The sequence below is a fragment of the Stakelama saccharophila genome (genome assembly GCF_032229225.1).
In the GTDB taxonomy this organism is placed as follows: Bacteria; Pseudomonadota; Alphaproteobacteria; order Sphingomonadales; family Sphingomonadaceae; genus Sphingomonas; species Sphingomonas saccharophila.
This window is the reverse complement of record NZ_CP135076.1, coordinates 1,687,171-1,744,841: the sequence shown is the minus strand read 5'-3', so window position 1 is coordinate 1,744,841 and position 57,671 is coordinate 1,687,171. Positions and strand designations below refer to the sequence as shown.

47 protein-coding genes and 1 tRNA gene (2 of these 48 only partly in view) are annotated in these 57,671 nt (G+C 64.4%); 27 read left to right on the top strand and 21 right to left on the bottom strand.

Annotated features, from left to right (window positions below; all coding sequences use genetic code 11):
• A protein-coding gene (gene rodA / locus RPR59_RS08055; protein ID WP_313912873.1) for a rod shape-determining protein RodA crosses the window boundary here: on the top strand, positions 1 to 724 show its 3' portion. Its footprint begins 389 nt before the window's first position; 724 of the gene's 1,113 nt are visible here — the last part of the coding sequence; its start codon lies beyond the left edge, outside the window; it ends in the stop codon at positions 722 to 724.
• A gap of 96 nt (positions 725 to 820) precedes the next feature.
• Positions 821 to 896: transfer RNA gene (locus tag RPR59_RS08050), tRNA-Lys, on the top strand.
• 202 nt (positions 897 to 1,098) lie between these two features.
• On the opposite strand, the gene RPR59_RS08045 is transcribed toward RPR59_RS08050, so the two are convergent.
• Genes RPR59_RS08045 through RPR59_RS08035 form a run of 3 tightly spaced genes read right to left on the bottom strand, consistent with a single transcriptional unit; the run spans position 1,099 to position 6,894 of the window.
• On the bottom strand, positions 1,099 to 4,374 hold the full coding sequence (locus RPR59_RS08045) for an error-prone DNA polymerase (protein ID WP_313912871.1): 3,276 nt from the start codon (positions 4,372 to 4,374) through the stop codon (positions 1,099 to 1,101).
• Positions 4,371 to 6,236, bottom strand: coding sequence for a Y-family DNA polymerase (locus tag RPR59_RS08040; RefSeq protein WP_313912869.1), 1,866 nt, complete (start codon positions 6,234 to 6,236; stop codon positions 4,371 to 4,373). Before RPR59_RS08040 ends, RPR59_RS08045 begins: the two co-directional genes overlap by 4 nt.
• Complete coding sequence (locus RPR59_RS08035) at positions 6,151 to 6,894, bottom strand: ImuA family protein (RefSeq protein ID WP_313912867.1); 744 nt, start codon at positions 6,892 to 6,894, stop codon at positions 6,151 to 6,153. Before RPR59_RS08035 ends, RPR59_RS08040 begins: the two co-directional genes overlap by 86 nt.
• Before the next feature lie 243 nt (positions 6,895 to 7,137).
• On the opposite strand from RPR59_RS08035, the gene RPR59_RS08030 reads away from it, so the two are divergent.
• On the top strand, positions 7,138 to 8,412 hold the full coding sequence (locus RPR59_RS08030) for a Gfo/Idh/MocA family protein (RefSeq protein WP_313912865.1): 1,275 nt from the start codon (positions 7,138 to 7,140) through the stop codon (positions 8,410 to 8,412).
• Positions 8,413 to 8,442: 30 nt separating this feature from the next.
• On the opposite strand, the gene RPR59_RS08025 is transcribed toward RPR59_RS08030, so the two are convergent.
• Positions 8,443 to 9,654 (bottom strand): glycoside hydrolase family 172 protein, encoded by a 1,212-nt coding sequence (locus RPR59_RS08025; RefSeq protein ID WP_313912863.1) that lies wholly within the window; start codon positions 9,652 to 9,654, stop codon positions 8,443 to 8,445.
• A gap of 464 nt (positions 9,655 to 10,118) precedes the next feature.
• Between RPR59_RS08025 and RPR59_RS08020 the strand changes: the two genes are divergently transcribed.
• From RPR59_RS08020 to RPR59_RS08005, 4 genes are all read left to right on the top strand, one after another.
• A complete protein-coding gene (locus tag RPR59_RS08020) occupies positions 10,119 to 11,258 on the top strand; it encodes an ROK family transcriptional regulator (protein ID WP_313912861.1) in 1,140 nt (379 codons plus the stop codon).
• 69 nt (positions 11,259 to 11,327) lie between these two features.
• The gene (locus RPR59_RS08015) at positions 11,328 to 12,752 is read left to right on the top strand and encodes a sugar porter family MFS transporter (protein WP_313918408.1); all 1,425 of its coding nucleotides are present in this window, start codon (positions 11,328 to 11,330) and stop codon (positions 12,750 to 12,752) included.
• On the top strand, positions 12,749 to 14,236 hold the full coding sequence (locus RPR59_RS08010; protein ID WP_313912859.1) for a sulfatase family protein: 1,488 nt from the start codon (positions 12,749 to 12,751) through the stop codon (positions 14,234 to 14,236). Before RPR59_RS08015 ends, RPR59_RS08010 begins: the two co-directional genes overlap by 4 nt.
• Positions 14,229 to 14,987 (top strand): SDR family NAD(P)-dependent oxidoreductase, encoded by a 759-nt coding sequence (locus tag RPR59_RS08005; RefSeq protein WP_313912856.1) that lies wholly within the window; start codon positions 14,229 to 14,231, stop codon positions 14,985 to 14,987. The genes RPR59_RS08010 and RPR59_RS08005 overlap by 8 nt, the downstream gene beginning before the upstream one ends.
• Positions 14,988 to 15,049: 62 nt before the next feature.
• On the opposite strand, the gene RPR59_RS08000 is transcribed toward RPR59_RS08005, so the two are convergent.
• The 5 genes from RPR59_RS08000 to RPR59_RS07980 all read right to left on the bottom strand — a co-directional run bounded on the left by RPR59_RS08000 (position 15,050) and on the right by RPR59_RS07980 (position 22,134).
• Positions 15,050 to 16,300, bottom strand: coding sequence for a glycoside hydrolase family 172 protein (locus RPR59_RS08000; RefSeq protein ID WP_313912855.1), 1,251 nt, complete (start codon positions 16,298 to 16,300; stop codon positions 15,050 to 15,052).
• A gap of 23 nt (positions 16,301 to 16,323) precedes the next feature.
• Complete coding sequence (locus RPR59_RS07995; protein ID WP_313912853.1) at positions 16,324 to 19,140, bottom strand: TonB-dependent receptor; 2,817 nt, start codon at positions 19,138 to 19,140, stop codon at positions 16,324 to 16,326.
• Between the two features lie 285 nt (positions 19,141 to 19,425).
• A complete protein-coding gene (locus tag RPR59_RS07990) occupies positions 19,426 to 20,124 on the bottom strand; it encodes a FadR/GntR family transcriptional regulator (protein ID WP_313912852.1) in 699 nt (232 codons plus the stop codon).
• 145 nt (positions 20,125 to 20,269) lie between these two features.
• Complete coding sequence (locus tag RPR59_RS07985; RefSeq protein WP_313912850.1) at positions 20,270 to 21,748, bottom strand: sugar porter family MFS transporter; 1,479 nt, start codon at positions 21,746 to 21,748, stop codon at positions 20,270 to 20,272.
• Positions 21,749 to 21,990: 242 nt separating this feature from the next.
• On the bottom strand, positions 21,991 to 22,134 hold the full coding sequence (locus RPR59_RS07980; RefSeq protein ID WP_313912848.1) for a hypothetical protein: 144 nt from the start codon (positions 22,132 to 22,134) through the stop codon (positions 21,991 to 21,993).
• Between RPR59_RS07980 and RPR59_RS07975 the strand changes: the two genes are divergently transcribed.
• Genes RPR59_RS07975 through RPR59_RS14880 form a run of 3 tightly spaced genes read left to right on the top strand, consistent with a single transcriptional unit; the run spans position 22,081 to position 25,129 of the window.
• Positions 22,081 to 23,550: a UxaA family hydrolase gene (locus tag RPR59_RS07975; protein ID WP_432280310.1), complete on the top strand. Its 1,470-nt coding sequence runs from the start codon at positions 22,081 to 22,083 to the stop codon at positions 23,548 to 23,550. The genes RPR59_RS07980 and RPR59_RS07975 overlap by 54 nt on opposite strands.
• Complete coding sequence (locus RPR59_RS07970; protein ID WP_313912844.1) at positions 23,547 to 24,572, top strand: aldo/keto reductase; 1,026 nt, start codon at positions 23,547 to 23,549, stop codon at positions 24,570 to 24,572. Before RPR59_RS07975 ends, RPR59_RS07970 begins: the two co-directional genes overlap by 4 nt.
• A complete protein-coding gene (locus RPR59_RS14880) occupies positions 24,566 to 25,129 on the top strand; it encodes an RbsD/FucU domain-containing protein (protein ID WP_432280251.1) in 564 nt (187 codons plus the stop codon). Before RPR59_RS07970 ends, RPR59_RS14880 begins: the two co-directional genes overlap by 7 nt.
• On the opposite strand, the gene RPR59_RS07960 is transcribed toward RPR59_RS14880, so the two are convergent.
• From RPR59_RS07960 to RPR59_RS07935, 6 genes are all read right to left on the bottom strand, one after another.
• Entirely contained in the window at positions 25,052 to 26,434 is a 1,383-nt protein-coding gene (locus RPR59_RS07960) for an alkaline phosphatase PhoX (RefSeq protein WP_313912840.1), read from the bottom strand. The two genes, RPR59_RS14880 and RPR59_RS07960, sit on opposite strands and share 78 nt — an antisense overlap.
• A 22-nt stretch (positions 26,435 to 26,456) precedes the next feature.
• Positions 26,457 to 27,944 carry an alkaline phosphatase D family protein gene (locus RPR59_RS07955; protein WP_313912838.1) on the bottom strand — a complete coding sequence of 496 codons (1,488 nt, stop codon included), beginning with the start codon at positions 27,942 to 27,944 and terminating at the stop codon, positions 26,457 to 26,459.
• Entirely contained in the window at positions 27,937 to 29,343 is a 1,407-nt protein-coding gene (locus RPR59_RS07950) for an alkaline phosphatase D family protein (protein WP_313912836.1), read from the bottom strand. The genes RPR59_RS07955 and RPR59_RS07950 overlap by 8 nt, the downstream gene beginning before the upstream one ends.
• A 19-nt stretch (positions 29,344 to 29,362) precedes the next feature.
• Positions 29,363 to 32,197, bottom strand: coding sequence for a TonB-dependent receptor (locus tag RPR59_RS07945; protein WP_313912834.1), 2,835 nt, complete (start codon positions 32,195 to 32,197; stop codon positions 29,363 to 29,365).
• 46 nt (positions 32,198 to 32,243) lie between these two features.
• Entirely contained in the window at positions 32,244 to 32,963 is a 720-nt protein-coding gene (locus RPR59_RS07940) for a FecR family protein (RefSeq protein WP_313912832.1), read from the bottom strand.
• 370 nt (positions 32,964 to 33,333) lie between these two features.
• The gene (locus tag RPR59_RS07935) at positions 33,334 to 33,903 is read right to left on the bottom strand and encodes an RNA polymerase sigma factor (RefSeq protein ID WP_313912831.1); all 570 of its coding nucleotides are present in this window, start codon (positions 33,901 to 33,903) and stop codon (positions 33,334 to 33,336) included.
• A 122-nt stretch (positions 33,904 to 34,025) separates the two neighbouring features.
• On the opposite strand from RPR59_RS07935, the gene RPR59_RS07930 reads away from it, so the two are divergent.
• Entirely contained in the window at positions 34,026 to 35,066 is a 1,041-nt protein-coding gene (locus RPR59_RS07930; protein WP_313912829.1) for a phospholipase D-like domain-containing protein, read from the top strand.
• A 3-nt stretch (positions 35,067 to 35,069) separates the two neighbouring features.
• Here the strand turns inward: RPR59_RS07930 and acpA are convergent, their stop codons facing one another.
• Positions 35,070 to 36,743: an acid phosphatase gene (gene acpA, locus RPR59_RS07925; protein WP_313912827.1), complete on the bottom strand. Its 1,674-nt coding sequence runs from the start codon at positions 36,741 to 36,743 to the stop codon at positions 35,070 to 35,072.
• A gap of 292 nt (positions 36,744 to 37,035) precedes the next feature.
• On the opposite strand from acpA, the gene RPR59_RS07920 reads away from it, so the two are divergent.
• Together RPR59_RS07920 and RPR59_RS07915 are read left to right on the top strand one after the other, a co-directional pair.
• Positions 37,036 to 37,740 carry a ZIP family metal transporter gene (locus RPR59_RS07920; RefSeq protein WP_313912824.1) on the top strand — a complete coding sequence of 235 codons (705 nt, stop codon included), beginning with the start codon at positions 37,036 to 37,038 and terminating at the stop codon, positions 37,738 to 37,740.
• A 597-nt stretch (positions 37,741 to 38,337) separates the two neighbouring features.
• A complete protein-coding gene (locus tag RPR59_RS07915; protein WP_313912822.1) occupies positions 38,338 to 38,727 on the top strand; it encodes a hypothetical protein in 390 nt (129 codons plus the stop codon).
• Between the two features lie 32 nt (positions 38,728 to 38,759).
• Here RPR59_RS07915 and pncB read toward each other — a convergent pair whose 3' ends face one another.
• The 3 genes from pncB to RPR59_RS07900 all read right to left on the bottom strand — a co-directional run bounded on the left by pncB (position 38,760) and on the right by RPR59_RS07900 (position 41,099).
• Positions 38,760 to 40,040 carry a nicotinate phosphoribosyltransferase gene (gene pncB, locus RPR59_RS07910; protein WP_313912820.1) on the bottom strand — a complete coding sequence of 427 codons (1,281 nt, stop codon included), beginning with the start codon at positions 40,038 to 40,040 and terminating at the stop codon, positions 38,760 to 38,762.
• Positions 40,041 to 40,163: 123 nt separating this feature from the next.
• Positions 40,164 to 40,607, bottom strand: a complete 444-nt coding sequence (locus RPR59_RS07905) for a hypothetical protein (protein WP_313912818.1) — start codon at positions 40,605 to 40,607, stop codon at positions 40,164 to 40,166.
• An 87-nt stretch (positions 40,608 to 40,694) separates the two neighbouring features.
• Positions 40,695 to 41,099, bottom strand: coding sequence for a response regulator (locus RPR59_RS07900; RefSeq protein ID WP_313912816.1), 405 nt, complete (start codon positions 41,097 to 41,099; stop codon positions 40,695 to 40,697).
• A gap of 386 nt (positions 41,100 to 41,485) precedes the next feature.
• Here RPR59_RS07900 and RPR59_RS07895 point away from each other — a divergent pair, with 386 nt between their 5' ends.
• The 8 genes from RPR59_RS07895 to RPR59_RS07860 all read left to right on the top strand — a co-directional run bounded on the left by RPR59_RS07895 (position 41,486) and on the right by RPR59_RS07860 (position 51,126).
• The gene (locus tag RPR59_RS07895) at positions 41,486 to 43,513 is read left to right on the top strand and encodes a right-handed parallel beta-helix repeat-containing protein (RefSeq protein ID WP_313912814.1); all 2,028 of its coding nucleotides are present in this window, start codon (positions 41,486 to 41,488) and stop codon (positions 43,511 to 43,513) included.
• On the top strand, positions 43,510 to 45,159 hold the full coding sequence (locus RPR59_RS07890; protein WP_313912812.1) for a rhamnogalacturonidase: 1,650 nt from the start codon (positions 43,510 to 43,512) through the stop codon (positions 45,157 to 45,159). Before RPR59_RS07895 ends, RPR59_RS07890 begins: the two co-directional genes overlap by 4 nt.
• Positions 45,160 to 45,168: 9 nt before the next feature.
• Positions 45,169 to 46,143 carry a 2-hydroxyacid dehydrogenase gene (locus RPR59_RS07885; protein ID WP_313912810.1) on the top strand — a complete coding sequence of 325 codons (975 nt, stop codon included), beginning with the start codon at positions 45,169 to 45,171 and terminating at the stop codon, positions 46,141 to 46,143.
• Positions 46,133 to 46,951, top strand: a complete 819-nt coding sequence (locus RPR59_RS07880; protein ID WP_313912808.1) for an adenylyl-sulfate kinase — start codon at positions 46,133 to 46,135, stop codon at positions 46,949 to 46,951. The genes RPR59_RS07885 and RPR59_RS07880 overlap by 11 nt, the downstream gene beginning before the upstream one ends.
• 105 nt (positions 46,952 to 47,056) lie before the next feature.
• Positions 47,057 to 48,247, top strand: coding sequence for an aldose 1-epimerase family protein (locus RPR59_RS07875; protein WP_313912806.1), 1,191 nt, complete (start codon positions 47,057 to 47,059; stop codon positions 48,245 to 48,247).
• Entirely contained in the window at positions 48,244 to 48,996 is a 753-nt protein-coding gene (locus tag RPR59_RS07870; RefSeq protein WP_313912804.1) for an SDR family NAD(P)-dependent oxidoreductase, read from the top strand. Before RPR59_RS07875 ends, RPR59_RS07870 begins: the two co-directional genes overlap by 4 nt.
• Before the next feature lie 20 nt (positions 48,997 to 49,016).
• On the top strand, positions 49,017 to 50,204 hold the full coding sequence (locus RPR59_RS07865) for a CaiB/BaiF CoA transferase family protein (protein WP_313912802.1): 1,188 nt from the start codon (positions 49,017 to 49,019) through the stop codon (positions 50,202 to 50,204).
• A 151-nt stretch (positions 50,205 to 50,355) separates the two neighbouring features.
• Positions 50,356 to 51,126: an enoyl-CoA hydratase/isomerase family protein gene (locus tag RPR59_RS07860; protein WP_313912801.1), complete on the top strand. Its 771-nt coding sequence runs from the start codon at positions 50,356 to 50,358 to the stop codon at positions 51,124 to 51,126.
• On the opposite strand, the gene RPR59_RS07855 is transcribed toward RPR59_RS07860, so the two are convergent.
• Entirely contained in the window at positions 51,123 to 52,415 is a 1,293-nt protein-coding gene (locus tag RPR59_RS07855) for an MFS transporter (RefSeq protein WP_313912799.1), read from the bottom strand. The two genes, RPR59_RS07860 and RPR59_RS07855, sit on opposite strands and share 4 nt — an antisense overlap.
• A 69-nt stretch (positions 52,416 to 52,484) precedes the next feature.
• Positions 52,485 to 53,630 (bottom strand): mandelate racemase/muconate lactonizing enzyme family protein, encoded by a 1,146-nt coding sequence (locus tag RPR59_RS07850; RefSeq protein WP_313912796.1) that lies wholly within the window; start codon positions 53,628 to 53,630, stop codon positions 52,485 to 52,487.
• 74 nt (positions 53,631 to 53,704) lie between these two features.
• Here RPR59_RS07850 and RPR59_RS07845 point away from each other — a divergent pair, with 74 nt between their 5' ends.
• From RPR59_RS07845 to lldD, 6 genes are all read left to right on the top strand, one after another.
• Positions 53,705 to 54,403, top strand: coding sequence for a GntR family transcriptional regulator (locus RPR59_RS07845; RefSeq protein ID WP_313912794.1), 699 nt, complete (start codon positions 53,705 to 53,707; stop codon positions 54,401 to 54,403).
• Positions 54,404 to 54,406: 3 nt separating this feature from the next.
• A complete protein-coding gene (locus RPR59_RS07840) occupies positions 54,407 to 55,240 on the top strand; it encodes an amidohydrolase family protein (RefSeq protein ID WP_313912792.1) in 834 nt (277 codons plus the stop codon).
• Between the two features lie 63 nt (positions 55,241 to 55,303).
• Entirely contained in the window at positions 55,304 to 56,311 is a 1,008-nt protein-coding gene (locus RPR59_RS07835; protein WP_313912791.1) for an aldo/keto reductase, read from the top strand.
• Positions 56,312 to 56,331: 20 nt separating this feature from the next.
• Positions 56,332 to 57,063: an SDR family oxidoreductase gene (locus tag RPR59_RS07830; RefSeq protein ID WP_313912789.1), complete on the top strand. Its 732-nt coding sequence runs from the start codon at positions 56,332 to 56,334 to the stop codon at positions 57,061 to 57,063.
• Positions 57,060 to 57,425, top strand: a complete 366-nt coding sequence (locus tag RPR59_RS07825; protein ID WP_313912787.1) for an L-rhamnose mutarotase — start codon at positions 57,060 to 57,062, stop codon at positions 57,423 to 57,425. The genes RPR59_RS07830 and RPR59_RS07825 overlap by 4 nt, the downstream gene beginning before the upstream one ends.
• On the top strand, positions 57,422 to 57,671 hold the 5' portion of the coding sequence (gene lldD / locus RPR59_RS07820) for an FMN-dependent L-lactate dehydrogenase LldD (RefSeq protein ID WP_313912784.1). 881 nt of this gene lie beyond the right edge of the window; only the first 250 of its 1,131 coding nucleotides appear in the window; the start codon lies at positions 57,422 to 57,424; the stop codon falls past the right edge of the window. Before RPR59_RS07825 ends, lldD begins: the two co-directional genes overlap by 4 nt.

Here is a 57,671-nt window from a genome sequence, read left to right as displayed (position 1 = left end):
GCCGGCTTCGGAAATCCGCAGATTCGGTGCGATCTGGCCGGCGGCATTGCTGATCGGCGTGCCGGCCGGACTGGTGATGCTGCAACCCGATCTGGGTACCGCCTTGATGATCACGGCCGGCGGGGTGACGGTGATGTTCCTCGCCGGCGTGCCACTGCGCCTGTTTATCGGCGGTGCGCTTGCCCTTGCGGTCGTCATCCCGCTGGCCGTCAATTTCGCGCTGCACGATTATCAGCGGCAGCGCGTACTGATCTTCCTCAACCCCGAAGCCGACCCGCTCGGCTCCGGCTACCATATCAACCAGTCGCAGATCGCGATCGGATCGGGCGGGATCTGGGGCAAGGGATTCCTGAACGGGACGCAGAGCCATCTCGACTACCTGCCCGAAGGCCATACCGACTTCGTCTTCGCCACCATGGCGGAGGAATGGGGACTGGTCGGCGGTGTCCTGCTGATCCTGGCCTTTTTTCTGGTGATCCGCTGGGGAGTCAATGTCGGCATCCGGTCGCAGGACCGCTTCGCCCGGTTGACCGCGGCGGGCCTCGCGACGACGATCTTCTTCTACGTGGCGATCAATCTCGCGATGGTCATGGGCCTCGCGCCTGTGGTGGGAATTCCCCTGCCGCTGGTCAGCTACGGCGGATCCGCCCAGCTTACGGTGATGTTGTGCATCGGAATGCTGATGTCGATCGACCGCGAAAACCGCATCCGGGCCAGGCGCTGAAAAAAGTTCACGAAGGGGTTTGCAATGCGGCATGACCGATGCTAACCGCGCGCTTCCGATGCTGACGGGCGGCTGAAAACCCCCGACTACCGGAATGGACGCATAGCTCAGTTGGTAGAGCAGCTGACTCTTAATCAGCGGGTCCTAGGTTCGAGCCCTAGTGCGTCCACCACCTTCTCCCCTTGAAAACAGCCAGTTACCACACGTAGTGATGGGTTTTGCACCTGGCGCGCAGGATCGTGTGAGAGCAGTGTAAGAATGCGCAGTGATGTCGCCGGCGATACGGCGCCGCAAACATAGCCCCAGCCCAAGCGATCTGCGCAAGTCGTCGGGAGTGGCAGCGACGGGTTCAGCCACGGTCGGGCGACGTTCCCTCAGTGGAAATCGTGGCTGCGAACGAGAATCATATCTTCGCCGCGGTCGCGCCAATGATAATCGCTTCGGCCCCTGGGGCGCCATTCGGGTTCGCGGTTATCGGGTGAGCCGGGGCAGGTCGCGCCGTCGCCGCGTGAGATGCGCGGCAGATCGATATCGCCGACCTGGCGGAGCAGCGGCGTCAGATCGGTCAGGCGGTCGATGATGACGTGAATGATCCCGCTTTCCTTCTGCACGCGTCCCGCAATTCCGAGCATCGCGGAGGACATGACGGTGCGGCGATTGGCTTCGAACCGGTCGGGCCACAGGATCGCGTTGGCGATGCCGCTTTCGTCCTCGATGGTGACGAACAGCACGCCCCTGGCGCTTCCCGGCCGCTGGCGCACCAGGACGAGGCCGGCGACTTCGACGCGGCCGCCATCCCTGATCGTGTCGAGCGCGGCGCACGGAATCGCCCCGCGATGCTCCAGTTCGGCGCGCAGGAAGGACAGCGGATGCGCGCGCAGCGAGAGTTGCGTGGCGCGGTAATCCTCGACCACCTCGCGCCCGGCGGTGAGCGGGGCGAGAACCGGATCGGGCTCGCGCGTATCGAGCAGCGCCAGCAGCGGCGGAGGGCGCTCGCCCAGCCCGCGTATCGCCCATAAGGCCCGGCGCCGGTCGAGGCCGAGCCCGGCGAATGCGTCGGCCTGCGCCAGCTTTTCCAGCGTGGCGGCCTTGACGCCCGAGCGGCGCCAGACATCCTCGATGCTGGTAAAGGGCTGCTCGCCCCGCGCGATCAGGATACGCGCGGCGTCGGCCGCGGCAAGCCCGGTGACGATGCGCAGGCCGAGGCGGAGCGGGTGACGGCCCTTCTCGCCGTCCGCTGCCTCAAGCGTCGTATCCCATTCGCTTGTCGAAATGCACACCGGGCATATCTCCACCCCGTGTTCGCGCGCGTCGCGCACGATCTGCGCAGGGGCATAGAACCCCATTGGCTGGGCATTGAGCAGCGCGGCGCAAAACACGTCCGGGTGGTGGCATTTCATCCAGCTCGACGCATAGGCGATCTTGGCGAAGCCGGCGGCGTGGCTTTCGGGAAAGCCATAGCTGCCGAACCCCTCGATCTGCTTGACCAGCCGTTCGGCGAATTCCTCGCTGATCCCGTTCTTCCGCATCCCGGCGATCAGCTTGTCGCGAAACTCGCCGACGCCGCCGGTCTGTTTGAACGTCGCCATGGCGCGGCGCAGTTGATCGGCCTGGCTTGGCGAAAAGCCCGCACCGATGATCGCCACCTGCATCGCCTGTTCCTGGAACAGCGGCACGCCCAATGTCTTTTCGAGGACGCTGCGCAGCTTGGGGTTGGGATAATCGAAATCGTCGTGCCCGGCGCGTTTGAGTTCGCGGCGCTTGAGATAGGGATGGACCATGTCGCCCTGGATCGGCCCCGGCCGGACGATCGCGACCTGGATGGCGACGTCGTAGAAATTGCGCGGCCGCATCCGGGGCAGCATCGACATCTGCGCGCGGCTTTCGATCTGGAACACGCCCAGCGTGTCGGCGCGGCACATCATGTCGTATGTCGCCGTGTCTTCGCGCTGGAGCACGGGGTGGTCGAGCGTCAACCGGATCCGCTTGTGCTCGGCGAGCAGGTCGAAGGCGCGACGCATGCATCCCAGCATGCCGAGGCCGAGGATATCGACCTTCATGAAACCCATTTCCTCGATATCGTCCTTTTCCCATTCGATGACATGGCGATCGGCCATCGCCGCCGGTTCGATCGGCATCAGTTCGAACAGCGGGTCGCGGGTCAGGACGAAGCCGCCGGGATGCTGCGACAAATGGCGCGGCGTACCGACCAGCCGCTGTGCCAGTTCCAGCGTCAGCGCCAGCCGCGGCTCTGCCTTGTCGAGGTTGAGCGCGGCGACATGTTCATCGGGAATAGCGTCGTTCGACCAACCCCAGACCTGTTTGGCAAGCGCTGCGGTCACGTCCTCGCTCAATCCCATGACCTTTCCGACCTCACGGATTGCGCCGCGAGTGCGGAAACGGCTGACGACGGCGGTCAGCGCGGCATGATCGCGACCATAGCTGTCATAGATCCACTGGATCACTTCCTCGCGCCGGTCATGTTCGAAATCGACGTCGATATCGGGCGGCTCGCGGCGGTCTTCGGACAGGAAGCGCTCGAACAGCAGCTTGTGTCGGACCGGATCGATCGACGTGATGCCGAGTACGAAGCAGATCACCGAATTGGCCGCCGACCCGCGCCCCTGGCACAATATATCCTGACTGCGGGCATATTCGACGATCGAATGGGCGGTAAGAAAATAGGCGGCATAGCCCCAGTGGCGCACCAGCCCCAATTCGCGCGTCAACAGCCGGCGATAGGCCTGGGCAGGCCGCCCGTCGAAGCGCGCGTTGAGCGCACGCCACGCCATCTTCTCCAGCGCCTTTTGCGGGCTGTGGTGCGTCATCACGCGTTCGTCGGGATATTGGTGGCGCAGCTCGCGCAGGGAGAAGGTGCAGCGTTCGACGATGCGCTGGGTGGCGGCGAGCGCGTCCGGGTGATCGCGGAAGCGGCGGGCCATTTCCTCAGGCGGTTTCAGATGCCGGTCGGCGCTGCGTTCGCGGCGGTGGCCGAGATCGTCGATCGTGCATTTTTCCCGGATCGCGGTGACGACATCGTGGAGAACGCGCTGTTCGGGCGTGTGATAGAGCACGTCGCCGGTCGCGATTGGGGTCAGGCCATAATGCCGCGCAGCCCGCTCGATATGGTGCAGCCGCATCGCGTCGCCGGGGCGGCGCTGATGGATGAGACAGACATGCCCGCGATCGCTGCCGAACAGATCGGCCATCCAGCCGAGCGCCACCGGATCGGCACCGTCGCGGCCGGGAACCAGCGCCGCGACCAGCCCCGCGGCATGTCCGGCGACATCCTCCCAATGGAGGAAACACTGGCCTTTTTCGCCCTTTTGCGCATTGGCGCGGCACTTGCCGATGCTGAGAAGCGTGGTGAGGCGTGACCAGGCGGGGCGATCCTCGGGCCAGACCAGCAGCGACGCGCCATCGACCAGGTCGATCCGGCACCCCGCGATCAGCCGCGGCGCATGACCCCATTGCTCGGCGATCTGCTCGCTCGCGACCAGCGCGCGCACCACACCCGCCACCGAATTGCGGTCGGTGATGCCCAGCGCGGGCATCCCCATCCGCGCGGCGCTTTCGACCAGTTCCTCGGGGCTGGAGGCGCCGCGCAAAAAGCTGAAATGCGTGATCACCTGCAATTCGGCATAGCTCATCCGAACGCTCCGTGCATGTACCAGCTCAGGTCACCGCTGTCCGCGCGTTCGCCGTCACCGCGCCGGAACAGCCAGAAGCGCGCGCCCTGTTCGTCCTCGACGCGGAAATAGTCGCGGATCGCCCCGCGTTCCGATGCGTGCTTCCACCATTCGCCGACAATCCGTTCCGGCCCGTCGGCGCGCATGACGATGTGGAGTCGCCCGCGCCAGCGAAACCGCCTGGGCGGCTGATCGGGAAGCGCGGCGACGACATGATCGAGGCGTTCGGGGCGGCGCAGCAGCCGCACCGGGCGCGGCCAGCGTGGATGCCAGGGATGGTCGGGCGCACGCCGGTCAAGCCGACGGACATCGTCGCGTTTCATCGCTGCCGTCTTGCGAAGCGGCGGGTCAAGCGGAGAGATGGCGCGTACGCAGCGTTCGGGAACGTCGCTCCCGATCGGGGCGTCGCGCCACACGCGAACGCCGCGATTGGTCAGCGTGTCGATCAGGCTCGCCAGGTCGGCCGCGCGCTCGCCAAGTCGTTCGTCGAAGGGTTCGGCCGCCAAAGGCTCTGCGCGGCGGACATGAAGATGCAGCGCATCAATGCCATAACCGGGCGCGATTTCCTCGATGCGGCGCACGATCAGGCGCAGGATATGCGCGCCATCGCGATTGGGTCGTGCGAAGCCGACGCGTATCACCTGCGCTTCATGATCGACGCGGTCGGCAACCAGCAGCAGCGCGCGTGCGCCCTGCCCAGCCCCGGCAAGCGCGGCGACAAGCCGGACGACCAGCGCGGCGAGCCAATGCGCGATCGCCTCTGGCGTCGCGATCGGCTCGGTGAAACGCTGCGTGACCGCGATCGGTTCGACCACCGGGACCGGGTCGAGCGGTTCGGGAGCATGGCCCATCGCCTGATCGAGCCGTAGCGCAGCGCCCGCGCCGAACCGCCGAACGAACGGCGCGCGGTCGAGCGCGGCGACATCGCCCACCGTTTTTACGCCCAACCTGCGCAACAGCGCGACATTTTTCTCGGCCAGCCGCAGCGCCGTCACCGGCAGCGGGGCAAGCGCGGCGGCATGTCCGCCCGGCGGGCACAGCGCCACCGGCTGCGCCACGTGCCGCGCCAGCGCCCAGGCGGCTCCGGCGGTATCGGCGACCGCGATCCGCGCCATTATGCCGAACCGCTTCAGCAGGCGGGTCAGCCGCTCAGCAAAACGCGCCTCGCCGCCATGCAGATGCGCGGTGCCGGTGAGATCGATGAACAGCCCGTCGGGATCGGACCGCGCCACGATCGGCGACCACCGCCGCGCCAGCATGGTCGCCAGCCGCATCAGCGCGTCGGCGTCGCCATCGGGATCGGCGTCGCGGACGACGATACCCGGCACCGACGCCCGTGCCTGCGTCAACGCCATGCCCGGCGCGATGCCGAGCGCGGCGGCGGCCGGAGCGACGGCGGCGATCTCGATTCGGCTGCCGGTTTTATGGACGGTGACGAGCGGCGGCGATCCGGGAACCGCCGGGCGCGTCTTCATGGGCCGATGCGGCCGTGGGGGCGTGCCGCCATCGTTGCCGGACAGGCGGCGGAACGGCGGGTCGGCCGCCTCGCTCGCGCGGCCCGGTATCCGCCGTGGCGGTCGCTGATGCTGTGGCAGTGCGGCGATCTGCATTTCCACGTCGCGCCGCGCCCAGCGTGCGCCGGGCCGCCAGCCGCTATTATGCGGCGCATCACACTGGAGCGCGCGCTCCGCCGCCGCGGCCGCCATCAGTGGCGTCGGATCGGCGGCGGCGCCCGGCTCAGCCGACGGCGCGAGCATCGGCTCGGCCCGCACGATCCGGTCGATCGACCAGTTCGGCAGCCAGAGCGCAGCGACCCGTTTCATCGCATGCCTCCACATCGATTGCGAACGGAGCGCCGCCGCGCTGGCGCACCAGCTCCAGGCGCCAGCGCGCGCGGCCTATCCCCGCTACCGGCAGCGGCTCGGACGGAAGACAGCCGACCCGCCAGCGCGTTGCCGCGGCCGAAGGCTGGGCGAATGGATCGTCCCCGGCGCGCGACGGGCGGCGCAGCATCAGCGCCAGCGTGCGCCCGCCTTCGGCGGCAAGCTGAAGCCTGCGGGTCGCCGTCATGCCGGCCCTTTTCGGCTCCCCCACCACCGCGCCCAGACCACGATGGCGCAGCGCATCCTCCATGATCGCGAGCAATTCGGCATCGTCGCGCGCCTCGGCATGGATCAGGCGTTCGGGAGCAAGCCCCGCCTGATAGAGGCCGGGCGCGAACAGATCGCGGCGGCGAACGATCCACAATACCGATCCCGCATTGCGGGCGGCAATTCCGGCAAGGAACAGGCTGGCGGCGGCGTCATCCCCATAATTCGGCCCCGCACCGGCGACCTCATGCAGCGCATCGATCCGAAGCCCCCGATCCGCAAGGCCGGCATCGATCGGATCGATCCCGAACTGCAACGCCGGATGCCCGGCAATACCCGTCCCTTCGATCGCACCGATCGCTTCGCGCAGGGAAGACAGAGCTTTGGACATTGACGACATGCGACTCGCGAGAAAGAATTGTGTTCTTGTTTCGTTCTTATCGCTGCGGGTCAAGACCTGCTGCATATGAGAGCGATGATTGCACCGAAGGATCTTGCGGCGGCCAGGTGCGGGGGAAAGCTCCGGGACCGGAAGCAATGCGTTAAACCGCCTGTCCAGGCACTTCGTCGCCAGGATCGCGGAACGAAACCGCATCGCGCCCGGTTGATCATCGACACAATGGAGCAGCAGCCGATGGCCGAGCATGTCTTCAGCCGCCGCAATATCCTGCAGGCGAGCGCTGCGGGTATTTCAGTCACGTTCGTCTCGTCCGCATGGGCGCAGCAGGCGGACCCGCCGATGCACGCCGTCGGACGCCCGGCCCCTCAGGTGCCCGGACCGGAGCCGCTTCCGGAAAACGAGAAGATCGGTTTCGCCGTCGTCGGCCTGGGCAAGCTCGCACTGGGACAGGTGCTGCCTGCCTTTGGCGAGGCGCATGCCGCGAAGCTGGCGGCGGTGGTGAGCGGCAATGCGGAAAAGGCTGAGCGCGTCGCCGCCGGGGCGGGACTGCCGCGCGACGCGATCTACAGCTATGACAGCTTCGATCGCATCGCCGACGATCCCCGCATCCAGGTCGTCTATATCATTCTGCCCAATGCGCTCCACGCCGACTGGACGGTGCGCGCGTTCGAGGCCGGCAAGCATGTCCTGTGCGAGAAACCGATGGCGACCAGCGCCGCCGACTGTCAGCGCATGATCGACGCGGCCAAAGCTGCCGACCGCAAGCTGATGATCGCCTATCGCTGCCAGTACGAGCCGCACAATCTGGAAGCCATGCGCCGGATGCGAAGCGGCGCCATCGGCGCGCCGCGGATGGTCGCCACCGATAATGGCCGCCCCTCCGACCCGTCCGACCCGTCCGATCAATGGCGCCTCGATCGGGAACTGTCGGGCGGCGGCGCGCTGATGGACATCGGCATCTACGGCATCAACGCCGCCCGTTATCTGCTGAACGAGGAACCGGTCGAGGTTCGCGCCTGGACCTACACGCCCAAGGACGATCCGCGCTTCGACGAGACGCCGGACGTCATCGGATGGCAATTCCGCATGCCTTCGGGCGTGCTGGTCAACGGCTCCACATCCTTTTCCTATCACGGCACCAGCCGGCTGGAGGTGATGGGTGAAAAGGGCCGGCTCGTGCTCGACCCCGCGACCAACTATCGGGGCATCGAAATGCAGTTGCACGGCGCGGAAGGCGAGCGCCAGCCCCGGATCCAGGCCGTCGACCAGTTCGCCAGGGAAATGGACTGGATGGCGCAGGCGGTGCGCGGCAACCGGCCGATCGTCTCTCCGGGCGGAGAGGGCATGCAGGATATCCGGCTGATGGAAGCGGTCTTCGAATCGCTGCGCAAGGACGGCGCGCCGGTCCGCACCGACTGGAACTATGCCCGCGCCCTCGATCCCGCGGAAGCGGTGAAGCCGCTTTTCGGCGGAAACGCGATGCGTGTCTATGGGCTCGGCGATCCATAGCGCGGTCACTCCCGACGGACACCGATCCGCTTAACTGCCTTCGACGTCGCCACCCGGACGGTCCAGATAATAATAGGCGACCGCCGCGACATCATCCTCGCGGAAGAAGTTCACCCAGCCGTTCGGCGTTTCAGGATCGCCAACGGGTTTCGTGTTCTTCTGCTCGAACAGCTTGATGAATTTCGCCCGGCCGCCGGGATCGACCGTGATCGGCTTGATCGGCACGCCGGCCTTTTGCATGCGCAGGAAATCCTGGCGCGGCGCGCCGCCGATCTGTGGCAGGTCGACCCGAATGTCGTCGGCAAAGTAGATCGGGTCGGGAATATGCAGCCGGTAGAAGGTCTGCTGGCGTGACCGCAGGTTGGCGACCGGCGCGCCGGTATAGCGGTTGATGAACTCGCCCTGGCCATAGCCGGCGCCGATCAGGTCCTCGGTCCCGGTTCCGACCAGCGTCGGATACCGGTCATCGCCGTCGAGATAGACCTTCAGTTCGCCCTCGCCGAACCAGCTGTTCCCGTAATCCGGGTTCGTCACCTCGGCGACATAGGTGCCGAGGTAGCGGCCATGCCCCGTCACATGCGGCAGGACCTGAAAGGGCTCGCCCAGCTTCGTCCGGTTCTGCCGGTGCCAGTAGGCGTGGAAATACAGGGCGTCATCGGGCTGGCTGTCCTGTTTCGTGATGTCAACATCGTAGAAGACCGCGGTGAGGTCCTTGTTGCCCTTGTTGACGAGCACGATCTTCGCCGACTTGCGAAACGGCATCGGAATGAAGCTTTCGAAGGAGCGCCCCTCGGGACTGGCGACAAGCGCGTTTTCCATCGGTTTGACCGGGCCCTCGCCCTGCATGAAGAAATCGCCCAGCGGGACGGAGACAGCCGGTTTCGAAGCGCCGTCCCAATACATCTCGATCCAGAGGTTGCGCCGCCGCTCGGGCGAGCGATCGTCGATCGTCATCCAGATGCGCCGCACCGTTCCGGCACCGTTCACATGCGCGAGCGTCACCGACTGCCCGGCAGGGAGCGAGTCGAAGGCATGGCCCTTGGCGCCGCGGTTTTCCATTCCGCCCCGCCCTTTCGCGCCATCGGCATTTTCGAAGCTGAACCAGCGCATATGCGTATCGTCGCGATAGCTGGACAGCGGCACCGGATCCTGGACCTGGGCGACGGCCGGCTTTGCTGTGCCAGCGGTGATCGCCGCCGCAGCACAAGCCCCGGCCAGCATCATCGGGCGAATGGGTTTCATATGTCCTCTCCTGAAAAATGCGTCGATCGGGTTATTGTTTGAAGGTCTGCCCCTTGCTGAGCCTGAAGGCAGTGCTTTCGCCGCCGTCGATGATCCGCCGACACAGACGTCATAATCGCCGGCCTCGGACTCCCAGGCGCCGTCGCGACGCACGAAGGCGAGGTCCTGTGCGCATGGCACCGAGCACCGGCGTCACGTCCTCGTCCCGGCCGAGCGCGGGCATCGCATCCAGCAGATCGCGCTTCGCTTTAGCGAGGGGGCCGATCATGGCGATCGCACCGGCAAAAAGTTTCCGTGATTGCCTGACGCGAAGCCGCAATGGTTTCTCCTCCCGCTCGCAGGGGAACCCTGCCTCTCTGGTTTGCCGGACCGCTTTCGTGAGCATCCGACTATGGTATCGACATTGTCTGACGGTCGATGATGTCCTACCGGGCACGGATTAATTTGTTTGCAGGATAAAGTAAATGGCGGCAATTGCATGGGGGATCAACGACGGCGCCATTCTTCGCCTGTTACGCGACCACGGACCACTGTCCCGCGCCGCTCTGGCCCGGCGCAGCATGCTGTCCGCGACGACCATGACGAAACTCACGGCGCGCCTGATCGACGCCGGGATTCTTCGCGAGGTGCAGGACATGGTGGAGCCGGCCGGGATCGGCCGTCCGCCAATCGACGTCGCGCTCGTCGAGACCGCATATCACGTCATCGGCATACACATCGGCGCCGGACTGGTTCAGGTCGGCATGAGCGATCTAGTGGCGCAGTGTACGCCCGCCCGGTCTTTCGAATTCAACCCCGACAGCGATTCCTCGCAAGCTGTGCTCGATCGCGTAGCCGCCGAGATCGAGTCGCTGATCGCCGACCAGAAGGTCGACAGGCGCCGTATCCTGGGAATGGGCGTGGGCGTGCCCGGTCCGGTCGACCAGGACGGCCGGCATCTGCTGCTGTCGATCAACGCCGGCTGGCGTAACGCCGCGGTCGCGGATCATCTCGAAGAGCGCACCGGCCTTTCGACCACGGTCGAGCACAATGTCCGGGCGATGGCGCTTGGCGAACAGGTTTATGGCGGCGGCAACGACGCAGGCTCGCTGCTCTACGTCTATTTGCGCACCGGGCTCGGCGCCGGGCTGGTCGTCGATGGCAGACCGTTTCGTCCCGGAAGCTACGGCGTTACCGAACTCGGCCATATCCAGGTCGTTGAAAACGGCCTGCCCTGCGCCTGCGGCAGCCGGGGATGTCTCGAGACCGTCCTATCCGAATCCTATCTCGCCGACCAAGTTGCCAAGGCGGGCGGCAACCCATCGTCACCACTACGTGCATTGGCGCATATGCCTGAAGCGCGGGCGGCGATGATCGATCACCTCACCACGGCACTCAGCAGTGCCGTCAATCTGCTCAATCCGGATCTGATCGTGCTGGGCGGGATTTTCGCCGAGGCGCCGCCGGCTCTGGCCGAGGCGGTCGAACATGATCTGCGCGAAAAGGCCTTCCCCATCTTGCGGGATACGGTTCGCGTCCGGCTGTCCGCACTCGGCGCCGATGCCGGTATGCCCAGCGCCGCCGCGGTCGCGCTCGACCACTTCGTCTATCGTGCCAAGGTATAATCCGGACCTGCCTTGTTTTTTATTTTGTTTTGCGTAGTAATTAATTATGAGCGGGTATGAACGCCCGCCATAGGCGGAGAGGACGAGACAGTTCGCACAGCCCCGGAAATAGCGACTCAGGCCGCAAGGCGGTTCGTCGGGCTGATCTTCTTTTTCGGCGCGCTGGAAGGACTCGTATTCGGCTATGACACCGGCGTTGTCGCCGGCGCGCTGCTGTTCATCCGCAAGGAGATGGATCTTAACCCAGCGGAACAGGGAATGGTGGTCGGCGCGCTACTCCTCGGTTCGTTGATCGCGGCCCCGATTTCGGGCTTTCTCAGCAACCGCTTCGGCGCCCGGCCCATGCTCGGCCTTGCCGGCATATTCTTTCTGATCGGCAGTCTGGGGGCCGCACTTGCCCCGGGTCCGCTCTCGCTGATCGGCTTTCGCTTCATTCTCGGCCTGGCCGTGGGCGTTGGCTCCGTCCAGGTCCCGGTTTATCTCGCAGAACTGTCGCCCGCGGCCTCGCGCGGGAAGCTGACCTCCCTGTATCAGTTGATGACCGCGATCGGCATCTTCCTTGCCTATGCTATCGGTTATCTGTTCGCGCAGACGGAAAACTGGCGCGCGATGTTCGGCGTCGCGGCGATACCGGCGCTTCTTCTGGTGCTCGGCGTCCTGATTCTTCCCGAATCGCCGCGCTGGCTCGTGCGATCCGGTCGGGGCGACGACGCCCTCGCCTCGCTCAGGCGCACACGCGGCGCGGACGAGGCCGAACGCGATCTCGCCGAAATCGAACGCCACGCCGCCGCGACCCGCCCCTCGCTTCGCGCCATGCTCGCCGATCCCTGGGTGCGACACGTGTTGCTGATCGCTCTGGCGCTCGCGGCATTTCAACAGGCGCTCGGTATCAACACCATCGTCTATTATGCGCCCACCATCCTGAATGCCGCCGGCTTCGGTGACGCCGCTGCGATCTTCATCGGCGGGACTCTGCAGGCACTTTCGATCCTCTCAACCTTCCTGCTCGGCCGGGTCGTCGACCGGCTGGGCCGGCGCATCCTGCTCCTGACCGGCGCTCTGGTCATGGCGTCGAGCATGGTGCTGCTGGGCGGCATCTTTCACTTCGACGCGCTCGCCTCCGCATTCGGCTCCGGTACGGCGGTGGCTTGCCTGGCGATCTTCAAGGCGGCCTTTTCGGCAAGCTGGGGCCCGATCGTGTGGATTCTCCTGCCCGAACTGCTGCCCATGCACGGTCGATCGACGGCGATGGGCGCGTGCGTGTTCACCGTCTATCTCGCCAATTTCGTCATTTCGTCGATCTTTCCGGTACTGCTGGCCTCCGGTTCGACCGCGGCTTTCGGCACCTTCGCCCTGTTCGGCCTGATCGCCTTCATCTTCGTCCTGCGCCTGCTCCCGGAGACGAGCCGCCGCACACTCGAGGAAATAGAGGCAGCGGGCAAACAGGCGCGTCTCGACCACCCGACAGCAAAGAGGATTTCCATTCGCCGATGACCGAGCGACGCCCGCCCAACATCGTTTTCGTGATGACCGATCAGCAGCGGTTCGACACCATCGCCGCGGCCGGGTTCGATTATATGGACACGCCCAATCTCGACCGGATGGCAAGAGAAGGCGTGCTGTTCAGCCATATGTACGTGACCTCGCCGTCCTGCGCGCCGTCGCGGGCCAGCCTGTTCACCGGGCTCTATCCGCATACCAACGGCGTGTTCCGCAATGACGAGAACTGGACGCACAGCTGGGTCGGCCGCATGGCGGAGGCCGGCTATCACTGTGTCAATATCGGTAAGATGCACACTTCCGCTTTTGAGGACTCCTTCGGCTTTCACGAACGTCACGTCGTCGAGAACAAGGACCGTGATACGCCCCGCCTGCCCTTCTATCTCGACAACTGGGACAAGGCGCTGTGGACGCGCGGATATGAAAAGCCGAGCCGCGTCACCTATCGCCGCCGCGCCGATTATCGTGAACGGCTCGGCGCCTTCATCTGGGAACTTCCGGCCGACCTCCACCCGGACAATTTCGTGCCGCAGATGGCATGCATGTGGCTCGACCGCTATCCCACGGATGAACCCTTCTTCCTGCAAATCGGCATACCCGGACCGCACCCGCCCTATGACCCGACCCAGGACTATGTCGATCGCTACGCCGGCCGCGACCTGCCGATGCCGATCCGCGATCGCGCCGCGATGGCGGCGGAGCCCGAGGCGCTCCGGGCGCTGCGCGAACAGCATCTGAAAGTCGATCACGATGCCGTCGTTCATCTGGCCGACCCCGGCGAGGCGCAATTGCGGCGCCAGCGAGAGCATTATTTCGCCAATGTATCGATGATCGACACGCAGATGGGCAATCTGATCGAAGCGCTGGAACGCCGCGGGGTGCTCGACGATACCATCGTCATCTTCACCTCCGATCACGGCGATTGCCTCGGCGATCACGGCCACAGCCAGAAATGGACGATGTACGAGCAGAGCGTGCGCGTGCCGGCCATCGTCTGGGCACCTGGCCGTATCGAAGGCGGCCGCACGGTGGGCGATCTCGTCTCGCTGTTCGACTTCGCGCCCACTATCCTCGACCTCGGCGGCGTCACGCCGCCGCGCTGGATGGAGGCGCGGTCGCTGGCCCCCTATCTCGCGGGCGACGCAGTCGAGCCTCGCTCCCATATTTTCGCCGAACATGCCGGCGACCGCATCCTGTCTGGAACCGAGTTCATGACCATGGTGCGCGACGAGCGGTGGAAGCTGGTCCATTTCGTCGACAGCGACGAAGGACAGCTCTTCGACCTGGAATCGGACCCGCACGAGATCCACGATCGCTGGAACGACCCGGAATGCGGCACCATCAGACAGCGGCTGAAGGATGCCATCCTCGCCTGGCGCATTCGCAGTTCGGTCACCACCCAGGGATGGACCGAGGCGCTCGACCGGGGCACCGGCCGCACGCCCGCATCGAACCGGGGACGCCGTCGCGATGGTTGAAGCCGCGGCAGCACGCTATGACAGCCTTGCGGGCCGCGTCGTGGTCATTACCGGCGGTGCATCCGGTATCGGCGCAACGATGGTCGAGGCCTTTGTCACGCAAGGATGCCGGGTCCATTTTCTGGACGTGCAGACAAAGGAAGGCCAAGCGCTTGCGAGCCAGCTCGCAGCCGCGCGGTTCCATGACTGCGACCTGCGCGATATCGATGCGCTACGCCGAACGATCGCGGCGATCGAAGCCGATACCGGCGAAATCGACGTCCTGATCAACAATGCCGGCAACGACGACCGCCACGACATGTTCGCGATCGAACCCGATTACTGGCGAGACCGGATGGCGACCAATCTCGACCACCAGTTCTTCGTCAGCCAGGCTGTAGCGCGCGGGATGAAGGCGCGCGGACGCGGGTCGATCATCCTGATGAGTTCGACCTCGTGGCTGCGCGGCCGGCCGGGCATGGCGGCCTATACCGCTGCCAAGGCCGCAGTCGTCGGGCTGACGCGTACCCTGGCGCGCGAACTCGGCGAAGACGGCGTCCGGATCAATTGCATCGTTCCCGGCGCGATCGCGACCGAGCGGCAGACCGAGCTATGGCTAACGCCGGACGTGGAGCGGGAAGTCATGAACGCCCAGGCGCTCAAGCTGCGCCTCGACGCGGGACATGTCGCGCGCATGGCCTTGTTCCTCGCCTCTGAAGAAGCCGGCGCCTGCACCGGCGCGCAGTTCGTGGTCGACGCCGGCCTGTCCTGACGCAAAGGGGCAGGACCGCATACCGGCCCCGCCCCCTATTCAGATAATCCACACGCCGTCCTTCAGAGATCGCGCAGGCGCGTCTCCACCGGAGCCAGCTCCGGCAGATTGTCCGTCGGCGTGTCGAGATAGAAATAGGCGGTCGCGCACCAGTCGTCGCTGCGGAAATAGTTGGTCCAGCCCTTCGGAAAATCGTCGTCCATCAGCTGGGGCGGGTTTTTCATCGACAGGAGCGGGTAGAACTTGCCGTTCTTGGCATCGACGCTGATGACCTTGAGCGGGGCGCCGTCGCGCCGCAACTGACGCACCTGCTCAAGGGGGCCACCGCCGATCTGCTGCATCGCGACTTTGATATCCTGATGGAACCAGATCGGGTCGGGCACATGATAGCGATAGCAGGACCAGTGCAGCGTATCGGGGTCGGCGATGGTGCATCCGGAATTCATCGTGACGAAATGCGCCATGCCCCACGCCGTGCCGAAATAGTCCTCGACACCGGTACCGACCATGCTGGGGTCCTGCTTGTCGCCGTCGAGCCAGAGCTTCACCTCGCCCTCGCCCCACCAGTAATTCAGGGGTGGCTCACCCTCCTTGTGCCGGCCATAGACCGGATCCGCCTTCACACCGATGCTCGCGCCCAGAAACCGGCCGCTTCCCTTTACTTCCGGCAGAACCACGAAGTCCTTGCCCACCGCGGGCGTATTGCGCCGCCAATAAGCGTGGAAATACAGCATGTCTTCCGGCGGCTTGTCGAGCTTCTGAAAGTTCACGTTGTAGTAGAGATGCGTCACCGGCTTGTCGGAGTCGTTGTAGATCACGATCCGCGCACCCTTCTTGAACGGCATCGGGATGGTGAAGGTAAAGGAGCGGCCTTCCGGATCCTTGAACAGGCTGGTCTCATATTCGGCCGTCTTGCCGAAGGCGGTGCCGAAAAAGTCACCGAGCGGTGCGCGCACCGCCGGCTTGTCGGCGCCGTCCCAGTACATCTCGATGCGAAGCGACCGCAGCGCCTCGGGCGAGCGGTCGATCACCGACATTTTCATCCGCTGGATGATACCCGGCCCGTCGATGTTCAGAACATCGGCATGACCATGCGCCGGAATCTGGTCATAGGCATGCCCCTTGATGCCGTTATTTGCCTTCGCGCCCTGCCCCTTGGCGCCGCTATGGTTTTCCGGGCTGGTCCAGCGCGACTGGGCGCCCGGCTGCATCGTGTACATCCGGGCGGAGTCCGACGGCCCGCCGGTCTGTGCTGCGGCCGGCACGACCGCGACCGAAGCGGCAAGAATAGCAGAATACAGATATTTCATCATTTGCTCCCGGTCCCGATTGATCGTCAGATTCGGATACGCAACCCGATCGAATAGGTCGTCTCGTCGAGGTAATCGTTAAAGTTATAGGCCGAAGATCCGTAATAGGTCTTGGTCTCGTTCTTCAGGATGTTGGTCCCGCCGACGTCTATCCGCAACTGATCGTCGATGTCGTATCCGATACTGAAGTCGAGTCGCCCGGCAGGCCGCACGACCCCGAACAGGGCTTGCGAATCGATGGGGCGCAGTGCGTTCGATCCGCTCTGGTCGGTGGCGTCGTATTTTGAACGGTAGGTATAGACCAGTCGGCCGCTGACCCCGCTATGATCGTACAGCAGACCGGCGGTGTAATTATACTTGGAGACACCCAGCAACGGATATCCGGCCAGCGGGTCGTCACCCTTCACCTTCGAATCGAGATAGGTGAAGGACCCCTGCAGCCCCAACCCGGCCAGGGCGCCCGGCAGGAAGTCGAAGAAGTATTGCCCGTTGACCTCCACACCTTTCAGATCGGCCTTGCCGATATTGCGCGGACGCGTGATATTGTAATCAACGCCGTCGATCGTCTCCAACTGCGAGCCGCTGATGACCCGATTGGAAATGTCGCGGTAATAGCCCGCGACGGCGATATAGCCGTTGTTGAAATAATAGCCGAGCGTGGCGTCGTAGCTGTTCGACTTCTGCGGCTTCAGGTCGGGATTGCCCGCGCCGCCCGAATTCTGGATGAACGGGTTCGCCGAAATCGTCAGGTTCAACGCCGGATTCAGCGCGGTGAATTCCGGCCTGCGCAACGATTTCGAATAGATCATGCGCGCTTGCAGACCGTTGCCGAAATCGAGCTTGGCGGTGACATTGGGCAGGAAATCGGTGTCGGTGGTATCGGCACGGATCGGCTCGACCGTCGTCTGCGCGTCGCCCCCCTCGCCTGTCGTTACGTTATGGAAGAAGAGCAGGTCGCGCTTGGTGCGGACCAGACGGCCGCCGACCAGTCCGCCCAGATGAATCCTGCCGGTGATCGGGATATCATAGTTCGCGCGAACATAGCCCGCGATCGTTTCCTCGTCGATGCTGAAGCGGCGGCTGGGCTGATAGTCGGGCCGGCCCATCGGTTGGCCGACATAGGCGCGAAGCGCATCCTGCCCACGCTCGGACAGCAGGAAATCCGGATTGGGGATCAGATAGCTGGCACCGTCGTTCAGCCCCGGCGCGGGGTCGCCCATCGACAGGAAGTCGTTCGGCAAGCCGCTGTCGCCGACCATGACCGCATCGGCCTCGCTGGCCGTGCCGACATTGCCGCCGGGAAAGGGCGAGATAACCTGCGCCGCGCGCTGATCGGCCTTGCGCTTGGCATAGCGGCCGCCGATTTTCACGCTCTTCAGAATACCGCCGAATTCCTTCGCGACATCACCCTTGACCGCGAAAAGTGATCCATCGGAAACCGAAAAGCGCTGCTGGAACGAATTGCGAAGCGAAAATCCGTCGTTTTCCAGCAGACCGTTGCCCGGCACCGTATATGCGGCCACGTTATCGACATCGGGCCTGAAGGTCAGGCTGGGCAGGCGCTTGCCGATATCGGCGGTGATATCCGTCGTGCTGTTGTGCGATTTCTGATACGAAACATCGATGTCGGCGGACAGGCCGCCCTGGTCATATTTCAGCCCGCCGGCGATCAGTTTATCGTCCGTGTCGTAATGATGCGCCTGCGAAGTCGAATTGACGACGGGGCTTTCCAGGGTCGCGCTGTCTACCTCGCAGACATTCTGTACCGTATAAGGTTGCAGGACGCTCTCGCCGGTCTGCGGATCTGTAACCATACGCGCGTTGTAGCCGTTTTCGTTCACCCGCGCGTCGAAGCAATTGTCGCTGGCGGTGACGTCGCCAAGGGTCGTACCGGTCGTGAACGCCTGGATATTGGCGCCGGAATTGCTCGCCGTCTCCTTTGAGTCGACATAGAGGCCATCGACATAGGCCTGAAGCGCGGGTGTCACCTGCCACTGGATCGAACCGTTCAGTTCCCTGCGTTCGATCGTGCCGGTATTGGCGAAATTGCGCAGGATGTTGGGGATCAGATAGCCGGGCTCGCCAAGCGGCGCCGCGGCCGAGCTGCGACGGTCAAGCAGTTGCGTCTGCGCCCGGTAATGGTCGTCGCGCTGATAGGAGCCATTGACGAGTATGCCGATCTTGCCGGCGCCGGTATCCCAGCTGTCCGTGACCAGTCCCGCGATGGTCGGCGACGATTTGTCAGCCTCGGTCGCGTAGCGGTTGCGAACGGTCACGTTCAGCGTCGGCTTTTCGAAATTGAACGGCCGGTTGAGGTTCAAGTCGATCTGGCCCGCCAAGCCGCCTTCGATCAGGTCCGGGCTCTGCGACTTGTAAACCTTCACGGCGGCCAGCGCCTGCGCCGGAATGAAGTGCAGGTTGAAGCTGCGCCCGGTAGTGGTGAACACCTCTCGTCCGCTCACGGTGGTAAGAATGTCGGGAAGCCCGCGAACCAGCACGTTGCCGAGTTCGTTGTTGGAATCGACCGACACCTGCACGCCGGGCACACGCTGCAACGCGGCGGAAGTGGTCGGGTCGGGGAACTTGCCGATATCCTCCGCGACGATGGCGTCCACCACCTGACTGGCGTTCTTCTTGATGTCGGCGGCCCGCTCCAGCGACCGGCGAATGCCGGTCACGACAATCTCGTTGGCCTCTTCGGAAGAGTCGGCGTCATTCGCCGTCTGGCGATTGACAGTCGGCGGGAAGGGTTTGCCCGATTGCAATTCCTGACCACCCGCCTGCCCGGCGCTCGCAGCGTCGGAAGAGGACGACACATCCTGTGCCAGGGCGGTATTCGTCACAGCCAGTAGCGAAACGCCCAGGAACAGGGCAGTGACACGAAACGGCCGAGCGACAGGGGTGTAGTGAGCCCGCAACATCCTTTTTCTCCCGTTCAGAAAATAATTATTCCGCTCCTCCTATCGTCATTGCTCTCGACATGCACGAGAAAATTTGCCTGACAACATGCTTTCACCGAACCGTTGCAATTATGTCGGTATTGCGGGCTGTATAGAAGCAAAATGCCGCGCGCAGGTGACCCGTACCAGGCTTGCTATTTACGACTGAGATTACAACCGAAGAGAGTTTCAGCTAGGTCGCACGCTGGACCGATTGATCAGGCGCTGTCGGCTGCAATGGAGATGCCAGCGCATCGAGAGGCTGGCGGCGTCGCCGTCTCGCGCCCTGATTGCCCGGAAGATTGCGGCATGCTCCTCGACATCGGTGACGGGCATGTCGTCCGCGCGGCTGATCGCCAGCCCGGCACGCATGCCCTTCAATATGCCTTCACTCACCGCGCGATAGGCATCCTCGAATGCCGTATTGGCACTTGCCTGCACGACGATCAGATGGAATCCCTGATCGATGTCCTGCGCGGCCTCGCGGGTTTCGGCGGTGCGCTTGAGTTCGCCGAGCGCATGTTCCAGCGCTTCGAGCTGCGCATCGCTCCGCCGCGCGGCGGCAAGGGCCGCAGCCACCGGTTCAAGCGCCATGCGCAGCTCGAAAATGCCGATGATCTGCGCCAGCGCGTCACCGGGCAGATAATGGGTCAGTTGCTGCGCCGGCGAAACCCGGACGAACGAGCCGCTACCCTGCCGGGTCTCGACGATGCCGTCACTGACCAGCCGCGACAATGCCTCGCGTATTACGGGTCGCGACACACCCAATCGGGTCGCAAGCGCGCCTTCGGCCGGCAATCGTTCGCCGGCATCGAGTCCCTCGCTGATGATGAGTTCGATGATCCGGCCGTAGATGCGCTCCGAAAGCCGCCCTCCCCGATCCGTCATATATACCCCGACAGCCGACTTGTTTCAGGATTCACGCATGCCCCCGCTTGCGACATCGCGCCGTTGCAAACGACGGAAATCCGCCGGAACGCTGTACGCAAAGACCGTACAGCTTCGGGCATCGTCGGTCCTTGCGCGAAGGCCTTCATATCGCCCCGGCGGCTTCGCGCGCGTTTACTTCGGAAGATTGGGGTGACACCTCGCCTCGCCAAATTTCCTCGATCGCTTCGAGCCGCAGGCCCTTGGTCTCCGGCACGAAGCGGATGACGAACCAGACGGTGCCCAAGCTTATCACGGCGTAAAGCAGATAGGCAAAGCCGTGATGAAACGTCCTGTTCAATATCGAATCGCCGTCCAGTATCTTGAACGTCACCGAAACGAACAGGTTCGCAATCCAGCTACTGGCGACGGCGATCGGCATCGCCTTGCCTTTGATCGAGTTCGGGAACATCTCCGCCATCAATACCCAGGCGACCGGGCCCCAGCTCACCGCGAACGCGAACATATAGACGAGGATCGCCAGGATCATCGCCGCACCCTGATATTGCAGCGTGAAGAAGATCCCGAGCGCCAGCATCGCCACAGTCATCAGGCAGGATCCGAACAACAGCAACGGCTTGCGCCCCACACGGTCGATAACGAACAGCACGCCGACGGTGGACACGAAATTCACGCCGCCCAGCAGGATCGAGGCGAGAAAGGCATTATTGCCCGCCGCCCCCATGTTCTGGAACATCAGCGGGGCGTAATACATCACCGCGTTGATCCCGACGAATTGCTGAAACATGCCGATCAGAACGCCGATGACCACCACCGGCCAGCCGAAGGCATTGAGCCGTGCCTGGTTCTCCGCCTGCTCTTCATAGGAGATCGCGATCTCCTCGACGGTGCGCGCGACATCGGGCGTACCCAGCCGCGCCAGCACGCCCCGCGCCTCGTCGCGCCGACCCTTCATCACCAGCCATCGCGGCGTATCGGGCACCAGGAACAACAGCACGAAGAACAGTGTCGCCGGCAGCGTCATCGACGCCAGCATATAGCGCCAGCCGGTCGTTATCACCCAGAAATGACTACCTTGACTCGCGATGCCCCAGTTGACGAAATAGGTGATGAAAATGCCGGTGACGATCGCCATCTGCTGCAAGGCGACAAGCCAACCGCGGCTTTGGGGCGGCGAGATTTCGGCGATGTAGAGCGGGCACAGGGTCGAGGCCAACCCGATCGCGACCCCGCCGAGGATGCGGTAGCAGATGAACGGCGCCAGCGCTTCGGGGCCGACCTGCCCGACCGGCGCGAAACCGATCTCGGGCATCGACGACCCCAGCGCCGAAATGAAGAACAGGATCGCCGAGACCATCATGCCATTGCGGCGCCCCAGCCAGTCGCCGCAACGCCCGGCAACGAGCGAACCCAGGATGCAGCCGAACAGCGCGCTCGACACCGTCCAGCCCGACAGGGTGTTCGCTGCGGTTTCCGAGAGATGCCGGGGCGCGATGAAATTGTGGTCGATGGCGCCGACCGCCCCGGAGATCACGGCCGTGTCATAGCCGAACAGCAGGCCGCCCAGCGCGGCAACGGACGCCAGGAGTATCGCAAGCTTCCTGTTGCTGGACGCTGCCGGCATGACTTCTCCTCTCCCGAGCTGGTTATGGGTGTCCTCATATCAGCAATTTTTCAGGATGCACGAATAATCTGTCTTACGACATTTTAATCACATGAACGTCGCCGGATATAATTTCCATGGTTTTCCGGGTATTTTATCGGTAATCAGACAGACTCGCTTGATACAGAGGAACGACTTCGTTTACAGGTTGGCGTAAATTCGATTCAGGAGTTTTCAACGATGGCGGAAACGCTCGCGGCGCCTTATCGGCACCGTATCAAGGCCGATAACGGCCTGCTCCAGTGAACGATCAGGCGGTATCCCTTGTTCGCCTGCACCGTGACGATGATGTTCTGGTTGCGGCGCGACGCCTGGCTGTCGGCGAAACGGTCGCCGATGGCGCGCACCCGTTGACTCTGCGAAGCGATGTCCCACCGGGGCACAAGCTTGCCGCACACGCCATCGGATCCGGTGAACCGGTCCGCAAATATGGCCAGGTCATCGGAATGGCGAGTTCTGATATCGCGCCCGGCGAACATGTTCACAGCCACAATCTCGCAATGGCGGACATGCGCAGCGATGCAGCCCCGTCCGCGCCGGCGGCCGAGCCTTCGGCGATGCGCTATTTCGATGGCTATGTCCGGCCGGACGGCAGGGTCGGCACGCGCAATTATGTCGCGGTTTTGAGTTCTGTGAACTGTTCGGCCACGGTCGCTCGACAGATCGCGGAAGCGGTCGAGCGGCAGGGGCTGCTCGACAACCATCCCGGGGTCGACGGTATTGTTCCGATCGTGCACGGCACCGGTTGCGGCATGGCGCACGAGGGCGAAGCCTATGAGCTGTTGCGTCGTACGCTATGGGGTACGGCGGCCAACCCCAATTTCGGTGCGATCCTGCTCGTTGGACTGGGATGCGAGGTGATCCAGACCGGTCAACTCATCGCCGACTATGCCGCCGACGCACGCGAGCGGATCGAAACCTTCACGATCCAGCAGATGGGCGGCACCCGCAAGGCGATTGAAGAGGGCGTGGCACGGGTAAAGACCCTGTTGCCAGAGGTGGCGGCGGCGAAACGCGAGCGCGTTCCTGCCTCCCGGTTGGTGCTGGGACTGCAATGCGGCGGATCAGATGCGTGGTCGGGTGTGACGGTCAACCCGGCGCTCGGCAATGCCGTCGACCGGCTGGTGGGGCTCGGCGCGACCGTGCTGCTTTCGGAAACACCGGAGATCTATGGCGCCGAGCACCTTCTCTATGCGCGCGCAACGCCCGAAGTCGCCGCCAAGCTGCGTGCTCGGCTCGACTGGTGGGAGGACTATACCAGCGCCCGCGGTGCGGAGATGGACAACAACCCCTCGCCCGGTAACAAGGCGGGCGGATTGACCACGATCCTAGAAAAGTCACTGGGCGCGGTGGCGAAGGCCGGGACCGCCCCGCTCGCCGATGTCATCTGCTATGGCGAGCCGGTCCCGACCAGCGGATTGGTGTTCATGGACAGTCCCGGCTTCGACCCCTGTTCGGCAACCGGCCAGGTCGCCTCCGGCGCGACCCTCATCGCGTTCACTACCGGCCGCGGCTCCGCCTTCGGCTACAAACCTTCGCCCTCGATCAAGCTCAGTTCCAACACGCAACTCTATGAGCACATGCCGGAGGATATCGATCTCGATTGCGGCGCGATCCTGACGGGCAACGCCTCGATCGAGGAAAAGGGGAAGGAAATCCTCGACTATCTGCTCGCAACCGCCTCCGGCCAACGGTCGAAAAGTGAAGCGCTTGGATATGGCGGTATGGAATTCGTCCCCTGGCAGATCGGAGCAGTGATGTGACCGGCTCCACCCTCAGACAGTCGCATATCACCACTCCCGCCGGCGTCGCGCTGTCGCTCAGTGAGATCGGCTTCGGGGCGGCGCCGATCGGCAATATGGGCGAACCCATTGCCGATGCCGACGCCGTCGCGGCGGTTACCGCAGCGCTCGACGGAGGCGTCACCTATGTCGATGTCGCGCCGCTTTATGGCCATGGCCTGTCGGAACGCCGCGTCGGTGCTGCCATCGAGAGGCGGCACGAAGTCGTTTTGTCAACAAAAGTCGGCCGTCTTCTCGAACCTTGCGCGCCGGGCGAGCAGAACAGTGGCATCTATAAGGATGTGCCGCCGGTTCGGGTCCGCTTTGCTTATGATCACGATTCGATAAAGCGCTCGCTGGCCGAGAGCCGGGAGCGGATCGGCCGGCCGGTCGATATCGTCTATGTCCATGATGTCGATGTGCCCACCCATGGTTCTCAGGACGCAGCCGACGCCCGCATTCGCGAGCTGATCGATGGCGGCGGCTGGCGCGCGCTGACCGAACTGCGCGCGGCGGGTGAGATCAAGGCGATCGGCGTCGGCGTGAACGATCGCTTCGCTTGCCTGCGCATGCTCGACGAGGCCGATCCCGACCTTTTCCTCGTCGCCGGACGCTATACCCTGCTCGATCAGTCATCGCTCGACGATCTCCTGCCCCGCTGCGCGGCACGCGGCGTCTCCATCGTGATCGGCGGGCCGTATAATAGCGGCATCCTCGCTACCGGACCGGTCGAAGGCGCATGGTATGACTATGCACCAGCCTCCGAGGAAGTGCGGTCACGAACTGCCCGGATCGCCCAGGTCTGCGCCGCGCACGGCGTTCCACTCCCCGTCGCCGCGCTCGCCTTCCCGCTGCGTCATCCTTCGGTGGTTTCGGTTATCCCGGGCGGGCGCGATGCCGACCAGGTGCGGCGCAACCTGGACTGCTACCGAACTCGGGTGCCAGACGCGTTGTGGGAGGACTTGAAGCATGAGCAACTTATCCGGGACGACGCGCCATGCTGAAGGGTATCGACCCTGTGCTCGGGCCAAAATCTCTCGCGATCCTGCGAGCAATGGGCCATGGCGACGAAATCGCCATAGTGGACGCCAATTTCCCGGCGAGCGCGAACGCCCAGCGTCTCGTACGCGCCGATGGCCATCCCCTCGACCGGATGCTCGACGCGATCAGGCGAGACGACAACCATGTGCGTGCCGTCCTGATCGGTGGGGATCGAGCGAACCTTGCCGCTCCGCGACACGATGGCGACCGAGCGGCTATCCTCGGCGGTCGCGATCAAGCGGTCATTGTCGAGCCACGCGATACCGTGCGGGCGGCGGTTGGGGCTGATATCGAGCGTGCGGAGTTTCTTGCGCGCCGCGACGTCGATCAGGTCGATCGTCGTGCCGCCATAAGCGACCACCGCAGCCGTCCTGCCATCGGGCAACACACAGACCGACGGGTTTGCGAACATAGTCAAGCCCGTCGGACAGGGATTGGTCGGTCAGATCCAAGGCCCAGTGATGGCAAGGGTCTTTGCCGGATGATAGATGTTCACGAACAACGTGCGACCGTCCGGTGAGAAGCAGGCGCCGGCGAATTCGGCCTGCCCGCCATGGCGCGCCAGCGTGTAGAGCTTTCCGTCCGGCGTCACGCCCCGCAGATGATTGGTCGTGATGTCGGTATACTGATCCTCGCAGACGATCAGATGCCCCCATGGCGACACCGTCAGATTGTCGCCGAAATTGAACAGGCGGGGATCGGTGGATTCGACGAAATTGGTCAGCCGGCCGGGCGCGTCGCGTTCGCCCGCCTGCCCTTCCCGCGCGCTGGGGACATAGCGCATCACCTGCCCCAGCCCGGCCGCGCCGCCGGAGGTGCAGCAGAAATAGAGTTCGCCATCGCCCCAATGCACGCCTTCACCCCGGGCGAACAGCGCGGCACCCGCCTCGTGCCCGCGATGCCGCAGATCGTCGTCGGGGCTGCCCACCCCGTCGAGGTCGATCCAGCGCACGGCGCGGGTCGTGCCGGAGGGGAAGGCGACATGGTTCCAGTTGCGGGTGTCGAACCCTTCCGGCGCGTCGGCGAGTCCCAGCGCCTGCAGTCGTCCGCCCCGGGCCAGTTCGCCGTGCACATCGGGCAGGAAGCGATAGAACAGACTCTCGTCGCGATCCTCGGTCATGTAGACGATGCCGGTGCGCGGATCGACGGCGGCGGCCTCATGCCTGAATCGGCCCATGGCGGTCAGCGGCACGGGCTCGACCGGTCCGGAAGCCGCGGCCGGCACCTCGAAGACCCAGCCATGTGCCTTCCCGCAACGGTCGACGGTTTCCTCGCAACTCAACCAGCTTCCCCAGGGCGTCGTGCCACCCGCGCAGTTGCGAACCGTGCCGGCAAGACTGAGATGCTGGCGGACCGGCGTCAACGTCGCGGCATCGAGCACCAGCGTGGTCGTGCCGCCCGGAAGCGCATGCCCGTCGCCGTCATGGTCGAACGCGGCCAGGCCGTGCAGGCGCCCGGCCTCGGTGCCGGCGGGTCCCTTTGGCAGCTCGTCAGGATCGAGTTCATGATTGCGGACCAACGCGATGCGGCCGCCGCCCAGGTCGAACGCACCCATGCCGTCCGCGCTGTCGGGTACGCGGAAACCATCATCCATCCGATCGCCCAATTGCGACACGATGCGGTAGGAAAAGCCTTCGGGCAGGTCCAGCAGGCCAACGGGATCGGGCTTCAGCGGGCCATAGCCCGGCACCTGATTGCGATAGGCGAAGCGCCGGCTGCCATCCTCGCCGACGGCGTCCTGCCGTGCCCAGGCCGACACGCCGCGCGCCAGGCCGGCAAAGGCCAGCGCCGTGATCGCGCCCCTTGAAAATTGTCGCCTGTCCATGCTGCTCGCGTCCCTTGTCGTCCTACCGATCATGCCCGGCATCGATCATCGCCCAATCGTTGGCGGTGAGATCCCCGACCATATGATGCCAGTCGCGTCCGTCCCCGCTCATCTTCCCCGGCCAGCTCGTCACGCCGTTGACCAGTTCGTCGGCGTAAAGGACCAGATCGTTCCACACGCTCTTTCCATAAATGTTACGCAGCTTGTAGGTGAGCTTCGGCCGGTCCGCGGCGGCATCGATTTCCAACTCGCCGAAATTGGCGCTGCCGGCATAGGCCCCGCGGATGCGGCGTTCGGGGCGTCTGCGGAACCAATTGATCGACGTGTCCTGCGCCAGCGGCGATGCGACCAGATCGTAGAAATCATATCCCCCGCGCGCCGACCACGGCACGGCGTTCAATTCGCCGGCATGGGTGTCGCCAGATAACAGCACGACGCCGCCGATCCGGTTGTCGCGAATGAAGTCGAACAGCGCATTGCGCTCGTGCAGGAACGACGCCCACGAGCCCCATCCGACCGGCTGCTCGTCTGGCTGCGTGCGCGTCCAACCACCACCCGCGATCACCAGCTTGAACGGCGCGTCGCTTTCCAGCAGCGACTGTTGCAACCATTCGCGTTGTGCGGCGCCGATCTGCGTTTTCTCGGCGCTTTGCGGCATATCGTTTGGATCGCGATAATAGCGGTCGTCTAGAAAGAAGAAGTCCGTCCCGCCATAGGAATAGCGGAAGAACACCCCCGGCGCGTCGGGCAGGCCATAGGCGGGGTTCGCCCAATATTGCTTGAACAAAGCCAGCGACTGCTCGCGCGTGGCGAAGGTCCGGTCCGCGCCGCCCTCGCCGAAATCGTGGTCGTCCCAGATAGCAAGCTGCGGCACCTGGCGCAGCACCGGCTGCGCACCCGCCACGTCGCGCTGGCGGCGGTAGATCTCGGCCATGACGCCGGGAATACGGCTGTCGGCATAGATATTGTCGCCCAGCCACAGGAACAGGTCGGGCTCGCTGCGCAGCACCGCACCCCAGATCGGCTGCTCCGGGTCCTCCTGCACCCGCGCGCACGATCCGAAGGCGATGCGGATCTTGGCCGGCTCCGCCGGCGCGGTGCGCACGGAATAGGGTGACAGCTCCTGGCGATATTTGGGCTGATCGCCTTCCACCAGCGGTCGGTAATAATAACGCCTGCCCGATTCCAGGCCGGTCAGGCGACTGACGGTGGTGAAATCGCGCTCCGCCTGTGCCTGCACCGGCGCGCTGCGCCGAGCATTCGCGAAATCGGGATTGTCGGCATATTCGATCTCGACCCGATAAGGTCCGCTTGCCCGGCCCCAGATCAGGATTTCACTTCCGGTAACGGCACCAACCATCGGCCCCTGCATCAGGCGTGGATTGCCGGTTTCGCTCCGCCGCGCGCGAACCGGCAGCGGCGCGGCGGCGAGTGCGCCCATTCCCGCCAGCATCGTGCGCCGCCGAAGCTTCAGGGCGCGGCGTTCGTCATGGTCGGGGTAATCAGGCATCGGCAATATCCTTCTGCCCCACCAGCCGGTGCCAGGCACGGGCATCTCCATCCATCTTATCAGGCCAGGTGCGCGCGCCGTTCACCAGCTCATCGGCATAAATGCGAAGCGGTTCCCAGACATTCTGGCCATATTCGTTGACCACGCAGGATTCGATCCACGGCCGCTCGGCGGTGGCGTCGAAATCGATCACCCCGAAATTGGGGCCGCCGTCATAAGGTTCGCGCATGCGCCGCTCGGGACGGCGATAGGCCCAGTCGGAATCGGTGTCCTGCGCCATGGGCGAGGAACCGAGATCATAGAAGTCGTAGCCGCCCGTTTCCGAACGCGGCACGCAGTTGAGTTCGGCGCAATGCGTATCGCCGGACATGCCGATAACGCCACCAATCCCTTCATCGCGGATGAAATCGAAAATCTCGTCGCGCTCGTGCAGGAAGGCGGACCAGCCGTCACCATGCGGACCCTTCGCCTTCGACCAGCCGCCGCCCGACACCAGCACCTTGAACACCGCGTCGCTGCCGCGCAGCTTTTCCTTCAGCCACGCTTTCTGCGCGGCGCCGAGCTGCGTTTTCTGCGGCGTGTTCTCCGCCTTGTTCGGATCGCGGTAATAGCGCCCGTCTAGGAAGATGAAATGCACGCCGCCATAATGATAGTCGAAGAAGACGCCCGGCGTGTGCGGCAGCCCGTGCGCGGGATTGGCCCAGTAATTGCGAAATACTCCCAGCGCGCCGACCTTCACCGTGGAGGTGCGGTCGCCGTCGTTCAGACCGTAATCGTGATCGTCCCAGATGGCGAGGTTGCCCGCCGAGCGCAGCACCGGCTGAAGCGCAGGCACGACGCGTTGCTTGCGATATTCCTCTGCCAGCGTCTCGGCGCGCAGTGCGTCACCATAGATATTGTCGCCCAGCCACAGGAACAGGTCGGGCTCGCGCGCGGCGACCGCTTCCCAGATGCGCTGCTGCTGGTCCAGCTCGACGCGCAGGCACGAACCGTAAGCGATGCGGAACGGCGCGGACCCGGATGGCGCCGTGCGGAAACTGAAGGGCGGCAGCTTCCGCTGATAGCGCGGCCGTTCGCCCGACACGTACATGCGGTAATAATAGCGCGTGCCCGGCTCCAGGCCGGCCAGCCGGTTACGCACGGTATAGTCGTCGTCGGGATGAGCAGTGACGGGCGGTGACATGCGCGCGCCCACCATCTGCGCATTGTCGGCATATTCGACGGCGACTTGAAAGGGACCGCTCGCCCGGCTCCAGATCGTCATGTCTCCGGCGCCCGGCGAACCGACCATCGGCCCTTGCAACAGCCGGGGCTCGGCGGCGCGTGCGGAACGCATCGTCGCGGGCAGCGCCGCGATGCTGCCGATCGCGCCCAGAAGCTTGCGTCGCGGCAATCGCATCACGGCTCTTCCTTCCCCTTTAGAACTGCGCCGACAGGCCGAAGCGGAAGGTGCGTCCGAAAATCTCGTTGCCGGATTCGCCTTCGCCGGCAAGGTGAGATGGCACGCCCTGATAGCGGCGGAACGGCTCGTCGGTCAGGTTCTGCCCTTCGGCATAGGCAACGACATTCTTGAGCAGTTTCACGCTCAGCTTGGCATCGAGCTGGCCGTTGCTGTCCTGATAGATGTCTTCCATCGCTTCGCCGCCCAGTGATTCGAGGAACTCGGAACGATATTGGTAGGCGACGCGCGCCGCGATGATGCCCTTTTCGTAGAAGAGCTGCGCATTATAGACGCGGTCGGGCTGCGTGAAGAAGGACAGGTCGTCGTCGCGGCCGAACACGGTGACCGACGATTTGATGAAGCTCGCATTGGCCGAAACGCCGAAACCCGACAACAGGCCCGGCAGGAAGGCGAGTTGCTGCTGCACATTCACCTCCAGCCCGTAGATTTCGCCGCTTTCGGCATTTTCCGTCGTGTCGACGCTCAGTTCCCGGAAGTCGCGACCGTCGCGCGTGACGTCGGTGAAGAACAGGCTGCGTTCGAAGATAGGGTTGTCGACATGTTTGTAGAACGCGCCCACCGAGAGCAGCCCGCCCTTGTTGGGATAGAATTCCAGCGTGAGGTCGAGATTCTGCGCCTTGTACGGTTTCAGTTCGGGATTGCCGATCTCCAGTTCGCCGTCATACAGGTTCGAACCCGGTGTCGTCTCGTCAGCCTCCAGCGTCGAAATCGGCGCCAGCGCGACATAATCGGGCCGCCCCATCGCCGTAGTATAGGCCGCGCGCACCAGCAGCGTGTCGGTAATGTCATAACGCGCCTGCACGTTGGGAAAGACATCGGTATAGTTGTGCTTGCCGGTCATCGGTTCGGTGCCGGCGAAATCGCCGTCGAGTTCGAGAACCTGCGTCGCGCCAATCGTCGTATCGGTATGCTCCACGCGGACGCCGCCAAGCAAAGTCAGTGCTCCGAGATCGAGATTGGCGAGCGCATAGCCGGCGAAGATTTTCTCCGTGATATCGTAATCGTCCTCGAACGAATTGCTGATCGAGCGCGCCTCGTTCAGCGCGAACGCTTCGGGATGGGCGTCGAAATAGGCGCGCAGCGCGTCCTGGTCCGGCAACGGACCGATATTGTACTTCCCCCGGAAATCATCCGGCCCGGAAATTGAAAACCCGTCGAGATAAAGCGGATCGACCGAATTGTAGCGGTTGGAATTGTCGTTGACGAAACGGTGCCGCAACGTCGCCTTGCCGCCGATCTTGAAATAGGTGCCCGTCCCCAGAAGCTCCGGCTTCCACGTCACGTCGAGCGAGGGAACGAGCAGTTGTTCCTTTTCCTTCGACGTATCGATGCGGAATTCGTCGAGCACGAAATTGGCCGGGTCGAACCGCATCTGCCCGGTATCGAAGGTAAAGAGTTGGTCGCTCAGATCATAGTCGATCGGCTGGTTCTCATCGACGTTGAATTCATAGGCGTCATAGACGGGCACATTCTCGTGCGCCTTGGAATAGGTGAATTGCGGTTCCACGATCAGACTGCCGTCGCCGAAGCTGAGCTTGGACCCTATGCTCATGTTGAGGATCGACCGTTCCGCTTCCTTGCGCAGCGATTCCAGGTTGACGTCGCCTTCGGTGAAGGTGCCGGTGGTCGGCGTCTGATTCAGGATGTTTCCGTCCTTGTCGAATTGCAGTTCGGGACGATAATCCTCTTGCGTGAAATGGTTATAGACGACGCGGAAATAGCCGCTGTTGCCGTCATCGTTGCGCATGTCGAGATTGCCGGTGAGGCCGTAGCGCTCGCGCGAGGAACTGAAATTCTGCAAGCGCAGCCGGTCGGGCACATAATAGCCGCCTTCCTCGCTCCAACGCGACCCGGCAACATTCTCGGTGCGGTATTCGCGCTTCGAATATTCGCCGCCCAGAAACAGCGCCATGCCGCCATCGCCGAACTGGGTGCCGTATCCGGCGCTGCCGCTGTAGATATCGGCAGCGGATTCGAGATCGTTGACGCCGTATTCCGCCGACGCATAGCCGAATGCCTTGGTCCGGTCGAAGCCGCTGGGCGGCAGGATGTTGATGGTGCCGCCGATGCCTTGCGCATCCATGTCGGGACGCAGCGTCTTGATCACCTCGACCGCCTGAAAATCGCCCGATCCGATTACGTCGAGCGGCGCGGCCCGGCCGGCCCGGCCGTCGACATCGGGAAGCGCGGTCGGCTGCCCGCCCAGCGTCACATTGTTCAATTCGGGCGAAATTCCGCGGATCGAAACGAAGCGCCCCTCGCCCTTGTCTCGCTCCAAGGAAACACCGGTGAGGCGGCTGAGCGCATCCGCCAGGTTCTTGTCGGGCAGCTTGCCGGCCGAATCCGCCGTGGCGACCTCGCGAATATTGGTCGCTTCGCGTTTCATCGCGATCGCCTTCTCGCGCGCGACGCGGGCAGTGACGATGATGTCCCGGCCGGCATCGGTGCTGGCGACCTGCGGTGCCCTGGTCGTGTCCGTCGTGATGGCAGTCAGCGCGATCGTGTTGTCGTCGATGCTCGCAATGCGAAGCCTGCTGCCATCGATCAGGCGCTGCACCGCCTCGCGCGCCGTCATCCGGCCGTGGATACCGTCAGTTCGCCTGTCGGCAATGGCGTCCGAAGGAAACAGGACCTGGATGTCGGATACGCGCGAAAATTCCTGCAGCGCCGACGAAAGCGACTGCGGACCTATATTGTATTCCTGCATCGTGGTCTGAGCGGACGCCGGCGCGCTGGCCGTCATAGCGGCGGCCGACAACATGCCCAGCGAAGCGATAGCGTTGCGGTTCATTTTTCCCCCGTGGCTCGAAAGGTGATGCCTCGGACGGAAAGACCCTTCAGCTTGCCGGAACCGCCAAATCCGATCGAATAAATTTTTTGCCGCCCATCAGCACGACGGCCTTGTCGGTCCGCTCGGCGCGGATATCGAATGATGCGCGCAACGCCTTCAGAAAGGAATTCGGGTTGCTGGAGGTGAACCGTCCGCCGACCCGAATATTTCCAAGCGCAGGATCGCCGAGCACCAGTCTTACCGGCGATTGGCGGTTGTACCGCTCGATCGCGACCGAGAGCGGTTCATCGTTGAAGACGATTTCGCCGTGCGGCCAGGCAAGCAGCGCCTCGACCTGCTTGCTGTTCATCGGATGCAGATGCGTTTCGCGTCCGACCAGCGCCGCTTCGTTCGCCTTGACGATGGATCCGCTCCCGTCTGCGGAAACGGTATTCGAAATGGACAGGGCAGCGGTGCCGCGGATAACCCCGACATCCAGCAGCCCGCCCGTAAGGCGGGCATTGTATCGGCCCGGCTCCAGCAATGCGGACGCCTTACCGCCATGAACGAGAAGCGGAAGCGGTGCTTCACGGAGCACCAGCGCGATCTCTCCGCGCTCCAGCCAAACTTCGATATGCTTGTCATGCTTGCGCCAGGAGATTGCGGTGTCGCCGTTCAACACGATGCTGGTCGCGCCGGGCAAGGCAACCATCCGGCGCTCGCCGGCGCGCGTATGCGCCTCGCTCGGCGCGCTATCCGCCAGCACGCCTGCGCCGATCGCCAGCATGCCCGCGCCCGCCCCGATCGCCCCGCGGATGATGCCGCGCCGCGTCAGGCGAGCCGGGGCGACTTCCTTGGCACCATTGCCGGCCCGCTGCCGATCGGGATCGAGGTCTCCGACATCTTCCATCGCCTGCCAGCTTCGGGCGATGCGCGCGAAGGCAACCGCATTGCGAGGATCGGACGCGCGCCAGCGCTCGAATGCCGACATGTCCGCTGTGCCCGCATCAATAGCCGCGAACCATTCGGCAGCCGTTGCGAGTGCGTCCTGCTCGTCGCTACTGTGCGTTTCCTGTCGCAAACGCGTACCTGCTCATTTGCCCCTCATTACCCATAAGAGTTCCAGGACGGCTGTCGCCACCACTTTTTTGACGATATTATCCGGTGCGGCGTCCGGAAGTCGCCGAAGTGTCGCGAAAAACCGAAATCCGGTCCGCACGTTCCAGCGCCCGCGTCAAGAGTTCCAGTCCGCGCGCCAGCCGCTTTTCTACGGTCGACTGGCTCAGTCGCAGAGACTCGGCAATCTGTTTGAGACTTTTGCCTTCGATACGGCGCATGCGGACCACCCGCCGGTTGCGTTCGGGCAACGCGTCGATGATCTCCAGCACAAGCCGCACCTGATCGCGACCAGCAAGGATCTGAAAGGCATCCGGAGCGATATCGGCTGGTTCGTCCCGTCCAGCGTCCGCCAGTTGCCGGAATTCGATCAACTTTGCTCTACGCAGCCGCTTGATCGCCAGGTTGCGCAAGATGCTTAGCGTATAGGCGCGGGGGCACTCGATTGCCTGCCAGCCATCCACGCTCATCAACTTCGCAAAGGCTTCCTGCAGGAGATCGCTCGCCTCCTCATCCGAGTTGGCCAACGTTCGCGCCTTTGCACGAAATATCGGTTCATGCGGCAGAATCTCGTCAAGGAACCAAAGGTCAATTGGGCGAAGCGCGTCCATGGATTCCGGCATAAGTTTGACGACAGGCGCGCCAATGGGCCGTGCACATGTCAGCATCGTTACAGACCGGAATACGGAATACGAAATACGCACTGCGCGACCCGGCGACGGTGTGGGCCGATATGATCGATCGCGCGCAGCATGATGTCGCGATCGAACAATTCTATGTCGCGGGCAGATCCGGCGAAGCGCTCGATACGGTCATCGCCGCGCTCGACGCCGCCGGGCGGCGCGGCGTCCATATCCGCTTCCTGATGGAGAAAAAGGGCGAGGCCATGTCGAAGCCGGCGACCATCGCCCGGCTGAAGCGGATTCCGAACCTTGAATTCCGCACGCTCGCCTGGTCCGACATTGCCGGCGACGGGATCATCCACGCCAAGTTCTTCATCGTCGACGGACGCGAAGCCTATGTCGGCAGCCAGAATTTCGACTGGCGATCGCTGTCGCAGATCGATGAGACCGGGCTGCGCATCACCGATGCCGACATGGCGAGCCGGCTGCAGGCGATTTTCGACCATGATTGGACAGCGCAGGCCCGGATCGCAGCGGGCAGGACGGTGCCGCCGCTGCGCAAGCGTGAATATTCGCCGGTCGAGGGCCATGCGCTGCTCGTCGCCAGCCCCAACGCCTATGATCCGCCCGGCGTGGGCGATTCACAAGCGACATTGGTCAAGCTGATCCGTGCCGCAAAGCGCGGCATCGCGATCGAGGTAATGGACTATTCGACCACGGCGTTCGGCGGCGGCGACTATCATGTCATCGACGATGCGCTGCGCGCCGCTGCCGCGCGCGGGCTAACGATCCGGCTGATAATCGCCGACTGGGCGATGACCGACAAGCGGCTGCCGGGGCTGACCAGCCTGGCGACGGTGCCGGGCGTCGAAATCCGCGTCGCCAGCATTCCGCAGCCCGCATCGGGCACAATCCCTTATGCCCGTGTCGTTCATACCAAGGTGATGACGATCGACGATGCCGTGGCCTGGATCGGGACGAGCAACTGGGAAGGCGGCTATCTGGACATGTCGCGCAATGTCGAGGTCGTCTTGCGCGACACGGCGATGGAGAAGCGGCTGCGCGCGTTGGAGAACCAGCTATGGAACAGCGGCTACGCCGCCAGCTTCGCCACCGCCAAGGCCCGGCCGCCGGTCCATCCGGGCGGTTGATGCTCAGGCGAGATCGAGCGCACCCGTAAGGTCGCCCGGCGGCGGCCCGCCCGCGGCGATCATGGCGCGTTCGCGCTCGATCAGGCCGGGAAGCTTCGCAAGCCCGAAACGGCGGGCGAGGAAGCGGGCGATCGAGCCGGTGTCATAAATCGTGTGATCGACCGCACCCCGTTTTGCATATGGCGACACGATCAGCGCCGGCACCCGCGTACCGGGGCCCCAGCGGTCGCCCGCGGGCGGCGCGACATGGTCCCACCAACCGCCATTCTCGTCGAAGGTGACGATAATCAGCATCTTGTCCCATTGCGGACTGGTGCGCAGCGTGTCGATGACGCCGGCGATATGGCGGTCGCCCGCCTCCACGTCCGAATAACCGGCGTGCATGTTCAGGCTGCCCTGCGGCTTGTAATAGGTCACGCTCGGCAGCCGTCCGGCCTCGGCATCTGCGACGAAGCGGTTGGTGCGCGCCGTCTCGCCCGTCCCGCCGTCGCGCAGATGCTGTTTGCGCGCATCGGTCCCCGGCGCGAAGCGGACGAAATAGTTGAGCGGTTGATGATGCGGCTGGAAATTCGGCTCCGATGGGAACGCCTTGTCGTTGCCATGCCCCTCCATCGCCGCGTCCCAGCCGCCGGCATACCAGGCCCAGTCGACGCCGCGTACCGACAGCATGTCGCCGATCGTCGCATGCCGTTGCGGGACCATTGTGTGCGCGTCCGACCAGTCGCCATAGCCCGGCCGGGCGGGGTCGAGCCGATAGGTCGGCGCATAGGGCGGCAGCATCGTGTTGACCGCATAGAAATCGGGCGACAGCGAATTGGGGACGAAGCGCACCGGCCCATCCATCGCGCTCGCCGGAGATTCGGCGGTTTGTTTCGGCCGGATGCCCTTGGGATCGTCGCCCTCCAGCACGGTGATGCGTCCCCTGGCCGGACTGCGGTCCGCGTCGGGATAGAAAGGCGGCCGCGCCGCGATCAGATATTGGTGGTTGAGAAACGATCCGCCGAACGCACCCATGAAGAAATTGTCGCACAGCGTGTAATCGCGCGCGATCCGCCACAGGCGCATATTGGTGTTGTTGTCGCCATAATGCCCCATGGTCAGCGCACCGCTGTCGCCCCAGGCGACGAAACCGTCATTGCGGCCGCCATTGATCTGCAACTGGTTGTTGTAGAAGGCGTGGATCAGGTCGCGGGTGACCAGCCCCTGCGGCAACGGGTCGCCCTCGGGCGTGCGCAACGCGAAGGGGGCGTTGTCGAGCGCCGGAAAGGCATCCTCGCCGATCTGATATTCGCGGTGCCGTGCGACCTGCTTGTTCGGCACCAGTCCGCCCCAGATCGGGGGCAGCGTATCAAGCACGCGGCCGTCACGATCGCGCTGCAGCCAGCGCTCGCGCGGAACCTTGGACAAGGGCTGCTCCACGCCAGGGAAATTTCCGAACAGATTGTTGAAGCTGCGGTTCTCGGCAAAGATCACCACGACGGTGTCGATATGCTCGCGCAGCGCATCGTCGAGCGATCCGGACGCCGCGCCGCCGCCCGGATTGGCGGTCCGCGCTACCGCATCGCCGTGTCCGAACGCGGCCACCCCGGCCGCGGCAGCAGCGCCGCCCAGAAGCAAGCGGCGACGGGGGTTGGCAAGCGGTTCCCTGCCATCGGAATGATCGGATCGATTCGCCACGCACTGCCCCTTTCCTGATGCCTTCGCCGCTGCGACCTCGCAGGATTGTCGACCCGGAACAAGAGCCGGTTCGGCCTATCGGGTTCCTGCCTTCGCCTGGTCGGTTGACGATCAATGCCTTCGCTCGCTATGTAACAATATATCATAAATTGCACGCGGAAAAGCGGGATGCTTCGATTCACAGGCACGGCGATCAGCGGGGCACCGCACAAGGTCTATCATGCCGACGCGCTCGCGGACGAGTTGCGCGGCAAGGCGACCGCGTCGTAACCCGTTCAAGCGACCATCATCGATGAACTTTCTGCTTCCGCCGGGCTTCGGAATGCTGTCGGGCCTGGCAATTCTGCTGGGCGGCGGCATCGCATCGGTGATGACACGGCGTCGTTCGCTGCTGCTTTCGCTGTCTTCCGGCGCGATTTTCGCGATCGCGCTGATGGCCCTGTTGCCCGAGGCGATCGAACTGGCCGAAGGAATCTGGCCGGACGGCACCATCTTCGTCGTGGCGGCGCTGGGCTATGCGGCCTATCTGGTCGCCGACCGGGCTTCGGCGGCAACGATGAAAGGCAGGCTGGCGCGGCATCTGGGTCCGACGAGCTTTTTCCTCCACGCCTTTGTCGACGGCCTGATGGCCGGCGTCGGCTTTTCCTTTTCGCTCAAGACAGGCCTGCTCATGGCAGGCGCTGCGGTCGCGCACGGCCTGGCGCACGGCATCAACACCGTATCGCTGGTGACCGCCAGAAATGGTTCACCATCGCTCGCACGCCGCTGGCTCGTCGCGAACGCCGCCGCGCCCGTACTGGGCGCGGTGTGCGCCGGGCTGCTGGCGCCGTCCCGGTCCGCGCTTGCGGTGATGGTAGCGCTGTTCGCCGGCATCTTCCTGTTCATTGCCACCTCTGATCTGTTGCCCGAAGCGCGTGCGCGAACACCGGCGGCGACAATGCTCGTGGCCACCGCGATCGTCGCGGTCGCGTTCGTTCGTTTGGCCTTCTGGCATTGATCGTTCCGGCGGTCTCGCCGATTCACAGAATGTGATGAGATACCATATACTGTCCCGGCCGCATGACGTGGCCCGAAGGATATGGTTCGCGCCCCTCGACATTGCATTATTGGGATCGGGTCGACATCGGGTGGTCGGTAAGTTTCGCTTCCGGGTCGGCCAGCCCAACAGGTGGCTCTTCGCTGCCTTGCTGCTCACATTGGCCGCGTTCGGTTGGCAGAGCTTTGTCAGCCGGACCCATCTGCATTTCAGTCTTGATCCCGTGGCTGCGACGGCATCCGGCACGTCGGGCACGGGTCACCGGTTTGTCGCGGACCAGAGCCCCGGCAAATCGCCGGCCGCCCCCCCGCCCATCGTCGCATACACATCATCCAGCGGACGGGGACCCGGACAAATCGCCCGCGACATGCCCGATTTGCAGCGACATTGCGCTATCCGGACATTATCTCGCCCCGCCACCCGTCGTTTTCGTGCATTTCGAGGCGAGCGCCTATGTCGCTATCCGGCCAGCGGTCCTTTCCTCGATCGCCGGGCCGCGCTCGCATGCGTGGTTGAACCGCGCCCCGCCTCCCCTCCACCGCCTCTGAAACGATCATCATGAAGCGCCGAGCCGTGAACGCGGCGCGCCGACCGGCTGAGGTCCGTCTGCACAGGGCCTTTCAGGGAGCATTGGAGTTTATAATGCGATACGTACTGTTCATCGGCGCGGCGACCGCCGCGCTCGTCTCCGTGATCGCCTCGGCACAGGAGCGCCCGTCGCCCGCCGACATTCACAACATTATCGTCACGGCAACACCGTTCGATCTCTCGGCCGACCAGACGCCCAGGATTTCCGCAAAGGTCGACCGCAAGAAAATTCTCGAACAAGGCGGCGCGATCAACATGCCGCCGTGGAGCGCGCGGTGCGAGACCGGTTTCGCCATCGACAAGATCGCGATCGAGGTGGCTGGCCTCTGTCCGGCTTGCCGCACGCAGCAGATATCCTGACCATCGGCGGTCGGCACGTCGTCCGCGGCACGCTATCCGGCATCGCCGAACACGCGCAGGTAGCGGGCGATTTCATCGCGATCGCCGGTGGCCTTGGCGGGGTTGTCGGACAGCTTGACCGCCGGGCGGCCGTCGGCGCTCGTCACCTTGCAGACCAGCGAAGGCGGCACGAGCCCCGCTTCGCCGCGTGGGTCACAGTCGCGGAAATCATTGGTGAGGTTCGTTCCCCAGCCAAAGCTCATCCGCACGCGCCCGGCGAAATGGCGATAGGTCTGCGCGATCGTGTCGGCGTCCATGCCGTCGGAAAAGATGAGCAGCTTGTCCGACGGATCCCGGCCCCTTTCACGCCACCACGCGATCAGCCGCTCGCCGCCCTCGATCGGCGGCGCGCTGTCTGGGCGAAAACCCGTCCAGTCGGCCACCCGGTCGGGTGCGTCGGCGAGGAAGGCCTCGGTGCCGAACGCGTCCGGCAGGACGATGAGCAGGTTGCCACCGTAAAGGCCGCTCCATTCCTCCAGCACGCGATAGGGGGCGGCGCGCAGTTCGGCGTCGCTTTCGGCCTTCGCGGCCAGCACCATGGGCAATTCATGGCCGTTGGTGCCGATCGCCTCCAGGTCGCTGTCCATCGCCAGCAGCACGTTCGACGTGCCGATGAACCGATCGCCAAGCCCCTCCTTCAGTGCCTCGACGCACCAGCGCTGCCACAGGAAACTGTGCCGGCGGCGGGTGCCGAAATCCGAGATGCGCAGATCGGGCAGCGTCTGGAGCTGCTCCACCTTTCCCCACAGCCGCGCCTTGGCGCGGGCATAGAGGATGTCGAGTTCGAACCGGCCGCGCCCTTTCAGCGCGGCGCGCGTGCGCAATTCGTTGATGATGGCGAGCGCCGGGATCTCCCACATGCTGGTGTGCGTCCAGGGTCCGGCGAAACGCAGGACGAACTGGCCGTCCTCTCGCGAAAGCGCATATTCGGGGAGCTGGAAATCGGCGAGCCAGTCCAGAAAGTCCGGCGCGAACATCTGCTTCACGCCGTAGAAGGTGTTTCCGGCCAGCCAGATGCGTTCTTTCTTGGTCAGGCGAACCGTCCGCGCATGATCGAGCTGCGCGCGAAGGTCGGGCTCGTCGATCTCTTCGGCAATCCGCACCGACCTGGTGCGGTTGATGGTGGTGAAGGTCGCCTGCACATCGGGATGCAGCCGCCAGATCATCTGCAACATCAGCAGCTTGTAGAAATCGGTATCGAGCAGGCTGCGCACGATCGGATCGAGCCGCCAGCCATGGGCATAGCTGCGCGCGGCGATGTCGGTCACGGTCATGCTGTACCTTCGATCGGGATTGCCATCCTGAGTTGCTTTTCCTGATATATTTTATTCGCGGCATCCTCCCGAGTTTACCGTCGGTCGATCAATGCCGGGTTGTGCCGGGTGCGCCTCGAAGGATCATTCGACGTGTCGAGCGATTTCCAGCGCCACTGCTTCCAGGCAGACAAACACGATCGTCGCAAGAAAGGCGCCGAGCGACCAGGCCGCGAGCCCGTCGAGTTCTCTGCCGCAGAGTGCCGCCATGGCGACCCCGCCGCCGACGGAGACGAAATTCATCATGCGCGAAATCAGCACGCGCGACTGGCTCTCCGGTTTACGCACTTCCCGCACCAGCGCGAGAACGAGCAACTCAAGACACGAAAAGGCGAGGGCCGCGGCCACCAGCGCGGCAAAGATCTCGCTTACCGCCGGGGCGCCCTCCAGCTTTTCAAGCATCCCATAGCTGCCGGTGATAGTGATCGAATAGCCGAACGCCGACGAGTTATCGCGAACGCTCAGGACAATGTTGTCGGCGATATTACGCACGACAGCACCGACGCTGATCGGCCGGCGAACCGCCAAGCGGCGCTTTCGCAATTGCAGGTGCGCGGCGCGACAGGCCGGCAGTGCCGCTGTTCGCCGTATCGGTGACGGCGCCGACGTTCCGCATCACGCGTTCTCCGGCTGGCGGGAGGTCAGGGTCTGACGCAGACAGTCCAGCGCGATGCGAACGCTGAACGGCTTCCCGAGCCGCCGGGCGTGACGGAATCGCTCGGGGATCGTCCAGTCGTCATATCCCGTGGTCAGCACGAACGGGATGCGCCGGGCGCTCAGCCGGTCGGCAACCGGAAACGACATCTCGCCGCCCAGGTTGATGTCCAGCAATGCCGCGTCGACATCTTCGCGTTCAGCGGCTTTAAGTGCCTGGTCGATATCGGCGACGGGACCGACAATCACCACGCCCGCGCCAACGAGGCCGCGCCGTAAATCATCGGCAACAAAATATTCGTCCTCGACGACGAGGACACGCTTTCCTTCGAGTGTGTCCGTGCTAGTCACGCATTGCTCCCTCATCGGCTCCACCGCGAAAGAAGGTCGCAGCGGTCACCTCTCCTGAATCAGCGGCAGGTTCATGATCTAACGAACGGCACCCGACCGTAGTTCAAACGCCGCGGCCGCAAGAAGAACCTGTCGCATCCGCAGCGCCGATGGACGCGAGGATCTCGCCGACCGTCATTCGTCTGAAAGTGGGTCGGGCCGGAAAAACAATGCCGCGCTTCGATCTCCCGTCCGCATAGCGGCGATCGGAACCGGCTATAGGCGACCTGGCACCGGCAAACCGGCCGGGCTCTCTGCCGCGCCCTCCTGATCGGTGTCGGTTACGCGGACGGGACGTTTTCGTTCTGCCATTGACATATCTACAAAGCGCCTTGCTATATCACGCGTGGGAGGATGCCAAAATGAAGTCCATTCGCCATCTGCTGCTCGCAAAGGCGTTTCTCTGCACCATAGCGGTCGCGCACGCGCAGTCCGCGTCGATCGAAATCCATGTCGCGCCCAACGGCGACGACGCCGCGACCGGCACCGCCGATCATCCGGTGCGGACGCTCGCACAGGCGCAGAAGCTGGTTCGCGCACGCAATGCCGACCGCGATGTGACCGTTATCCTTGCCGACGGCACCTATTCGCTGAGCGCCCCGCTCGTTTTTCGCCAGGACGATGGCGGCAACGGGCATCTCGTCATCTGGCGCGCCGCCAACGGCGCTCACCCGGTTTTGTCGGGTGGCATCGCCGTAACCGACTGGCGCCCGAGCCGCGCCGGCAAGGGCATCTGGGAGGCCGATATTCCCAGGGGGATCGACAGTCGCCAGCTCTGGGTGAACGACCATCTAGCCGAAATGGCCCGGACCGAGTTGCCGCGTAGCGCGGTTCGCTTTTCTGAAACAGGCATCATCATCAATGACGACCGCCTGCCCGATCTCGCAAGCCTGCCGCAGCAGGACCGGATCGAGGTCGAAGGCACCGGCTATTTCACCGACCGCTTTTCACCCGTCGCCCGCGTCGAGCGCAGGACGCTGGTCATGCAGCAGCCGGCATGGGGCAACAACAACTGGGGCTATGACACGCTCGCCAAGCCCTATGGTCCCGAATATGCCAGGCTCTACTTGCGCAACAGCCTCGCCTTTCTCGATGCGCCGAACGAGTGGTTCCTCGATCCCGATCAGGGCAAACTCTACTATCGTCCCGCCGCCGGCACCGACATGGCCAGCGCCAAGGTGATGCTGCCCCGGCTCGACCACCTGATCTCGATCAGCGGCAGTTATGAAAAGCCGGTGCGCGACCTCCGTTTCGAGGGCTTGCGCTTTTCCTATACGAGCTGGATGGGGCCCTCGACCGACCAGGGCTATGCCAATCAGCAGAGCGGCGCCTTTCTCGCCGGCCCGCTCGATGCGCGGCCCGGCGATGCGCTGGAGACGTGCAGTTGGGGCTGTCCCGGTTTCGAGACGCGGCGCAACGAATGGTCGCAGATCCCTGCGGCGGTGCAGGTTTCGGCGGCCGAGCGGATCACCTTCGCGCGCAATATCTTCGCCCATCTCGGCCAGGTCGCGCTCGGCATCGGCAACAATGCCGACGCCAATGCCAGCGGCGTCGGCCTCGGCGCGCATGCAATCGAAGTGAGCGGCAATGTCTTCACCGACCTCGCGGCGGGCGCGATCCTCGCCGGCGGGGTGCGGCGCGACGCGCATCACCCGTCCGAACGTGGCCAGGCCAACCGACAGGTGCTGATCCAGAACAACCGCATCCACAAGGTCAGCCAGGATTACATGGACAACAGCGCGATCCTGTCGACCTATGTCGACCGCGCGCTCATCCTTCACAACGACATTTCAGACGCGCCCTATGACGGCATCGATATCGGCTGGGGCTGGGGGATGAACGATCCCGGCGGCAACCCCGCCTATCGCATTCGCGAGCGTGGCTATTACGATTATCCCGCCAATCTGGTGTATACCGAACCGACCACGCATCGCGACGTGATGGTCGCCTATAACCGCCTCCACGCGATCAAGACGCATTATGAGGACGGCGGCGCGATCTACAATCTGTCGGCCAGTCCCGACACGGTCATCGCCGAGAATTACGTCTACGACATTCCCGATCATATCGCGCTCTATCTCGACGAAGGCTCGCGCTACATCACGGTGCGCGACAATGTCGTGAAGGGCGCGCGGCTGTGGCTCAACGTCAACACGGTCAAATCCTTCTTTCCGCAGCGTATCTCGCCCGACAACAAGGCGGTCGGCAATTGGCACGACACGACCGAGACCGGCGGGATGTGGACGACCTATCAGAACAATCTGATCCTCGACGACCACCTCGTCACGGACGGGAACTGGCCCGCGGCCGCGCAAAGGGTGATGGCCAATGCGGGCGTCGAGGAATCCGCCAATCTGCCCGACTATCCTCTTGACGGAGCGACTGAATGACAGCCGAAACCACCCTGCCGACCGGCATGTTCGCGAGCCGCCGCACGGTCACGATGGGGCTTGGCGGCGCGCTGCTGGGCGCGCCCGCTCTCGCCCGTGCGACCACCGGTGCGCCGCGGGGAGCGGGCGGCTGGATCGACATCCGACGCTTCGGCGCGAAAGGCGACGGAACGGCGATCGACAGCGGCGCGATCAACCAGGCGATCGAAGCGGCGACGCGCGCCGGCGGCGGCACCGTCGTCGTCCCGCCGGGCCGCTATCTGTGCTTCTCGATCCGGCTCAAGAGCAATGTCACCATCATCCTGTCGGCAGGATCGGTGATCGAGGCGGCCGATCCCGATCGCCATTCGGGCAGCTACGACCCGCCCGAAAACTATATGGAGGAGCGGTTCCAGGATTTCGGCATCACCCATGTCCATAACAGCCTGTTCTACGGCGACGGCGTGGAGAATGTCGCGATCGTCGGCCAGGGGCTGATCCACGGCGTCGGCCTCGACCGCGCCGAGCCGGTCGGATCGCGCTGGCATGGCGACAAGGGCTGGATTTCGGCCAAGGCGCTGGGCATCACGCCGAAACAGGCGGCGCTGCGCAATCCCAAGGAGCATGAGGTCATCGGGCGCGGCAACAAGACGATCGGCCTCATCAACTGCCGCAACGTCCTGCTGCGCGACTTCACGGTGCTCAAGGGCGGCCATTTCTGCGTGATCGCGCACGGCGTCACCCACATGACGATCGACAATCTGACGATCGACACCGATCGCGACGGTATCGATATCGATTGCTGCCGCGACGTACGGGTGACGCATTGCACGGTCAATTCGCCCAAGGACGACGCGATCGTGCTCAAGAGCAGCTATGCGCTCGGCCGCAAGGTGATGTGCGAGGACATTTCCGTACTCGGCTGCAAGACCAGCGGCTATGCCATGGGCAGCGTCCTCGACGGCACCTATCGGCCGTCCGAATATGACGCGCCCGACAAGCTCGGCCCGCTCGGCCGGATCAAGATGGGCACCGAAACCAATGGCGGTTTTCGCAACATCCTGATTTCCGACTGCACCTGCGAGCACAGCCGCGGCATCCTGATCGGTATCGTCGATGGCGGGCTGATGGAAAATGTGATGGTGTCGGACATCGTCATGCGCGATCCGGTCAATCATCCGCTGTTCGTCCACCTGTCGGGGCGCAGCCGCGCGCCGCAGGGAACCGGCATCGGCACGATCCGCCACGTCACCTTCGCCAATGTCACCGTCACCGGCGCGAAGACACCCTATGCCTGCGGCGTGTCCGGCCTGCCCGGCCACCGTATCGAGGACGTGACCTTTTCCGGCATCCGCGTGTCGGGCGAAGGCGGCGGCACGGATGCAGACGCCGCGCGCGTACCCGAGGAACGGCCGACCGCAAGCCTTGAAGTCAGCTTTCTCGGCACCCTGCCCGCCAGCGGCTTCTACGCCCGCCATGCCGAGCGCCTCACCCTGCGCGACTTCGACGTGACGCTCGCCAGGCCGGACGCAAGACCGGCCGTGCTGCTCGACGATGTGCAGGGTGCGATCGTCGACGGGCTCGTCTCGTCCCGGGCGCGGCAGGACGCGGTCACGACGCGCGGCAGCAGCAATGTCGCGGTCGGCGCCGTGCAACGGATGGGCTGACGCGTACATATGACTGCCATGCCAAAGCTGCTCGTCACCCGCCGCCTGCCCGAACCGGTCGAAGCGCATCTCGCCGAACGGTACGAGACCACGCTGAACCCCGGCGATACGCCGCTCGACCGCGCCGCACTCGCCGATGCGATGACGCGCTACGACGCGATTCTGCCGACGATCACCGACCGGATCGACACCGACATTCTCACCACCAGGGGCGCATGCGTCAAAATCCTCGCCAATTACGGCGCGGGGTTCGAGCATATCGACCTCGATGCCGCCCGCGCCGCCGGGATCGCGGTGACCAACACGCCCGATGTGCTGACCGACGCCACCGCGGAACTCGCGATCACGCTGATGCTGATGGCGGCGCGGCGAGCGGGTGAAGGCGAGCGCGAATTGCGTCGCGGCGACTGGACCGGCTGGCGGCCAACTCACATGATTGGACGCAGTATCGAGGGCAAGACGCTGGGCCTGGTCGGTTTCGGTCGTATCGCGCAGGCAACGGCAAAGCGCGCGCGCGACGGCTTCGGCATGACCATCCGCTATTACAGCCGCAGCCGCGCGCCGGCCAAGATCGAGGACGCACTGGACGCCCGGTGCGCCGACGACCTCGAAGCGCTGGCGGCCGAGGCCGACATCCTGTCGCTCCATACGCCGGGCGGAGCAGCAACGCATCACCTGATCGACGCCGCGCTCATCGCGCGCATGCCGCGCCACGCGATCCTGGTGAACACCGCGCGCGGGCCGGTGGTGGACGAGCAGGCGCTTGCCGCGGCGCTGGCGGAAGGCCGCATCGCCGGCGCCGGGCTCGACGTGTACGAGGACGAGCCGCGGGTGCATCCGCTGCTCGCCGCGCAGGAGCGCGCGGTGCTGCTTCCGCATCTCGGCAGCGCCACGATCGAGAGCCGCACCGCGATGGGGATGCGCGCCGCCGACAACCTGCACGCCTTTTTCGCCGGCCGCGCCCTGCCCGATCGTGTCGCCTGAACCCGACCGCCGCGCGATCGACGCCATCGTCGCGCAGATCGACGCGGCGCTGCGAGATATTGCGCGACGACCGATCGTGCTCGGCCTGTGCGGCGCGCAAGGATCGGGCAAATCGACCATCGCCGCGACGCTGGAACGGCGATTGCGCGAAAGCGGCACGAACGTCGCGACGCTGTCGCTCGACGACCTTTACCTGACCCACACCCAACGCCGGCAACGCGCGCGCAATGTCCATCCGCTGTTCGCCACGCGCGGCGTGCCCGGCACGCACGACATCGCGCTCGGCGAAGCGATATTCGCGGCGCTCGACGCCGGCGCCCCGACGCGCCTCCCCCGCTTCGACAAGAGCAGCGACGATCGCGCGCGCGCCGATGAACGGCCGATCCTCGAATTGCCGCTCGACGTGCTGATCTTCGAGGGCTGGTGCGTCGGCGCGCAACCCCAGCCGGCGGAAGCACTGGCCAGTCCCATCAATATGCTGGAAGCGGATGAGGACCCGGACGGCATTTGGCGCCGCTATGCCAACGACGCGCTTGCCCGGCCCTATCAACGACTGTTCGCGCGGATCGACCGGCTGGTGCTGCTCGCCGCGCCTTCCTTTGCGGTCGTGCGCCGCTGGCGGCTGGAACAGGAGGAGGCGCTGCGCCGCGATCGGCCGCACGGCCGCGCCTTGATGGACAGATCCGCCATCGACCGTTTCATCGCGCACTATGAGCGCCTGACCCGCCATATCCTGATCGAAATGCCCGACCGTGCCGATCTGGTGTTGCGGCTCGACGAGCAGCGTCGCGTCCGCGCGATAAACTGATATATCTATTGCGATAGTTGATCGTTTTCACTAGACAGGCATCCGCACGAAATGTCGGCCCGCACCCAGTGCAGGACGCCGGCAAAACGGCAGAGGAGCCCGTCGATGGTCCAGTTGTTCGGCCGCGCAATGACCCGCCGCGAGGTGGCGGAGACGAGCGGCATGCTGTCGCAATATGCCGGGGTGCGGCTGATGACGCTCGGCGACGGGCTGGAACGCGGCATCCGCATGCTCGAATTCCGTACCGGCACCGGCCTGCGTTTCACCGTGCTGGTCGATCGCGCGCTCGACATCGCAGATTGCGAGCACAAGGGCCGCGCGGTGGGCTGGCACTCGCCCGCCGGCTTCCGCAACGCCTTCCTCCACGAATATGAGGGCGAAGGCGGACTGGCCTGGCTGCGCTCCTTTTCCGGCCTGATCGTCACCTGCGGGCTCGACCACACGCTGTTCATGGATGACGACGATGCCGGCCATTATGTCTATGGCCCGCGTGAGAAGATATCGTCCTCGCTCCATGGACGCATCGGCACGATCCCGGCGCGGCTGACCGGCTATGGCGAGCGCTGGGACGGCGACCGCTGTTTCCTGTGGTGCGAGGGCGTGGTGCAGCAATCGACGGTTTTCGGCGAGGACCTGCATCTGATCCGCCGCATTGAAGCTGAAGTTGGCAGCGACGAAATCCATCTCCACGACCGCGTCGTCAATCACGGCTTCTATCGCACGCCGCATATGCTGGTCTATCACATCAATGTCGGCCATCCGGTGGTGGCGGAGGGATCGCGCTATCTCGCCCCGGTGAAGGACGTGGTCTGGGCCGCCCATGCCGGCGACGCCTATCGCAAGCAGGGGGTCGGCTATCGCACCCTTCCCGCCCCGCAGCGCGATTTTCACGAACAGGTCTGGCAGCATGACATAGCGGCGGACGGCAATGGCGCAGTGCCGGTGGCGCTGGTCAACGACGCCCTTGGCTTCGGTGTTCAGGTAGAAACGCGCAAGAACCAGTTCCCCTGTCAGTTCGAATGGCAGAACCTGCAAGCCGGCCAATATGCGCTCGGCATTGAACCATCGACCAACCACGTCCTCGGCAAGCCATTCGCCAAGGATCGCGGCGAACTCATCTGGCTCGAACATGGTGAGGAACGCCGCTACGACACGGTGTTCTCGATCCTCGACAGTACCGATGCCATCGCCGCCGCCGAAGCCCGGATCACCGGCCTCGCGCAACAGCCGGAGGCGGACTTTCCCGAGCCCTCGGGCAATTTCCCGCCGATCGGCGGACGGGAGGCGGGGGCATGAGCATTGCCGGGCACACCATCCTCTACACCGGCGCGGCGGGCGGGCTGGGCCTCGATACCACGGTCGGCTTCATCGAACGCGGTGCGAACGTCGTCGCCGTGGACAACAATCCCGACAAGATCGCCGCCCTCAGGGACGCGGTGCCGGCCGATCAGCAGGAGCGGCTGATCGTACTGGAATGCGACCTTTCGGATCTCGACGGCTTCCGCGCCGATCTCGAGGGCACGTTGAAAAGGGTCGGCGGCTTCGACGTCGTCATCAACAACGCCGCCATCTATCCATCCAAGCCCTTCGAGGAGTACACGATCGCCGAGCATCAGGCGGTGCAGCGCGTCAACGTCGATGCCGGCATCGTTGCGGTGCAGGTGGCGCTGCCCGGCATGCGCCGGCGGCGCTGGGGACGGATCATCAATATCGCCAGCGTCACCTTCTATGGCGGGTGGGAAAAGCTGTCGCCCTATGTCGCATCGAAGGGCGCGCTGATCGGGCTGGCGCGGACCTGGGCGCGTGAATTCGGCAAATACGGCATCACCGTCAACGCCGTCTCGCCGGGCGCCTTCCCCACCGATGCCGAGAAAATTCATCCCGATCCCGAAGGCTATACGCGCTTCGTGCTCGACCATCAGGCGGTCAAGCGGCGCGGGCACGCCGGCGACATCGCCGCCGCGCTCGCCTTTCTCGCTTCCGACGAGGCAGGATTCATCACCGGCCAGACGCTGAATGTCGACGGCGGCTGGGTCATGCACTGACGAAGGACAGGATTGGCATCATGGGTATCTTGAGCGGCTATCGCGTGCTCGATTGTTCGATCGCGATGGCGGGGCCGTTCGCGGCGCAACGCCTCGGCGACCTCGGCGCGGATGTGGTGAAGGTCGAGCCGGTCACCGGCGAATGGCAGCGCGACCGCGCGGCCGGCGGCGCGACGGGCAAGCAGATCAACAGCTCGTTCCTGTCGCTCAACCGCAACAAGCGCTCGCTGGCGGTCGATCTCAAGTCCGACGACGGCAAGGCCGTGCTGCTCGAACTGGTGAAGACCGCCGACGTCTTCCTGCAGAACTACCGCCCCGGCGTCGCCAAGCGGCTGGGCGTCGATTATGCGACGCTGAAGACGATCAACCCGAAGCTGATCTATATCTCCATGTCGGGCTATGGCGAGGATGGTCCGTACGCCAGGCTGCCCGGCCAGGACCTGTTGTTGCAGGCGATGTCGGGCGCGATGCTTTCGACCGGCCGCGCCGGCGACCCGCCGCAGCCGGCCGGCCAGTATCTCGCCGATGCCGTCACCGCCTATTCGGCGTTCGAGGGCGCATTGGCCGCGCTGCTCCACCGCGAGCGCACCGGCGAGGGGCAGTTGGTCGAGGTCAACATGCTCGACGCCGTCATCACCATCCAGATGCAGGAATTGTCGGTCTTCACCCAGGGTCTCAAGCCGCAGACCCGCTCGGCCGAGCCCCACGCGCATTGCTATATCCGCGCGCCCTACGGCGTATTCGCGACGAAGGACGGCTATCTCGCGCTCGCCTTCGCCAATCTCGCGACACTGGGCGAGTTGATCGACGAGCCGGCCTTCGCCGCAATGGACGATGAGCGCGACAGTTGGACGCATCGCGACGAGATTTTCGCGCGGACGCGCGCAAGGTTGACCGACAAGACGACCGGGGAATGGCTCGAACTGTTCCGCGCCCATGATATCTGGGCGGGACCGGTCTATGGCTATGATGATGTGGTCGCCGACCCGCAGGTCGCGCATAACGGCACATTCGTCGAATATGATCATCCGACGGAAGGCCGGGTGAAAGCGCCGGGCTTTCCCATCCGTTTCGCCGCCACGCCGTCCGCGGTCACGCGCGGGGCGCCGCTTGTTGGCGAGCATAGCCGCGAGATCCTGGTCGAAGCGGGCTTTGACGAGGCGGCCATCGCGCGGATGATCGACGGCGGCGCCGTCCGCCAGCACTGATGCGGCGCCGCGCGCTCAACTGGGGTCATCCGCGCGGATATCAGGCGCTGCGGGCGGCGGCAGGCGGTCGCGGCCGGGCGCCTGTTGCCGCCGGAAACGATATCCGCCGCGCCTACGCCTTCAGCAGCGTCGAGCCAACAGGAATCCAGCCATGACCGACAATCTGCTCTTCACCGTCAATGGCCGCGTCGCGACGATCACACTCGATCGCCCGGAAAAGCTGAATGCGGCAACGCCGGCTATGTCCAGGGCGATCGTCGCGGCGACCGGGGAATGCAACCGCAATCCCGATATCCGTTGCGTGATCGTGACGGGCGCAGGCCCCAAGGCGTTCTGCGCCGGTTCCGACATTTCCGAGCTGGACAGCTATGAAACGCCCTGGAACTTCCGCAACCGGGACGACTATTGCGACGCGATCCACAAGCTTCTGAAACCCAGCATCGCCGCAGTGAACGGCTATGCGCTGGGCGGCGGACTGGAGACGGCGCTGTCGTGCGATATCCGCGTCTGTTCGACCAATGCGAAGTTCGCCGCGCCCGAAATCAAGCTGGGCTGGATCGGCGGCGGCGGCATGGCCGCGATGCTCGCCCATTCGATCGGCATGTCGAACGCCGCCAAGATGATCATGACCGGCGACCCGATCGATGCGGAGACCGCGCGCAACTGGGGGCTGGTCAGCGATGTGGTCGCGCCCGAAGCGCTGATGGATCATGCCCGCGCGCTTGCCAAGACGATCGCCTCGCGCGCGCCGATCGCGGCGGAAACGGCCAAGCTCAATCTGCGCGCCGCGGTGTCGATGCCGCTCGACAAGGCGATGGAATATGAGCGCGACCTGCAGGCGATCTGTTTCGCGACCGAGGATGCGAGCGAAGGCCGCGCCGCCTTCGCCGAAAAGCGCGCGCCCGACTTCAAGCGACGCTAGCGCACCGAGCGGATCGGCCAGACGAACAGTGATCCGGCGAACACGAACGCGATCGCCGAGACGAACAGCGCGCGGTAATCCTCGCCGGTCATGTTGAGCAGCCACGCCGCCCATACCGGGCTCAGAATCTGCGGAATGTTCACCGCGGTGGTCAGCAGGCCCAGATCCTTGCCGGTGTCACCGCCGTCGGCCTTGGGCAGCACCTGCGTCATCAGCGCCATATCGACCGACATGAACGCGCCGTATCCCAGCCCGATCAGCACCGCATAGCCGATCATCCCCTGCACAGTCGGGAGGAACAGCGGGACGATCATCGCCGCGCCCATGATGATGCTGGCGGCGAACACGAGCGGTTTGCGGCGCCCCCATTTGTCGGAAAGGAAGCCTGAGCCGAAGGCGGAGAAGACCAGCGCGATGAAGGTGATCGTCGACAGTTTGGCGATCGTGTCGTTCGAAAGGGCAACCGACAGGTGGATATAATCCTGAAGGATGTAAAGCAGATAGGTGACGATCGCCTGATAGCCCATGTAGATGGTGAAACGGCCGAGGAACGCCCAGGCGAAATCAGGGTGCTTGCGCGGGGACACCCAGAAGCTCTTGGCGAATTCGCGTAGCCGGAACGGCTCGGCCGGGCCGCCGGTGAAGCGCGGTTCGGGGTTGAGGATCACGAACAGGATGCACGCCGCCGCGACCGCGATGGCGAACAGGAAATAGGCGCTCGTGATCGCCGGCGCGATCAGCCCGGCGACGATGATGCCGACGGTGCAGCCCGCCGTCATGCCCGCGCCCACGAAACCCGAGGCGACGCCGCGCTCATCCTCGTGAAAGCGGTCGGCGACGATCGTCGTGACCGCCGCCTGCATCGAATTGAGCGTGATCGTCGCACCGACCCAGAACAACGTGATCGCCCACAGCGCGGTCATCTGCGAAACCAGCATCAGGCACGCCGCGCCGAGCACCGAACCCAGCACGATCCACGGCGTACGCCGGCCGAACCGCGTGCGCGTCCGGTCCGAAAGCGCGCCTGCGATCGGTGTCGTCAGCGTGCTGAATATCGAGGTGACGGCGAACACCACCGCGAGGTCGCCTGCCTTGCCGTCGGGATTGAGCCGCTCGATCTGGTTGGGCAGCAACACCGACAGCACGCCGCAATAGAGCGACAGCAGCAGGAAGAATACCACCGCCATCGACACGAGCAGCACCCATTTCTCGCGCCCGGCAACGAACGGTCCCGCGCCGATCTCGCAATCCGGGTGGCCGGGGCCGGCGGTGGGATTTGCCTCTTCCATCACAACTCTCTCGCTTGCCGCCGCGGCCTTGTCACCGGCGCGCCGACGGCGTTCACCGGGAAAGGCGGGTCAGCGCGCCGCCGCCAAGCGCGCCTGCGGCGGTGCATCGCCCAGCGCGTCGTCGGCAAGCACATCGGGCCGGCGCCAGCGCGTGCGCGCGTCCTCGCTCAGCACGAGACCGTGCCCCGGTGCGTCACGGCCATGGATGAAGCCGTCGCGAATGACATGCGTCTCTTCCACCAGATGGTCGAAATTCTGATAGCTGTATTCCAGCCAGTCGACCTCGGGCAGCGCCAGCGCCATGTTGACGCCGATCTCCAGAAAGCTGTTGCCGAGCGTGATCGGCACGCCGTGCTCGGCGGCAAGCCAGCCGATCCGCATTACGTCGGTGACATGGCCATGGACGTTGATCATATCGGCGACCTGCGCCTCGATCAGCGCGCGCTTGCCCGACACGTCGAGATATTCGCCCGAATTGAGCAATGTCGGCCCGATCCCCGCACGAAGCACGCGCAGCCCTTCGAAATCGTGGCGCAGGATCGGGTCTTCCATCCAGTAGATCGGATGACCGGCGTTGCGCATCGCCTCCAGATTGGCGATCGTCTGGCGCGGCGACCATGCCTCGTTCGCGTCGATCATCACCAGCTTGTCGCCGCCAACCGCCTTTTTGAGCAGGGCGAGCCGGTGAAGGTCGCGGTCGAACTCGGGATGCCCGACCTTGATCTTGAAAGCGGTAAAGCCTTGTTCGGCGGCGCGGCCGAACAGTTCGGAGAAATCGTGATCGGACAGGTGATAATCGAGTCCGCTGGCATAGGCGCGGACCCTGTCGCGATCTCCGCCGCCGAGCAGTTTCCACAAGGGCATCGCGACCGACTTCGCGAAAAGATCCCACACCGCCTGTTGCAGCGCCTCACCAAAGCCGATCGAATGGACACGGTTGTTGCCGCCGCGCGGCCGCGCCACGCGGTGCGCCAGCGTCGCCGGCGACTGCCCTTCGATATTCGGCCAGACCTCTTCGGCGAAGACGCGGACGATCTCGCTCTCCGCCGGCAGCGGATAGAACAGCGTCTGCAAGAAGCCCAGGCCTCGCGTCCCGTCGTCCGCGACAAGTTCGACCGCCGCGACATGAACGGCGTCGGCACGCACCTGACTGTCGCCGATCGTGCGGTCACGACCGAACTGAAAGCGCGTGATTTGAAAGTCGACTATCCGCATTTTCCCCACTACAGTCTGGTCAGATTGCCCTATTTGAAATATCAGAACACCATTGAGATATGGCAGATAAGAAAATGAAGCAAGCGGCAAGTTCGAAGCAGACCAAGACCCGCGCAGTCTCCACAGAGCATGAGCGGTTGAGCGATATCGCCTATCGCAAGATCCTCGAAGGGCTGTTCGACCGCACGGTGCCCGCCGGCGCATTCGTTTCGCAGAATGCGCTGGTCGGGATGCTGGGGATTCCGGTTCAGCCGCTCCGCGACGCGCTGCGCGTGCTCGAAGCCGAAGGCGTGCTGACCATTCATCCGCGCTCGGGGATCCAGTTTCTCAAGCCCGACCTGGAACTCGCGCGTTCGACCTATCAGTTCCGCACGATCATCGAACGTTCGGCCGCGCGCAGCTATGCCGAATCGGGCGATGCGCAGGAAATCGCGGGCATGATCGCCGAGCACGAAGCGTTGATCGCCGAAATCGAGGGCGGCGCCTTCGGGTCCGAGACGATCGACAAGCTCGACGATCTCGAGGAACGGCTCCATGGCGGGATGCTCGCCAGCCTGCGCAACCCGCTGGTCGAGAACACGGCGCGGCGGCTGAAAAACTATGTTCGGCTTATCCGCCTCGAACGACTGGTCACGCAGCCGCTCGCGCTGCGCACGCTGCGCGAGCATATGAACATTCTACATGCGATCGAAAAGCGCGATCCCGACGCCGCCGAGGCCGCACTGGCGGCGCATTTCCAGGCGGCGCTACAGCGTATATTGGGCATGTTCTGACCGGTGCGCATCGTCGACGCGCATCAGCATTTCTGGAAGATCGGCGGCCCCGGCCATAGCTGGCCCGATGCGGAATGGCCGCGCATCCACCGCGATTTCGGTCCCGACGACTTGCGTGACGAAGCGGGCGATCTCGACCTTGTCGGCACCGTGCTCGTCCAGTCGCAGCCCGACGACCGCGACACCGACTGGATGTGCGCGACAGTCGGCAACGACCCGCTCGTCCGCGCCATCGTCGGCTGGGTCGATTTCGAACGCGCCGACGCCGCCGAGCGCATCGCCGACCTCGCCGGACGCGACAAGCTGGTCGGGTTGCGCCCGATGCTGCAGGCGATCGACGACAGCAACTGGATCCTGCGCGACGACATCGTCCCCGCGATCGCCGCCATGATCGCGCATGGCCTGCGCTTCGACGCGCTGGTCCAGCCGCGCCACCTGAAATCGCTGCGCCGCTTCGCCGTCGCCTGGCCCGACCTGCCGATCGTCATCGACCACGGCGCCAAGCCTTTTGCGGCGACCGGCGAACTCGATCCGTGGCGCGACGACATGACCGCACTCGCCGCGCTGCCCAACATCTGGTGCAAGCTGTCGGGATTGCGCACCGAACAAGCGCCGGGACAGCAGACGGACGCGCTGCGCCCCTATGTCGCCCACATCCTCAAGGTCTTCGGCCAGCGCACGATGTGGGGCAGCGATTGGCCGGTGCTGCTTCACACCGGCGACAGCTATGGCGACTGGGTTCGCGATACGCGTGCGCTTGCCGGTGCGCTGAACGAAGCGGCGGAACAGCGGCTGTTCGCCGGCGCGGCAATGCAATTCTACGGCCTCGATGCTTGACCTTGAGGTATGAGGATCGGTATCTGAGATATCAAAACTACTGATCGGGAGATTGCTCGCGCCATGATCGATTGGTCCGCCCTCGGCAAACTAGGATTCGGCGCCGGGTCGATCGGCAATCTCTACCGCGCGATGACGGATGAGGCCGCGGCGGAAACGGTCTGCGCCGCATGGAGTGCGGGATTGCGCTATTTCGATACCGCGCCGCATTACGGCTTCGGCCTCAGCGAAAAGCGGCTCGGCGCGACGCTGCCCGGACTCGACCCCGACGAGCGGGCTATCGTTTCGACCAAGGTCGGGCGACGGCTCGACCCGGTCCCCGGCAAGGACCTCGGACAGCTCCGTCAGGGCTTCGTTTCGCCCGAACCGGTCGAAAGCTTCTTCGACTACAGTTATGACTCGATCATGCGTTCGTACGAAGCGAGCCGGAAACGGCTGCGGCGCGACCGCATCGACATTCTCTATTGTCACGATATCGGCCGCTTCGCACATGGCGACGACCATCCCGCACGCTTCGCCGAGTTCATGAACGGCGGCTACAAGGCGATGCGCGAATTGCGCGACGGCGGCGCGGTCGGTGCGATCGGCCTCGGCGTCAACGAGTATCAGGTTTGCGAAGAGGTCATGGCCGAGGGCGATATCGACGTCGTTCTGCTCGCCGGCCGCTACACGCTGCTCGAACAGGACTCGCTTTCTACCTTTCTGCCGCTGTGCGAGGCGCGCGACGTCAGGATCGTGCTCGGCGGCCCCTATAATTCGGGCATCCTCGCCAAGGGCGTGCGCGGGCGGGCGGTCGGGCATTACAACTACGAACCCGCACCGGCGAAGATCGTCGAACGTGTCGGCGCGATCGAGGATGTGTGCGACGCGCACGGCGTGCCGATGATCGCCGCCGCGCTGCAATTCCCGCTCGCGCATCCGCAGGTAGTGAGCGTTATTCCAGGCATGAACTCACCCCGCCAGGTCCAGGCGGCGATCGACCTGATGGCGGTCGCCATTCCGCCCGCGCTATGGGCCGACCTCAAGGACAAGCGGCTGATCCGCGCCGATGCGCCGGTCCCGCACGACTGACAAGAAGGACAGCAAGCCGCATGAAGCGCCTCGAAAACAAGACCGTCATCGTCACCGCCGCCGGCCAGGGCATTGGCCGGGCCAGCGCCGAACTGTTCGCGCGCGAAGGGGCGCATGTCCATGCCGCCGACATCAACGGCAAGGCGCTGGCGACGCTGGGTGGGTGCGAAACCCATGTTGTCGACCTGCTCGACGGCGAAGCGATCAGGGCCTTCGCCGCAAAGGTCGGCGCGGTCGATGCGCTGTTCAACTGCGCCGGCTTCGTCCACGCCGGCGCGATCCTCGATTGCGACGAGGCTGACTATGATTTCTCGTTCGATCTCAACGTAAAATCGGCCTATCGCATGATCCGCGCGGTGCTGCCCGGCATGATTGAAAAGGGCGGCGGGTCGATCGTCAACATGTCGTCGGTGGCGGGATCGGTGATCGCGGTGCCGGGCCGCTTCGTCTATGGCGCGTCCAAGGCGGCGGTGGTCGGGCTGACCAAGTCGGTCGCCGCCGATTATGTGAAACAGGGCATTCGCTGCAATGCGATCTGTCCGGGCACGGTGCAGTCGCCTTCGCTCGACGAGCGCATGGCAGCGACCGGCGACGCCGACAAGGCACGCGCCGATTTCGTCGCCCGCCAGCCGATGGGCCGCCTCGGCAGCGCGAACGAGATCGCCGAACTCGCGCTCTATCTCGCCAGCGATCTTTCCTCCTACACCACCGGCACGATCAACGTGATCGACGGCGGCTGGGCGAACACATGACGGAGCGCGTCTGCCTCGCCCTTGATCTGGTCGACGATACCGATCTGATTGCCGAATATGAGCGCTTTCATGCGGTCGGCAATTCGGACCCGGCCGTCATCCAGTCGATCCGCGACGCCGGCATCGCCAATATGGAAATCTATCGCGCCGGCGATAGACTGTTCATGATTATGGACGTGACCGAAGACTATGATGCCGCCGCCAAGGCAAAGGCCGACGCCGCCAATCCGGCGGTGATGCGCTGGGTCGAGAAGATGGCGCGGTTCCAGAAGCCTGTTCCCGCCGCCGGCCCGGACGGCAGCTGGATCGAAATGGATCGCATCTTCCGTCTGGCCGATCATCGGGGGCTCGACGGCCGGTGATCGTCTCCTCGACGCTGGACTTTCGCGAGGCCGCGAAGCGCCGCCTCCCGCCCTTCCTGTTCCATTATGCCGATGGCGGCGCCTATGCCGAGGCAACGCTGGAACGCAACGTCGCCGATCTGTCGGGCATCGCGCTACGCCAGCGCGTACTGCGCGACGTCGCCGATCTGGACCTGTCGACCGATTGGTTCGGCCGCCGCGTGCCGATGCCGGTTGCGCTCGGGCCTGTCGGTATCAGCGGCATGT

Bases quoted from the DNA above. Each gene is read 5' to 3' on its own strand.
- RPR59_RS07915 (WP_313912822.1), top strand. From the start codon at position 38,338: ATGAAGCGCCGAGCCGTGAACGCGGCGCGCCGACCGGCTGAGGTCCGT.
- RPR59_RS08040 (WP_313912869.1), bottom strand. From the start codon at position 6,236: ATGAAACGGGTCGCTGCGCTCTGGCTGCCGAACTGGTCGATCGACCGG.
- RPR59_RS08030 (WP_313912865.1), top strand. From the start codon at position 7,138: ATGGCCGAGCATGTCTTCAGCCGCCGCAATATCCTGCAGGCGAGCGCT.
- RPR59_RS08020 (WP_313912861.1), top strand. From the start codon at position 10,119: ATGGCGGCAATTGCATGGGGGATCAACGACGGCGCCATTCTTCGCCTG.
- RPR59_RS07845 (WP_313912794.1), top strand. From the start codon at position 53,705: ATGAAGCAAGCGGCAAGTTCGAAGCAGACCAAGACCCGCGCAGTCTCC.
- RPR59_RS07900 (WP_313912816.1), bottom strand. From the start codon at position 41,099: ATGAGGGAGCAATGCGTGACTAGCACGGACACACTCGAAGGAAAGCGT.
- RPR59_RS07855 (WP_313912799.1), bottom strand. From the start codon at position 52,415: ATGGAAGAGGCAAATCCCACCGCCGGCCCCGGCCACCCGGATTGCGAG.
- RPR59_RS07890 (WP_313912812.1), top strand. From the start codon at position 43,510: ATGACAGCCGAAACCACCCTGCCGACCGGCATGTTCGCGAGCCGCCGC.
- RPR59_RS07950 (WP_313912836.1), bottom strand. From the start codon at position 29,343: ATGCGATTGCCGCGACGCAAGCTTCTGGGCGCGATCGGCAGCATCGCG.
- RPR59_RS08045 (WP_313912871.1), bottom strand. From the start codon at position 4,374: ATGAGCTATGCCGAATTGCAGGTGATCACGCATTTCAGCTTTTTGCGC.
- RPR59_RS07885 (WP_313912810.1), top strand. From the start codon at position 45,169: ATGACTGCCATGCCAAAGCTGCTCGTCACCCGCCGCCTGCCCGAACCG.
- RPR59_RS07960 (WP_313912840.1), bottom strand. From the start codon at position 26,434: ATGGACAGGCGACAATTTTCAAGGGGCGCGATCACGGCGCTGGCCTTT.
- RPR59_RS07920 (WP_313912824.1), top strand. From the start codon at position 37,036: ATGAACTTTCTGCTTCCGCCGGGCTTCGGAATGCTGTCGGGCCTGGCA.
- RPR59_RS07860 (WP_313912801.1), top strand. From the start codon at position 50,356: ATGACCGACAATCTGCTCTTCACCGTCAATGGCCGCGTCGCGACGATC.
- RPR59_RS07875 (WP_313912806.1), top strand. From the start codon at position 47,057: ATGGTCCAGTTGTTCGGCCGCGCAATGACCCGCCGCGAGGTGGCGGAG.
- RPR59_RS08025 (WP_313912863.1), bottom strand. From the start codon at position 9,654: ATGAAACCCATTCGCCCGATGATGCTGGCCGGGGCTTGTGCTGCGGCG.
- RPR59_RS07940 (WP_313912832.1), bottom strand. From the start codon at position 32,963: ATGCTGGCGATCGGCGCAGGCGTGCTGGCGGATAGCGCGCCGAGCGAG.
- RPR59_RS08005 (WP_313912856.1), top strand. From the start codon at position 14,229: ATGGTTGAAGCCGCGGCAGCACGCTATGACAGCCTTGCGGGCCGCGTC.
- RPR59_RS07930 (WP_313912829.1), top strand. From the start codon at position 34,026: ATGATCGATCGCGCGCAGCATGATGTCGCGATCGAACAATTCTATGTC.
- RPR59_RS08000 (WP_313912855.1), bottom strand. From the start codon at position 16,300: ATGATGAAATATCTGTATTCTGCTATTCTTGCCGCTTCGGTCGCGGTC.
- RPR59_RS07850 (WP_313912796.1), bottom strand. From the start codon at position 53,630: ATGCGGATAGTCGACTTTCAAATCACGCGCTTTCAGTTCGGTCGTGAC.
- RPR59_RS07955 (WP_313912838.1), bottom strand. From the start codon at position 27,944: ATGCCTGATTACCCCGACCATGACGAACGCCGCGCCCTGAAGCTTCGG.
- RPR59_RS07945 (WP_313912834.1), bottom strand. From the start codon at position 32,197: ATGAACCGCAACGCTATCGCTTCGCTGGGCATGTTGTCGGCCGCCGCT.
- RPR59_RS07895 (WP_313912814.1), top strand. From the start codon at position 41,486: ATGAAGTCCATTCGCCATCTGCTGCTCGCAAAGGCGTTTCTCTGCACC.
- pncB (WP_313912820.1), bottom strand. From the start codon at position 40,040: ATGACCGTGACCGACATCGCCGCGCGCAGCTATGCCCATGGCTGGCGG.
- RPR59_RS08010 (WP_313912859.1), top strand. From the start codon at position 12,749: ATGACCGAGCGACGCCCGCCCAACATCGTTTTCGTGATGACCGATCAG.
- RPR59_RS07835 (WP_313912791.1), top strand. From the start codon at position 55,304: ATGATCGATTGGTCCGCCCTCGGCAAACTAGGATTCGGCGCCGGGTCG.
- RPR59_RS07935 (WP_313912831.1), bottom strand. From the start codon at position 33,903: ATGGACGCGCTTCGCCCAATTGACCTTTGGTTCCTTGACGAGATTCTG.
- RPR59_RS07825 (WP_313912787.1), top strand. From the start codon at position 57,060: ATGACGGAGCGCGTCTGCCTCGCCCTTGATCTGGTCGACGATACCGAT.
- RPR59_RS07865 (WP_313912802.1), top strand. From the start codon at position 49,017: ATGGGTATCTTGAGCGGCTATCGCGTGCTCGATTGTTCGATCGCGATG.
- RPR59_RS07985 (WP_313912850.1), bottom strand. From the start codon at position 21,748: ATGCCGGCAGCGTCCAGCAACAGGAAGCTTGCGATACTCCTGGCGTCC.
- RPR59_RS07990 (WP_313912852.1), bottom strand. From the start codon at position 20,124: ATGACGGATCGGGGAGGGCGGCTTTCGGAGCGCATCTACGGCCGGATC.
- RPR59_RS14880 (WP_432280251.1), top strand. From the start codon at position 24,566: ATGCTGAAGGGTATCGACCCTGTGCTCGGGCCAAAATCTCTCGCGATC.
- RPR59_RS07830 (WP_313912789.1), top strand. From the start codon at position 56,332: ATGAAGCGCCTCGAAAACAAGACCGTCATCGTCACCGCCGCCGGCCAG.
- RPR59_RS08035 (WP_313912867.1), bottom strand. From the start codon at position 6,894: ATGTCCAAAGCTCTGTCTTCCCTGCGCGAAGCGATCGGTGCGATCGAA.
- RPR59_RS07870 (WP_313912804.1), top strand. From the start codon at position 48,244: ATGAGCATTGCCGGGCACACCATCCTCTACACCGGCGCGGCGGGCGGG.